At 64.2% G+C, this 57,671-nt stretch carries 49 protein-coding genes and 1 tRNA gene (1 of these 50 only partly in view); 13 read left to right on the top strand and 37 right to left on the bottom strand.

What is annotated here, in order from left to right; genetic code table 11:
- The 3 genes in view from C664_RS04590 to C664_RS04580 are tightly spaced (at most 24 nt apart) and all read right to left on the bottom strand, a layout consistent with a single transcriptional unit that may run on beyond the window.
- On the bottom strand, window positions 1–122 hold the 5' portion of the coding sequence (locus C664_RS04590) for a PhoH family protein (protein ID WP_004253942.1). The gene continues 895 nt to the left of window position 1, outside the view; 122 of the gene's 1,017 nt are visible here — the first part of the coding sequence; it begins with the start codon at window positions 120–122; its stop codon lies beyond the left edge, outside the window.
- A complete protein-coding gene (gene miaB, locus C664_RS04585) occupies window positions 123–1,475 on the bottom strand; it encodes a tRNA (N6-isopentenyl adenosine(37)-C2)-methylthiotransferase MiaB (RefSeq protein WP_004253941.1) in 1,353 nt (450 codons plus the stop codon). It abuts the gene before it with no gap.
- A 24-nt stretch (window positions 1,476–1,499) separates the two neighbouring features.
- Window positions 1,500–1,826, bottom strand: a complete 327-nt coding sequence (locus tag C664_RS04580) for a hypothetical protein (protein WP_038010932.1) — start codon at window positions 1,824–1,826, stop codon at window positions 1,500–1,502.
- Window positions 1,827–2,040: 214 nt separating this feature from the next.
- Here C664_RS04580 and C664_RS04575 point away from each other — a divergent pair.
- Together C664_RS04575 and C664_RS04570 are read left to right on the top strand one after the other, a co-directional pair.
- A tRNA-Met gene (locus tag C664_RS04575) sits at window positions 2,041–2,117 on the top strand.
- A gap of 234 nt (window positions 2,118–2,351) precedes the next feature.
- The gene (locus C664_RS04570) at window positions 2,352–3,491 is read left to right on the top strand and encodes an AI-2E family transporter (protein WP_004253939.1); all 1,140 of its coding nucleotides are present in this window, start codon (window positions 2,352–2,354) and stop codon (window positions 3,489–3,491) included.
- On the opposite strand, the gene C664_RS04565 is transcribed toward C664_RS04570, so the two are convergent.
- Window positions 3,427–4,365, bottom strand: coding sequence for a cation transporter (locus tag C664_RS04565; RefSeq protein ID WP_004253938.1), 939 nt, complete (start codon window positions 4,363–4,365; stop codon window positions 3,427–3,429). The two genes, C664_RS04570 and C664_RS04565, sit on opposite strands and share 65 nt — an antisense overlap.
- 137 nt (window positions 4,366–4,502) lie before the next feature.
- On the opposite strand from C664_RS04565, the gene C664_RS04560 reads away from it, so the two are divergent.
- The gene (locus tag C664_RS04560; protein ID WP_004253937.1) at window positions 4,503–4,985 is read left to right on the top strand and encodes a YbaK/EbsC family protein; all 483 of its coding nucleotides are present in this window, start codon (window positions 4,503–4,505) and stop codon (window positions 4,983–4,985) included.
- Between the two features lie 18 nt (window positions 4,986–5,003).
- Here the strand turns inward: C664_RS04560 and C664_RS04555 are convergent, their stop codons facing one another.
- A complete protein-coding gene (locus tag C664_RS04555; RefSeq protein ID WP_004253936.1) occupies window positions 5,004–5,609 on the bottom strand; it encodes a DUF938 domain-containing protein in 606 nt (201 codons plus the stop codon).
- Between the two features lie 226 nt (window positions 5,610–5,835).
- Between C664_RS04555 and C664_RS04550 the strand changes: the two genes are divergently transcribed.
- Complete coding sequence (locus C664_RS04550) at window positions 5,836–7,035, top strand: CaiB/BaiF CoA transferase family protein (RefSeq protein WP_004253934.1); 1,200 nt, start codon at window positions 5,836–5,838, stop codon at window positions 7,033–7,035.
- A gap of 52 nt (window positions 7,036–7,087) precedes the next feature.
- On the opposite strand, the gene C664_RS04545 is transcribed toward C664_RS04550, so the two are convergent.
- The 11 genes from C664_RS04545 to C664_RS04495 all read right to left on the bottom strand — a co-directional run bounded on the left by C664_RS04545 (window position 7,088) and on the right by C664_RS04495 (window position 19,480).
- Entirely contained in the window at window positions 7,088–8,671 is a 1,584-nt protein-coding gene (locus tag C664_RS04545; protein WP_004253932.1) for an acyl-CoA synthetase, read from the bottom strand.
- A gap of 61 nt (window positions 8,672–8,732) precedes the next feature.
- Window positions 8,733–9,500: a 3-hydroxyacyl-CoA dehydrogenase gene (locus tag C664_RS04540; protein WP_004253931.1), complete on the bottom strand. Its 768-nt coding sequence runs from the start codon at window positions 9,498–9,500 to the stop codon at window positions 8,733–8,735.
- 19 nt (window positions 9,501–9,519) lie between these two features.
- A complete protein-coding gene (locus tag C664_RS04535; RefSeq protein WP_004253928.1) occupies window positions 9,520–10,719 on the bottom strand; it encodes a thiolase family protein in 1,200 nt (399 codons plus the stop codon).
- A gap of 16 nt (window positions 10,720–10,735) precedes the next feature.
- Entirely contained in the window at window positions 10,736–11,872 is a 1,137-nt protein-coding gene (locus C664_RS04530; RefSeq protein ID WP_004253926.1) for an acyl-CoA dehydrogenase family protein, read from the bottom strand.
- Window positions 11,873–12,018: 146 nt separating this feature from the next.
- Window positions 12,019–12,834, bottom strand: a complete 816-nt coding sequence (locus tag C664_RS04525) for an enoyl-CoA hydratase/isomerase family protein (RefSeq protein ID WP_004253924.1) — start codon at window positions 12,832–12,834, stop codon at window positions 12,019–12,021.
- Complete coding sequence (locus C664_RS04520) at window positions 12,827–14,677, bottom strand: AMP-dependent synthetase/ligase (protein WP_004253912.1); 1,851 nt, start codon at window positions 14,675–14,677, stop codon at window positions 12,827–12,829. Before C664_RS04520 ends, C664_RS04525 begins: the two co-directional genes overlap by 8 nt.
- Before the next feature lie 8 nt (window positions 14,678–14,685).
- Window positions 14,686–15,498 carry an ABC transporter ATP-binding protein gene (locus tag C664_RS04515; protein WP_004253910.1) on the bottom strand — a complete coding sequence of 271 codons (813 nt, stop codon included), beginning with the start codon at window positions 15,496–15,498 and terminating at the stop codon, window positions 14,686–14,688.
- Window positions 15,499–15,501: 3 nt separating this feature from the next.
- Window positions 15,502–16,671, bottom strand: coding sequence for an ABC transporter substrate-binding protein (locus C664_RS04510; protein ID WP_004253905.1), 1,170 nt, complete (start codon window positions 16,669–16,671; stop codon window positions 15,502–15,504).
- Between the two features lie 49 nt (window positions 16,672–16,720).
- The gene (locus C664_RS04505; protein WP_004253893.1) at window positions 16,721–17,761 is read right to left on the bottom strand and encodes a branched-chain amino acid ABC transporter permease; all 1,041 of its coding nucleotides are present in this window, start codon (window positions 17,759–17,761) and stop codon (window positions 16,721–16,723) included.
- On the bottom strand, window positions 17,761–18,645 hold the full coding sequence (locus C664_RS04500) for a branched-chain amino acid ABC transporter permease (RefSeq protein ID WP_004253890.1): 885 nt from the start codon (window positions 18,643–18,645) through the stop codon (window positions 17,761–17,763). The genes C664_RS04505 and C664_RS04500 overlap by 1 nt, the downstream gene beginning before the upstream one ends.
- Before the next feature lies 1 nt (window position 18,646).
- Window positions 18,647–19,480, bottom strand: coding sequence for an ABC transporter ATP-binding protein (locus C664_RS04495; protein ID WP_004253888.1), 834 nt, complete (start codon window positions 19,478–19,480; stop codon window positions 18,647–18,649).
- A 248-nt stretch (window positions 19,481–19,728) separates the two neighbouring features.
- Between C664_RS04495 and C664_RS04490 the strand changes: the two genes are divergently transcribed.
- The 3 genes from C664_RS04490 to C664_RS04480 all read left to right on the top strand — a co-directional run bounded on the left by C664_RS04490 (window position 19,729) and on the right by C664_RS04480 (window position 22,106).
- The gene (locus tag C664_RS04490) at window positions 19,729–20,754 is read left to right on the top strand and encodes an AraC family transcriptional regulator (protein ID WP_038010967.1); all 1,026 of its coding nucleotides are present in this window, start codon (window positions 19,729–19,731) and stop codon (window positions 20,752–20,754) included.
- A 100-nt stretch (window positions 20,755–20,854) separates the two neighbouring features.
- Window positions 20,855–21,751, top strand: a complete 897-nt coding sequence (locus C664_RS04485; protein ID WP_004253882.1) for a class I SAM-dependent methyltransferase — start codon at window positions 20,855–20,857, stop codon at window positions 21,749–21,751.
- A 46-nt stretch (window positions 21,752–21,797) separates the two neighbouring features.
- Complete coding sequence (locus C664_RS04480; protein WP_004253879.1) at window positions 21,798–22,106, top strand: monooxygenase; 309 nt, start codon at window positions 21,798–21,800, stop codon at window positions 22,104–22,106.
- Here the strand turns inward: C664_RS04480 and C664_RS04475 are convergent.
- The 3 genes from C664_RS04475 to C664_RS04465 form a co-directional block, all read right to left on the bottom strand.
- Window positions 22,103–22,750: a LysE family transporter gene (locus C664_RS04475; protein WP_004253876.1), complete on the bottom strand. Its 648-nt coding sequence runs from the start codon at window positions 22,748–22,750 to the stop codon at window positions 22,103–22,105. The two genes, C664_RS04480 and C664_RS04475, sit on opposite strands and share 4 nt — an antisense overlap.
- A gap of 295 nt (window positions 22,751–23,045) precedes the next feature.
- Window positions 23,046–26,099, bottom strand: a complete 3,054-nt coding sequence (locus tag C664_RS04470; RefSeq protein ID WP_083483046.1) for an ATP-binding protein — start codon at window positions 26,097–26,099, stop codon at window positions 23,046–23,048.
- Window positions 26,100–26,282: 183 nt separating this feature from the next.
- Complete coding sequence (locus C664_RS04465; protein ID WP_004253872.1) at window positions 26,283–26,804, bottom strand: DUF3617 domain-containing protein; 522 nt, start codon at window positions 26,802–26,804, stop codon at window positions 26,283–26,285.
- A 244-nt stretch (window positions 26,805–27,048) separates the two neighbouring features.
- Here C664_RS04465 and C664_RS04460 point away from each other — a divergent pair, with 244 nt between their 5' ends.
- Both C664_RS04460 and C664_RS04455 read left to right on the top strand, forming a co-directional pair.
- Window positions 27,049–27,570 (top strand): PAS domain-containing protein, encoded by a 522-nt coding sequence (locus tag C664_RS04460; protein ID WP_004253870.1) that lies wholly within the window; start codon window positions 27,049–27,051, stop codon window positions 27,568–27,570.
- Complete coding sequence (locus C664_RS04455; protein WP_004253867.1) at window positions 27,545–28,843, top strand: methyl-accepting chemotaxis protein; 1,299 nt, start codon at window positions 27,545–27,547, stop codon at window positions 28,841–28,843. The genes C664_RS04460 and C664_RS04455 overlap by 26 nt, the downstream gene beginning before the upstream one ends.
- 52 nt (window positions 28,844–28,895) lie before the next feature.
- Here the strand turns inward: C664_RS04455 and C664_RS04450 are convergent, their stop codons facing one another.
- The 15 genes from C664_RS04450 to C664_RS04380 all read right to left on the bottom strand — a co-directional run bounded on the left by C664_RS04450 (window position 28,896) and on the right by C664_RS04380 (window position 47,532).
- On the bottom strand, window positions 28,896–29,177 hold the full coding sequence (locus C664_RS04450) for a cupin domain-containing protein (protein WP_004253866.1): 282 nt from the start codon (window positions 29,175–29,177) through the stop codon (window positions 28,896–28,898).
- Window positions 29,178–30,006: 829 nt separating this feature from the next.
- Window positions 30,007–30,660 carry a 3-oxoacid CoA-transferase subunit B gene (locus tag C664_RS04445; RefSeq protein WP_004253865.1) on the bottom strand — a complete coding sequence of 218 codons (654 nt, stop codon included), beginning with the start codon at window positions 30,658–30,660 and terminating at the stop codon, window positions 30,007–30,009.
- Between the two features lies 1 nt (window position 30,661).
- Complete coding sequence (atoD, locus tag C664_RS04440; protein WP_004253864.1) at window positions 30,662–31,324, bottom strand: acetate CoA-transferase subunit alpha; 663 nt, start codon at window positions 31,322–31,324, stop codon at window positions 30,662–30,664.
- A 93-nt stretch (window positions 31,325–31,417) separates the two neighbouring features.
- Window positions 31,418–33,817 (bottom strand): efflux RND transporter permease subunit, encoded by a 2,400-nt coding sequence (locus C664_RS04435; RefSeq protein ID WP_004253863.1) that lies wholly within the window; start codon window positions 33,815–33,817, stop codon window positions 31,418–31,420.
- Complete coding sequence (locus C664_RS04430) at window positions 33,814–34,950, bottom strand: WD40/YVTN/BNR-like repeat-containing protein (RefSeq protein WP_157353954.1); 1,137 nt, start codon at window positions 34,948–34,950, stop codon at window positions 33,814–33,816. Before C664_RS04430 ends, C664_RS04435 begins: the two co-directional genes overlap by 4 nt.
- Before the next feature lie 40 nt (window positions 34,951–34,990).
- Entirely contained in the window at window positions 34,991–36,352 is a 1,362-nt protein-coding gene (locus C664_RS04425; protein ID WP_038010927.1) for a DUF1329 domain-containing protein, read from the bottom strand.
- A 17-nt stretch (window positions 36,353–36,369) separates the two neighbouring features.
- Window positions 36,370–38,019, bottom strand: coding sequence for a DUF1302 domain-containing protein (locus C664_RS04420; RefSeq protein WP_004253860.1), 1,650 nt, complete (start codon window positions 38,017–38,019; stop codon window positions 36,370–36,372).
- 341 nt (window positions 38,020–38,360) lie between these two features.
- On the bottom strand, window positions 38,361–39,215 hold the full coding sequence (locus tag C664_RS04415; protein ID WP_004253858.1) for a 4Fe-4S dicluster domain-containing protein: 855 nt from the start codon (window positions 39,213–39,215) through the stop codon (window positions 38,361–38,363).
- Window positions 39,216–39,234: 19 nt separating this feature from the next.
- On the bottom strand, window positions 39,235–40,578 hold the full coding sequence (locus C664_RS04410; RefSeq protein WP_004253854.1) for a molybdopterin dinucleotide binding domain-containing protein: 1,344 nt from the start codon (window positions 40,576–40,578) through the stop codon (window positions 39,235–39,237).
- Window positions 40,579–40,644: 66 nt separating this feature from the next.
- Complete coding sequence (locus C664_RS04405; protein ID WP_157353862.1) at window positions 40,645–41,844, bottom strand: ISL3 family transposase; 1,200 nt, start codon at window positions 41,842–41,844, stop codon at window positions 40,645–40,647.
- An 81-nt stretch (window positions 41,845–41,925) separates the two neighbouring features.
- Window positions 41,926–43,527, bottom strand: a complete 1,602-nt coding sequence (locus C664_RS04400) for a molybdopterin-dependent oxidoreductase (protein WP_004253850.1) — start codon at window positions 43,525–43,527, stop codon at window positions 41,926–41,928.
- Window positions 43,528–43,609: 82 nt separating this feature from the next.
- Window positions 43,610–44,551 (bottom strand): VOC family protein, encoded by a 942-nt coding sequence (locus tag C664_RS04395; RefSeq protein ID WP_004253847.1) that lies wholly within the window; start codon window positions 44,549–44,551, stop codon window positions 43,610–43,612.
- Window positions 44,552–44,588: 37 nt separating this feature from the next.
- On the bottom strand, window positions 44,589–45,449 hold the full coding sequence (locus C664_RS04390) for a fumarylacetoacetate hydrolase family protein (RefSeq protein ID WP_004253845.1): 861 nt from the start codon (window positions 45,447–45,449) through the stop codon (window positions 44,589–44,591).
- Between the two features lie 127 nt (window positions 45,450–45,576).
- Window positions 45,577–46,593, bottom strand: coding sequence for an NADP-dependent oxidoreductase (locus tag C664_RS04385; protein WP_038010925.1), 1,017 nt, complete (start codon window positions 46,591–46,593; stop codon window positions 45,577–45,579).
- 15 nt (window positions 46,594–46,608) lie between these two features.
- Complete coding sequence (locus C664_RS04380; protein ID WP_004253836.1) at window positions 46,609–47,532, bottom strand: 3-keto-5-aminohexanoate cleavage protein; 924 nt, start codon at window positions 47,530–47,532, stop codon at window positions 46,609–46,611.
- Between the two features lie 188 nt (window positions 47,533–47,720).
- On the opposite strand from C664_RS04380, the gene C664_RS04375 reads away from it, so the two are divergent.
- The gene (locus C664_RS04375; RefSeq protein WP_004253834.1) at window positions 47,721–48,440 is read left to right on the top strand and encodes an FCD domain-containing protein; all 720 of its coding nucleotides are present in this window, start codon (window positions 47,721–47,723) and stop codon (window positions 48,438–48,440) included.
- 583 nt (window positions 48,441–49,023) lie between these two features.
- On the opposite strand, the gene glmS is transcribed toward C664_RS04375, so the two are convergent.
- Window positions 49,024–50,850, bottom strand: a complete 1,827-nt coding sequence (gene glmS / locus C664_RS04370) for a glutamine--fructose-6-phosphate transaminase (isomerizing) (protein WP_004253832.1) — start codon at window positions 50,848–50,850, stop codon at window positions 49,024–49,026.
- 51 nt (window positions 50,851–50,901) lie between these two features.
- Window positions 50,902–52,263 carry a bifunctional UDP-N-acetylglucosamine diphosphorylase/glucosamine-1-phosphate N-acetyltransferase GlmU gene (gene glmU / locus C664_RS04365; RefSeq protein ID WP_004253829.1) on the bottom strand — a complete coding sequence of 454 codons (1,362 nt, stop codon included), beginning with the start codon at window positions 52,261–52,263 and terminating at the stop codon, window positions 50,902–50,904.
- A 220-nt stretch (window positions 52,264–52,483) separates the two neighbouring features.
- Between glmU and C664_RS04360 the strand changes: the two genes are divergently transcribed.
- The 3 genes from C664_RS04360 (at window position 52,484) to ggt (ending at window position 56,944) form a co-directional block, all read left to right on the top strand.
- A complete protein-coding gene (locus tag C664_RS04360; protein WP_004253826.1) occupies window positions 52,484–53,890 on the top strand; it encodes a bifunctional enoyl-CoA hydratase/phosphate acetyltransferase in 1,407 nt (468 codons plus the stop codon).
- Window positions 53,887–55,071 (top strand): acetate/propionate family kinase, encoded by a 1,185-nt coding sequence (locus C664_RS04355; RefSeq protein ID WP_004253822.1) that lies wholly within the window; start codon window positions 53,887–53,889, stop codon window positions 55,069–55,071. The genes C664_RS04360 and C664_RS04355 overlap by 4 nt, the downstream gene beginning before the upstream one ends.
- 133 nt (window positions 55,072–55,204) lie before the next feature.
- Window positions 55,205–56,944 carry a gamma-glutamyltransferase gene (gene ggt / locus C664_RS04350; RefSeq protein ID WP_004253817.1) on the top strand — a complete coding sequence of 580 codons (1,740 nt, stop codon included), beginning with the start codon at window positions 55,205–55,207 and terminating at the stop codon, window positions 56,942–56,944.
- 5 nt (window positions 56,945–56,949) lie between these two features.
- Here ggt and C664_RS04345 read toward each other — a convergent pair whose 3' ends face one another.
- Window positions 56,950–57,558: a LysE family translocator gene (locus C664_RS04345; protein ID WP_004253816.1), complete on the bottom strand. Its 609-nt coding sequence runs from the start codon at window positions 57,556–57,558 to the stop codon at window positions 56,950–56,952.
- Between the last annotated feature and the right edge of the window lie 113 nt (window positions 57,559–57,671).

Below are 57,671 nucleotides of genomic sequence, written 5' to 3'. Positions count from 1 at the left end.
CGGGTGACCGTGATGTCGAAGGCGTTCTCGATCTGGCGCAGATTCTCGTCCAGGACGCCACACAGGCGGGCGAGCCGGGCGTTGTCGACCGGCTCGAAGAAGACTTCCAGGGTTTTCGCCATTCAGGATTCCCGGACGAGGATTTCGCCGCGCAGGCTGTGCGGCAGCGCGGCGGTGATGCGCACATCGACGAACTGGCCGATGAGGCGGTCGCGATTGGGCGAATCGGAGGGAAAGTTGACCACGCGGTTGTTGTCGGTGCGGCCCATCATCTCGGCCTCGGCATTCTTCTTCGCCGCCCCCTCGACCAGGATGCGCTGCACGCTGCCGACCATCGCCTCACTGTTGGCCTGGTACTGCTCGTCGATGCGTTTCTGCAGTCGGGCAAGCCAGGCGAGCTTGGTCTCCTGCGGCACCGGATCTTCAAGATCGCTGGCCGGCGTGCCGGGGCGCGCGCTGTAAACAAAGCTGAAGGAGCCGTCGAAGCCGATCTCGTCGATCAGCTTCATGGTCTTCTCGAAATCTTCCGCCGTCTCGCCAGGGAAGCCGACGATGAAGTCGGAGGTCAGAGACAGGTCCGGTCGCGCAGCACGCAGCTTGCGCACGACGGACTTGAACTCCAGCACCGAGTAGCCGCGCTTCATCGCCGCCAGCACGCGGTCCGAGCCCGACTGCACCGGCAGGTGCAATTGCGACACCAGCTTGGGGATCTTCGCGTAGCAGTCGATCAGGCGCTGCGTCATCTCGCGCGGGTGCGAGGTGGTGTAGCGGATGCGCTCGATTCCGGGGATCTCGGCCACGCATTCGAGCAGGAAGGCGAAATCACCCTGCTCGCCGTCTTCGCGCGTCAGTTCGCCGCGCCAGGCATTCACGTTCTGGCCGAGCAGCGTCACTTCCTTCACGCCCTGCGCCGCCAGCCCGGCCACTTCGGCCAGCACGTCCTCCAGCGGACGCGACACTTCCTCGCCGCGGGTGTAGGGCACGACGCAGAACGTGCAGTACTTCGAGCAGCCTTCCATGATGGACACGAAGGCGCTCGCGCCTTCGACGCGCGCCGGCGGCATGGCGTCGAACTTCTCGATTTCGGGGAAGGAGATGTCGACCTGCGAGCGCCCGGTCTGCTTGCGCGCCTCGATCAGCTTCGGCAGGCGATGCAGGGTCTGCGGACCGAAGACCACGTCCACATAGGGCGCGCGCTTGACGATGGCCTCGCCTTCCTGGCTCGCCACGCAGCCGCCGACGCCGATGATCAGCCCGGGCTTCTGCAGCTTCAGCAGGCGCGCACGGCCGAGATCGTGGAACACCCGCTCCTGCGCCTTCTCGCGCACAGAACAGGTGTTGAAAAGGATCACGTCCGCCTCTTCGGGGTTGTCGGTCTTGACCAGCTCTTCGTGAGCACCGAGCACGTCCGCCATCTTGTCGGAGTCGTACTCGTTCATCTGGCACCCGAAAGTGCGGATGTAGAGTTTCTTCATCTGGGACAGGAAATCGCTGCGGGATTACCGCTTGGGGTCTGGAACGGCCGCTTCCTCGGGGGTGAGGATCCATACCCGATGAACCTGTCCCCGATTGTCGAACTTGACGCGCACCTTGTATTCACCGCGAATGTGCGACGGCAGCACGATACGGTTGGCCCGGTCGCGAATCTGCGCGCCGGGACTCAGGGGCACCGGCTCGTCGTCAACAAGCACGGCACCGGCCGGCGCAAACGTAATCGTGGTCTTGCGAGCATCTTCTGGAAACGCTCGCGTCGGCGCAGCATTCGCCGCCGGCCCCGGAGCACCGGCCAGGGACAGCAACAGCAGGGAGAAGGGAATTTTACGCAAAGACGTCAGCCGGCAGGATCCGGCAGAAGGATATACAGGCGCAGCATCATCCCCGATCACCCCCTCAATGTCAATGCAAAACCCTTATAAATCAATCGTTACACTCCCCTGTCGGCATTCTGACGCAGCGCCTCCCGGGCCGCAGATCCAACACTTCTGCGCTTCGAGCTATTGACGGGCTACGGAAAAGCCCGCTATATTCGCGCGCTCTGTTGGTGATGTAGCTCAGACGGTTAGAGCGATGGATTCATAACCCATAGGTCGGCGGTTCGATTCCGCCCATCACCACCACCCCGATTCATGCAAAAGGCCAGCTCCACGGAGCTGGCCTTTTGCATTTCTGCGCCCCCGCCTCACCAACACGCAGCGCGGCGCCAGTCCATCGCCGGGCTTGACGAACGCCACCGCTTTGGGGCTGCATTGCGGAACAGCCAACCCGGCCCGAGGTCGGACAGGGCAAGCGGCGACTGCACCGATCGGTCCGCCAGTCCTTCGCTGTCAATCCAACCGCCAGAGAAGCTGCCCATGATCGACCAGGTCGCCGAAAAAATCGCCCGACGCGTCATTCTCGGTTTTCTGCTCGGCGGATTGCTGGTGCTCAGCTATGCGGTGCTGCAGCCTTTCATCGTCCCCGTCGCATGGGCGGTGATCATCGCCTACGCGACCTGGCCACTCTACCGTCGCCTTCGACAGCACCTGTCGCGCTACCCGACGCTGGCGGGACTGCTCATGACGCTGCTGTTGACGGCCGCCTTCGTGCTGCCTGCGCTGTGGCTGGCGACGCTGCTGCGCAGCGAGATCGGGGTGGCGATCTCGGTCGTCACCACGGAACTGCGTCAGGGCACGCTCGCGCTGCCCGACTTCATCCGCAACCTGCCCTGGATCGGCGACGACCTGCAGCGCATGCTCGACGAACTGACCGGCGACCCCGAGACCTTCCGCGCACAGATGAACGAGTGGGTCAGGCAAGGCGCCGACCTGGCCGTCGCGCTGATCGGCGACGTCGGTCGCAACGCTGCCAAGCTCGGCTTCGCACTGATCACCGTGTTCTTCCTCTACCGCGACGGCGAACGGGTGCTGCGGCAGGTGCATAGCGTGCTGCACCGCTTTCTCGGCGAACGGGTCGACGACTACCTCGCGGCCGTCGGCTCGATGACCAAGGCCGTGGTCTGGGGCCTGGTGGCGACGGCACTCGCGCAGGGCTTCGTCGCCGGACTGGGTTATTGGTGGGCGGGGGTGACCGCGCCGGTGCTGCTCGGCGCCCTCACCGCCCTGATCGCGATGATTCCCTTCGGCACGCCGTTCGCCTGGGGCACGATCGGCGTATGGCTGCTGGTCAGCGGCGATACGGCCGAGGGCATTGGCCTGCTGCTGTGGGGCGCGCTGGTGGTGAGCTGGGTGGACAACCTGGTGCGTCCGCTGGTGATCAGCAACGCCACCCGCATTCCCTTCCTGCTGGTAATGTTCGGCGTGCTCGGCGGCCTGGCGGCCTTCGGCCTCGTCGGCCTGTTCCTCGGACCCGTGGTGCTGGCCGTGCTGATGGCGGTGTGGCGCGAGTGGATAGAGGAGTCGGACCTGAAGCCGCCCGCCACACCCCATGTCAACGCAGGCGCAGGATCCGCAGCGCCCCCGCCAGCACCACCGCAGCAATCGCCACACCGATGATCCAGTCCGGCCACGGACTGCCGATCCAGCCGACCAGTACGCCGGCGGCGATCACCCCCAGGTTGGCGATCACGTCGTTGGCCGAGAAGATGTAGCTCGCCTTCATATGCACACCGCCGTCGCGATGGCGCGAGATCAGCCACAGGCAGACAACATTGGCTGCCAGCGCCAGAACCGCGATGCTCACCATGCCCAGCGGCTCGGGCGCGGCCCCCGTGAGCATGCGACGCGCCGTCTCGCCGAGTGCAGCCAGCGCCAGCAGAAGTTGCAGAACGCCCGCGAGGCGCGCCGCCCCCAGCTTGTGCCGCGCCGAGCAACCCACCGCATAGAGAGCGACGCCGTACACCGCGGCATCGGCGAACATGTCCATGGCGTCGGCCACCAGCCCCGCCGAACGCGCCCACAACCCGGTACCGAGCTCCACCACGAACATCATGGCGTTGATCGCCAGCAGGACCCACAGCACGCGCGCCTCGTCGGCATCGTTTGCGAGCGGCGCCGCTGGCACCTCTGCCGACTGCAGCGCATCGGACTGCGCCAGCACGGCGCCATACCCCAGCGGCAGCAACCGCGAGAGGATGGCCTCGGCTTCGCCGCCATGATCCACAGTCAATGTCCGCCCTGGCAGGTCGAAGCGCAGCGCGCTCACCGGGGCATCTGCCAGGCGCAGACGGATCATCTGCTCCTCGGAGGGGCAATCCATCCCGGGGATGCGAAAGACACTGCGGCGCCAGATTCCCTTCGGGGCGGCGGCCTCCGTTCCGAGCGCTGCGGCCACATCGGCCGCCAAGGCTTGGTCCAGTTCGACGTGGCGTTTCAGGGTCTTGGCGGTGCTGCAATGGCAGCCTCTGGAGCAGGCGGGCTTGATCGGCATCACATTCGCAGAGGATTGATCGTCAATCCGCCATTCTCCGCCCTCGGGCGCCCGATGCGAACCGCCGGCCGCATTCGGCCGCGGCCCCCAAAACCAGTTACCCTTCGGCCTCGTGTCCGAATCCGGTATCCGATCGCATGAAGCCCGCCCAACACCCCACCGCCCTGCGCACCCAGCAGCGCCTTGCCGACGCCGGCCTCGACAGCCGCGTGGTCGAATTTGAACAGCCCACCCGCACCAGCGCCGAGGCAGCCGCAGCCATCGGCTGCGAAGTGGCGGAGATCGCCAAGTCCATCGTGTTCCGCGGCGAGGACAGCGGACAGGCCGTCGTCGTGGTCGCCAGCGGCGACAACCGGGTCAGCGAGGCCAAGGTCGCCGCGCTGGTCGGCGAAGCACTGGGCCGCGCCGACGCGGATTTTGTCCGCACGGCCACCGGCTACGCCATCGGCGGCGTCGCCCCGATCGGCCATGTGCAGCCGGTGAAGCTGCTGCTGGACACGGACCTCCAGCGCTTCGACCGGTTGTGGGCCGCCGCCGGCACCCCGTTCTCGGTCTTCCCGCTCACCCCCGCGCAGCTGCAGGCCCTGACCGGCGCCACGTGGAGCGACATCAAACAATGAGCGTGCCCGCCCGCCCCCTCAGCGACGAAAAACCAGGCTGAAGTTGTTCGCAGGCATGTCGATCACCTCATCGAGCCGGAAGCCGCAGCGCTGCGCCTCGGCCTCGACCGCTTCCAGGTCGCGCACGGCAAAGCGCGGATCGACGCTGCGCAGCCAGTCGTCGAAGTCGGCGTTACTCGGCGCGGTGTGGGCGCCGCCGCGACGGTAGGGGCCGTAGCACACCACGACGCCGCCTGCAGGCAGGACCGCAGCCGCGCCCGCAAACAGCGCGGGCGTGCTTTGCCACGGCGAGTAGTGCAGCACGTTGATCGCCACGATGGCGTCTGCGGCGTCGACCGGCCAGGGGCTGGCGGCAAGGTCGAAGCACAGCGGCGACAGCACATTGGCCAACGCGCTGTGCGCCGCCCAATCCGCGATCGATCTCATCGCCGCGGGGTCGGCATCGCTCGGCTGCCAGCGCAGCGCGGGCAGGTGGCGGGCAAAGTGCATCGCATGCTCGCCGGTGCCGCTACCGAGCTCCAGCACCAGGCCCGCGTCCGGCAGCACGCGCTGCAGCACGGCGAGGATGGGGTCACGGTTGCGCGCGGCTGAGGGCGAGAACTGGCGGCGATCGAGGGGTGACATGGGCGCGGGGGCATGCGGGAAATGGCCCCGATTATCGCTTGCTCCGCCTCATCAAGGCCATCTCCACCGGATACCACCGCCTGCCTGTTCACGAACTGCCCTGCACCTCGTGCTCTCAGAGCGCCGCCACCGGGCGCAAGCCGCCTCTGCCCGCGTACGACGAACTCGGGGAAGTGCAGGCCAACGCTGGGATAATGACGCACCCTCTTCACCGCCCCGCCCCACCATGAGCGCACCCGCAAAACCCCTCGCCGGCCTCAAGGTCATCGAGCTCGGCACGCTGATCGCCGGCCCCTTCGCCGCCCGCATCCTCGCCGAGTTCGGCGCCGAAGTGATCAAGATCGAATCGCCCGACGGCGGCGACCCGCTGCGCAAGTGGCGCAAGCTCTACGAGGGCACCTCGCTGTGGTGGTACCTGCAGTCGCGCAACAAACAGTCGGTGACGGTGAATCTCAAGCATCCGGACGGGCTCGAGGTGGTGCGCCGGCTGGTGGCCGAGGCCGACATCGTGGTCGAGAACTTCCGCCCCGGCGTGCTGGAAAAGCTCGGCCTGGGCTGGGAGGCGCTGTCGGCGATCAACCCGGGGCTGGTGATGCTGCGCCTGTCGGGCTTCGGCCAGAGCGGACCGATGGCGCAGCAGCCGGGCTTCGGTGCCATCGGCGAATCCATGGGCGGGCTGCGCTACGTCACCGGCTTCCCCGACCGGCCGCCGGTCAAGACCGGGATCTCGATCGGTGATTCGATCGCCGCGCTGTGGGGTGCGCTCGGCGCGCTGATGGCCTTGCGTCACAAGGAAGTGAATGGCGGCGCGGGCCAGGTGGTCGATGTCGCGCTGTACGAGGCGGTGTTCGCGATGATGGAGTCGCTGGTGCCGGAGTTCGACGTGTTCGGCTTCGTGCGCGAGCGCACCGGCAACATCATGCCCGGCATCACGCCGTCGAACACCCACACCACGAAGGACGGCAAGCACGTCACCATCGGCGCCAATGGCGATGCCATCTTCCGCCGCCTGATGCTGGCGATGGACCGCCCCGACCTTGCCGATGACCCGACGCTGGCCGACAACGCGGGCCGCGACGCCCGGCGCGACGAACTCTACGCGCTGATCGACGCCTGGGTCGCCGCCCACGACGAGGCTGCGGTGCTGGCCGCACTCACCGCCGCCGAGGTGCCGGCCTCGCGCATCTACTCGGTGGCCGACATGTTCGCCGACCCGCAATTCCTCGCACGCGAGATGCTGCAGACCGTGAAGCTGCCCGATGGCCGCGACTGCCGCATGCCGGGCGTCGTGCCGAAGCTGTCGGCGACACCGGGCGGCACCGAGTGGATCGGCCCGGCGCTGGGCGAGCACACCGACCGCGTGCTCGCCACGCTGGGCTACGACGCCGGGCGCATCGCCGCGCTGCGCGCCGCCGGCGCCATCTGAGCCATGGCCCGGCAGCGACCGCTACCGGGCCGTTTCACTGCCGACGCGCCCCTCAGTCCGTCGCCTCGCTGGCGTAACGCACACGCAGCTCGCGCTTCAGCAGCTTGCCCGAGGCGTTGCGCGGCATGTCCTCGACGAAGAACACGCGCTTGGGCACCTTGAACGCCGCGAGGTGGGCATGCACGTGCGCGATCAGGTCCTCGGCCGTGGCCTGCGCGCCCTGCTTGAGCGCGACCACCGCCGTCACCGCCTCGATCCAGCGCTCGTCGGGCAGGCCGATCACCGCCACCTCCGCCACCGCGGGGTGGGTGTAGAGGCATTCCTCCACCTCGCGGCTCGCCACCACCACGCCGCCGGTCTTGATGATGTCCTTGATGCGGTCAGTGATGTAGAGATAGCCGGCCTCGTCCATGTAGCCGACGTCGCCGGAACGGAACCAGCCGTCCTTGAAGCTGGCCGCAGTTTCCTCGGGCTTGTCCCAGTAGCCGCTCATCAGCTGCGGCGAGCGATGCACGATCTCGCCCATCTCGCCCGCCGGCACGTCGTTCAGGTCGGTGTCGACGATGCGCGTCTCGACGTTGAAGATCGGCCGTCCGGCGGAGGCGGGGCGATCCGCATGCTCCTCGGGGCGCAGCACCGTCGCCAGCGGCGCGATCTCGCTCTGACCGTAGCAGTTGTAGAGCTTGAGTGCCGGCAGCTTCGATGCCAGTTCGTGCACGACCGGCACCGGCATGATCGAGGCGCCGTAGTAGCCTTTCTGCATCGAGGTCAGGCGCGCCGGGTCGAAGGCCGGATGGCGCAGGAAGGCGATCCACACCGTCGGCGGCGCAAAGAAGGACGTCACGCCTTCCTGCGCGATCAGTTCGAAGCAGCGCTCGGGCTGCGGTGCCTGGATCAGCAGCGTGGTGGCGCCCACCAGCAGCTGCGGCATCAGGAACACGTGCATCTGCGCCGAGTGGTAGAGCGGCAGCGCGGCCAGCGAGCAGTCCTCGCCGCGGATGTCGGTGGCCAGCAGCGTGCTGGTGTATTCGGCCAGCAGGGCGCGATGGCTCATCATCGCACCCTTGGGCGCGGCGGTGGTGCCGGAGGTGTAGAGCAGCTGGGCGATGCTTTCCTCGTCGAGGTCGAGTGCCGGCGCAGCATCGCTGCCACCCGCCTGGGCCCAGGCGAGGATGTCGCGATCCTGCCCGCCATGCAGCGTGCCGTGCCACTCGCAAGGCAGCGTGGAGCCCAGCGCCTCGACATGGATCGCCATGTCGGCGTCGCAGAACAGCGCCCGCGCGCCGGACTGCTCGACGATGTAGCGCAGCTCGGCATCGAGCAGCGCATAGTTGATCGGCACGTGGATCAGGCCGGCCTTGACGCAGCCCAGCCACAGCAGCACGTAGGCGTCCGAGTTGCGACCATAGGCGGCGACGCGGTCGCCGGCCTTCAGGCCCAGCGCCAGCAGCCGGTTGGCGACGCGGTTCGCGGCGCGCTCGAGCTGGGCGTAGCGCCAGCTGCGGCCCTCGAAGCGCAGGGCCTCGCGTTCGGGATTGCGGCGCACCGAGCGCGCGAAGGCGTCGCCGATCAGGTTGCGCCCGGCACGGCGCACATCGGCGGGCGTGGCTGTCAGGAGTGCTGCGGTCATGCTCATGTCCTCATTCAGTGCTTGCGGGGCGCCCGCAGGCGCCCCCATCGTACGCGGGCAAGTCGCCTTACTTGGCTGCCATGCGGATCGCGCCGTCCAGGCGGATGACCTCGCCGTTGAGCATCGGGTTCTCGCAGATCGACTTCACCAGCTGCGCGTACTCGCTGGAACGGCCCAGGCGCGAGGGGAAAGGCACCATCTGGCCGAGCGAATCCTGCACCTGCTGCGGCAGGCCGCGCAGCATCGGCGTCTCGAAGATGCCGGGCGCGATGCTCATGACGCGGATGCCGTAGCGCGCCAGCTCGCGCGCGATCGGCAGCGTCATGCCGACCACGCCGGCCTTGGACGCCGAGTAGGCCGCCTGGCCGATCTGGCCGTCGAAGGCGGCGACCGAGGCGGTGGTGACGATCACGCCGCGCTCGCCCTCCTCGTTCGGCGCGGCCTTGCTCATGGCGTCGGCCGCAAGGCGGATCGGGTTGAAGGTGCCGACGAGGTTGATCGTCACCCCGCGCATGAAACTGTCGAGGCGGTGCGGGCCTTCCTTGCCCACCACCTTTTCGCCCGGCGCCACGCCGGCGCAGCACACCAGACCATGCAGTCCACCGAAGCCCTTCACCGCGGCATCGACCGCTGCCTGCGTCGACGCCTCGTCGGTGACGTCAGTGCGCACGAAGCAGGCCGCCGCGCCCAGTTCGGCCGCCAGCGCCTTGCCCGCCTCTTCGTTGAGGTCGGCGATCACCACCTGGCCGCCGCCGTCCACCACCATGCGCGCGGTGGCCGCGCCCAGGCCCGAGGCGCCGCCGGTGACGAGAAATACCGAGTTTGCGATCTTCATTGCGTGTGCTCCTTGTGTCTCAGATGCGTTCGATGATGGTGGCGGTGGCCATGCCGTGGCCGATGCACATGACCTGCAGGCCGAAGCGGCCGTCGCGTTGCTCGAGGCCGGCGAGCATCTTGGCCATCAGGCCGGCACCGGTGCCACCCAGCGGGTGGCCGTGAGCGATCGCGCCGCCCCAGGGATTGAAGCGGTCCATGTCGGGCGCGAACTCGCGCACGAAGCAGAGCGCCACGCTGGCGAAGGCCTCGTTGACCTCGATCCAGTCCATGTCGCGGATCGACAGCCCGGCCATCTCCAGCGCACGGCGCGCCGCCGGGATCACCCCGGTGAGCTGCATCACCGGATCGGAGCCCACCGCGACGCGGGCGCGGAAGCGCGCGCGCGGCCGGATGCCCAGCGCCTCGGCCGCATCGCGCCGGCCGACCAGCACCGCGGCCGCGCCGTCGGACATCTGGCTGGCGTTGGCCGCGGTCACGCCGCCCTCGCCCGGCTGGCGGAACACCGGCTGCATGGCGCGCATGCGCTCGACGTCGATCACCGCACGGATGCCTTCGTCGTGCCCCAGCGTGATCGCGCCGCCCTCCTTGTCCACACCTGCCACCGGCAGGATCTCAGTGTGCAGGCCGGCCGCGCGCGCCGCCTCGGCGCGACGGTGGCTTTCGATCGCGTAATCGTCCATCTCGGCGCGCGAGATCTGCCACTGGTCTGCGATGCGCTCGGCGCTCTCGACCTGGTGCGGGATGGCGAAGCGTTCGAGGATGTTCGGATGCAGATTGTCGAAGCCGCGGAAGTCGCCCTGCCCCAGGGTCAGGTCGAGGAACATCGGCACCCGGCTCATGCTCTCGACGCCGCAGCCGATGGAGAACGCGAGGTCGCCCGCAGCCACCGCCTGCGACGCGGCGTGGGTGGCGAACTGGCTGGAGCCGCACATACGGTTCATCGACACGCCCGGTACCTCGGCCGGCAGGCCGGCGATGAGCAGTGCCTGGCGGGCGATGTTGGCACCCTGCTCGCCGGCCTGGCTGACGCAGCCGGCCAGCACGTCGCCGACCTTATCGGCCGGCAGTCCGGTGCGCGCCAGCACGCCGCCAATGGCGGTGGCGAGCAGTTCGTCCGGGCGGGTCTCGCGCAGCGCGCCGCCGCGGCGGCCGAAGGGGGTGCGGACGGCGCCCAGGATCAGCGCTTCGTTCGGATTGGAGGGGGTGCTTGGGGTCATTGCTGGGTCCTCAGGTTCAGGCCCGCTGCAATTCGCGGGCGATGATGTTGCGCTGGATCTCGCTGGTGCCTTCGTAGATCTGCAGCACCTTGGCGTCGCGGAAGAGCTTTTCGACCGGGTATTCGGTCGAGTAGCCCATGCCGCCGAAAATCTGCACCGCCTCGGTCGCCGCCCACATCGCGGCATCGGCGGCAAAGGCCTTGGCGATGGAGGCCTCGATCGTGTTCGGCTTGCCCTGGTCGAGCAACCAGGCCGACTGGTAGGTGAGCAGGCGCGCGGCCTCGAGCTTCATGCGCATTTCGGCCAGCTTGTGCGCCACCGCCTGATGCTCGATCAGGCGCTTGCCCATGCTGTTGCGCTGGGTGGCGTAGGCGAGCGACTCGTCGAGGCAGCGTTCGATCAGACCCACGCCGAAGGCCGCCACCATCGGCCGCGAGTGATCGAACACCGCCATCGCCAGCGCGAAGCCGCTGCCCTCCTCGCCCAGGCGATGGTCCTCGGGCACGAACACCTGGTCGAGGAAAACCTCGCAGGTGGGTGCACAGCGCTGGCCGAGCTTGCCCAGGGGCTCGCCGATCGCCACGCCCCTGCTGCCGCGCGGCACGATGAAGGCGGTCATGCCGCGGTGACCGGCGTCGGGCGCGGTCTTGGCGAAGATGACCAGGAACTCGGCAAGGTTGGCGTTGGAGATCCAGATCTTGCTGCCGGTCAGGCGGTAGCCGCCATCCACCCGCTCGGCGCGGGTGCGGATGCCGGCGACGTCGGAGCCGGCGCCCGGCTCGGTCATCGCGAAGCTCGCCAGCGCGCCATTGGCCGCGGGGCGCAGGTAGCGCTCGCGCTGCATGTCGCTGCCGGCGATCACGATCGGCTCGGTGGCCAGCGCATTCACGCACAGCGCGGTGCCGATGCCCAGGCAGCCGCGGCAGAAGGCCTCGGTGACGAGCACCAGCTCGAGGCAGCCGAGGCCACCGCCGCCCACGGCCTCCGGCAGGTTGATGCCGAGCAGGCCGAGTTCCTGCGCGCGCTGGTGCACCTCGAAGGGGAAGGTCTTGGCGACGTCGGCCTCGGCCGCGCGCGGCGAGATCTCGCGCTCGGCGAAGCGGCGTGCCAGATCGCGGATCTCGCGCTGCTCCGCGTTCAACTGGAAGTCCATGATGTCTCCTTGCAAGACCGTCGTCCGCGAACGACGGGCGAAACGATGCCCGACATGCCTGAGCACGCCGAAAAGATGCTGGGGTAAAAGACGTCCGCGACGGGGGCGGCGGGTGGCCCCGGCCGGGAATCCTCAGCCGGGGGTCTTCATCCGGATGTGTGGCCGAAGCGCGCCGGCCGACGCTCGCAGAACGCGCGCACGCCCTCGGCGAAGTCCGGCGTCGCCGACATGGCGAGGAAGCTCGCCTTCTCGGCGACGAGCGCCGTCTCCAGGTCGGCGTCGAGGCCTGCTCGCAGCAGACGCTTGATGTCGGCCTGGGCCGCCGCCGGCCCCTCGGCCAGCCGGCGCGCCAGCGCCAGTCCGGCCTCGGCGAGTTGCGCGGCCGGCACCACCTCGGCCACGAGACCGACGTCCCTCGCCTGCGCGGCGTCGATCTGCGGGTTGAGCAGCGCGATCGCCAGCGCCCGCTGCAGGCCGACGCGGCGCGACAGATGCCAGCTCGCGCCACCGTCGGGGGTGGTGCCGATGGCGCTGTAGGCGAGCACGAAGCGCGCATCGTCGGCCGCCACCAGCAGGTCGCAGGCCATCGCCAGCGACATGCCGAAGCCCGCCGCGGAGCCGCCCACCAGGCCCACCACCGGGCAGGGCAGTCGCGTCAGGCCGGCGACGGCCTCATGCACGGCATCGATCAGCTGGCCGATTTCTTCGGTGCAGTCCGCCTGCGACTGACCGAGCAGGATGTCGAAACGGCGCACATCGCCGCCGACCATGAAGTGCGCGCCGCTGCTGCGCAGCACGACCACCCGCGGCGGCGCGGCCGTCAGCGACCTGACGGCATCGCGCAGCGCAAGGCCCATCGACAGGTCAAGGCTGTTGCGCGAGGCCGGGCGATCCAGCGTGATGAAGGCGATGCCCCCGTCGCGCTCGAGGCGGATGCTGGCGACTTGCGAATGTTCAGGCATGGGCGGCCTCTCCCCGGTACATGGCTTCGATCACGTCGGCATAGGTCTTGTAGATGCTGGAACGGCGCACCTTCATCGTTGCCGTCACCTCGCCGTCGTCGTGGTCCAGCTCCTTGGTCAGCAGGTGGACACGGCGGATGTGCGAGACCTGCGCGAGTTGGGCATTGCCGCGTGCGATCTCGGCGTCGATCAGGGCGCGCACCTCCGGGTGCTCGACCAGCGAGCGGAAGTGGGTGAAGAGGATCTGCCGGCCCTCGGCCCACTTCGCCACCGTCTCGTAGTCGATCTGGATTAGCGCGGAGACGAACTTGCGCCCGTCGGCGACGACGATGCACTCCTTGATGTAGGGGCTGGCCTTCATCGTCTTCTCGATCTCGGACGGCGTCAGGTTCTTGCCGCCGGCGGTGATCATGATGTCCTTCAGGCGATCGACGATGTAGAGCTGGCCGTCGCGCGCCTCGACCACGTCGCCGGTGTGCAGCCAGCCGTCGCGGATGCTGTCGGCGGTCGCCTCCGGGTTCTTGTAATAACCGGCGAACACCATCTCGCCCCGGATCAGCAGCTCGCCGCGCTCGCCGATCCGGTGCTCGACACCGAGGATGGGCGTGCCGACCGAGCCGAAGCGGGCGGCATCGAGCGGCTGGCCGGTGATCATGCCGGTCGACTCGGTCAGGCCATAGACCTCCACCAGCGGCACGCCCAGCGTGCGGAAGAACTGCACCACCGCGGGCGGGATCGGCGCGGCGCCGGTCAGCGCCACCTTCGCCCGGCGCAGGCCGATGAAGTTCTGCAGCGCGCGCAGGATGATCCAGTACCAGACGGCGTAGGTGAGACGCTCGCCCGCCGTGCGCTGCGCGGCCGCCTTGTGCGCGAAGGGCGCGCAGGCCGCCATTGCGCGGTCGAACAGCCAGCGCTGCAGCGGACCGCTCTCCTGCATCTTGATGCTGATCGCCGAGTGCAGCTTTTCCCAGATGCGCGGCACGCCCAGGAACATGGTCGGCGCGATCTCGCGCAGGTCTTCCTGTACGGTGCGGATCGACTCGCCGAAGGCCACCGTGGAGCCCAGGTAGATCGGGCAGAAGGTGGTCAGCATCTGCTCGGCGACGTGGCACAGCGGCAGGTAGGACAGGTGGCTGGTGTCCGCCGACAGGCCCAGGCGATCGGCGATGCCGGGCGCCACGCCGCGGATGTTGGCGTAGCTGATCATCGCGCCCTTGGGTTTGCCAGTGGAGCCCGAGGTGTAGATCATCAGCGCGATGTCCTCGAGCCGCTGCGTCGTCAGCGTCTCCTCCACCAGGTGGCGGTGGGTGGCCTCATACTCGACGCCGAGCGTCTCCAGGTCGGCGAAGGACAGGATGCGGTCGCGCACACGCTCGTCGGCGTTGCGCAGCCCCTTGGTCTCCATCACCACGATCGCGCGCAGGTGTGGCAGCTGGTCGAGCGCCTCGACCACCTTGTCGGTCTGCTCCTGGTCCTCGCATACAACCACCTCGACGTCGGCGTGGTTGAGCACGTAGGCCACCTCGGGCGCCGGGCTGGTCGGATAGACGCCGACCGCAATGCCACCCACCAGCCCGCAGCCCATTTGCGTCAGCACCCATTCGATGCGGTTCTCGGCGAGCACGCCGACGTGGCCGCCGGCGGACAGGCCGAGCGCACGCAGCCCCAGGCCGACGTGACTCGAACGGCGGTAATAGTCGTCCCAGGTGATGCCCTGCCAGATGCCGAAATCCTTCTGGCGGATGGCGATGCGCCCGGGGTGTTGCTTCGCCTGCTCACGCAGCATCTGCGGCAGGGTCAGCCGGGGAAGCGGATTGACTTCGGGATTCTTGCTCATGGCCATCCTCTCGCTCATGACAGCCAGCGCTTGCGGCGCTTGTAGTGCTTGATGTCGCGGAAGCTCTTCATCTCGCCGTGCCCGCCCATGCCGAGGTAGAACTCGCGCACGTCCTGGTCGGCGGCCAGGCGTTCGGCCGGGCCGTCGGTGACGACCTTGCCGTTCTCCATGATGTAGCCGTAGTGCGCCACCGCCAGCGCCACCGAGGCGTTCTGCTCGACCAGCAGCATCGACACCTTCTGTTCGGCGTTGATGCGGGCGATGATCTGGAAGATGTTCTCCACCAGCAGCGGCGCCAGGCCCAGCGAAGGCTCGTCGAGCAGGATCAGCTTGGGCCGCGCGATCAGCGCGCGGCCGATCGCCAGCATCTGCTGCTCGCCGCCCGAGAGATAGCCCGCCAGGCCGTTGCGGCGCTCGTACAGGCGCGGAAAGTACTCGTAGACCAGCTCGTAATCGGCCTTCGCGCCGCTGCGCCCGGTGAGCGCATAGGTCGCGGAGACGAGGTTTTCCTCCACTGTCAGGTCCTCGAACACGCGGCGCCCTTCCATCACGTGGAAGAGCCCCGCGCGCACCAGTTCGTGCGGCTTCGAACCCGCCAGCGGCTTGCCTTCGAAGCGGATCTCGCCGCGCGTCAGCTCGCCGTTCTCCAGCCCCAGCAGGCCGGACACGGTCTTGAGCGTCGTGCTCTTGCCCGCGCCGTTGGAGCCGAGCAGCGCGACGATCTGCCCGCGCGGCACCGACAGCGACAGGCCGCGCAGCACCTGCACCGCCTTGTTGTAGATCACCTCGATGTTGTTCACCTCGAGGACGGATTCGGCCGCACTCATCGCTTACTCCAGCACGATCCAGTCGGAGGCCGGCACCATGCGCTTGGCCTTGGTGTCGGCGCGATAGATGCGGCCGACCGGGATGGTGTTGCCGCGGATCGTGATGGGCACACCGATCAGGCCACCGGTGTCGAAGTTCTCGATCGAGTTCAGCGCCACCTTGAAGTTGGCCGCGGTCATCTCCTTGCCGGCGGCGATCGTGCGGCGGGCCGATTCGGCGTAGAGCATGGCGGACAGGAAGCCCTGGATGTAGGGCACGTTCTGGTACTCCGCTCGCATCGCGCGGATCTTGTCCAGCATCGGCGCCGGCGTGGCCGTGTCGTAGTAGTAGTTGTAGGGCATCACGCCCATGAAGCCCTCGGCCACGTCGCCCATCTGCATCACGGTGCTGTTGTCCATGGTCCAGAAGGTGCCCATGAACTTGGTGTCCAGCCCGAGCTGGCGCGCCTGGCCGATGAACTCGGGGATCGGACCCAGGATGTAGCCGTGGAAGATGGTGAAGTCGGGCCGCGCGCGGCGCAGCTTGGCGATCTCGGTCGACACGTCGACCGCACCCGGCGGGGTCATGATCTCGATCGCGACGTTGAGGCCCAGCTCCTTGGCGACGCCGCGGCTGGTCTCGATCGGGTCGCGGCCGAACTCGGTGTCGGAGAAGACGAAGGCCACCTTGGCGCCCGGCTTTTCCTTGGCGATGTAGCGCAGCAGGATGCCGAACTGCTGGGTGTAGTCGGGGCCGGCGATGAACTGGTAGGGGTACTTCTTCGGGTCGTTGAGCTCGGTGGCGAAGGACGCGCCCGACATGATCATGCTGCCGGCGCGGTCGAGCTCGGGGTTGATGGTCTTGCTGAAGGCGGTGGAGTCGCCGTAGTAGAAGTTCACCTTGTTCTGGCTGGTGATCTTCTTGAATGCGGCCACCGACTGGTCGACCTTGTAGGCGCTGTCCTCGGGCACGTAGCGCAGCTTGTGGCCCTCGATGCCGCCGGCGTCGTTGACCATCTTCACGTAGTCCTGGATGCCGGCGTGGATGCCGATGCCGGCAAAGGCGAACACGCCGCTCATCGGGATCGAGCCGCCGATGACGATTTCCTTGTCCGCAGCCTGGACAGCGGGCAGGCCTGCGGTGGCGGCCAGGACCGCGGTGGCCAGCAGGCTCTTGAGTACGGCTCTTCTCATGCTTGTCTCCTTCTCTTTGTATGTGGTGATGCAGTGAGGCGAGGAAAACTCAGGCCCGGAACGGCCAGAGGTGGAAGAAGCGGCGGATGCGGCGCCAGATTTCCTGCAGGCCGAGCGGCTCGAACACCAGGAAGCCGACGATCAGCGCGCCGAACACGATGGTGCGCACCGGCGACAGGATCAGCGTGGCGTCGGCCGACAGCGGCAGCCAGCCGACGATGAGCTTGAGGGCCTCGGGCACCATGGTCATGAAGACCGCGCCGAGGATGGCGCCGAGGATGGTGCCCATGCCGCCGACGATGACCGCGGCGAGGAAGAAGATCGACATGATCAGCGGGAAGCTCTCCGGCGTGACCACGCGGAAGAAGTAGGCCCACATGCCGCCCGCCACGCCGGCATAGAAGGACGACAGACCGAAGGACAGCAGCTTGTAGCGCAGCAGCGGGATGCCCAGCACCTCGGCCGAGATGTCGCGGTCGCGGATCGCGATGAAGGCGCGGCCGATGCGGGTGCGGAACAGGTTGGCCGCGCCCAGCACCATCAGGATGGTGATCGGCACGAACAGCCAGTACAAGCGGAACGAGGTGTCGAAGCTGAGGCCGAGGATCTCCGCCGGCGCCACCGTGATGCCGGCGTGGCCGCCGGTGACCGCATGCCAGTTGGCGAACACGAAGTGCAGCACCACCGATGCGGCAATGGTCGCGATCGCCAGGTACAGCCCCTTCACCCGCAGCGAGGGCAGGCCCACCACCAGTCCGCCGAGCATGGCGACGAAGCCGCCGGCGAGCAGGTTGAGCAGCACCGGCGTGCCGAGCTTCTGCTCCAGCGCAGCCACCGTGTAGGCGCCGATGCCCATGAAGGCGGCCTGCCCCAGGCTCACCAGCCCGGTGTAGCCGGTGAGGATATTGAGCCCGGTGGTGCTGGCGATGTTGATCGCCACCAGGCAGGCGAGGTACAGCCAGTACTCGTCGGCCAGGAAGGGGAAGCCGAGCAGCGCGACGGCGAGGACGGCCAGCCAGGCGTGCTGGGTGCGGCTGTCGAACAGCGACTCGTCGTGGCGGTAGCTGGAGCGTGCGGTTCCGATGCGCATTACAACCTCTCGATTTCGTGGGTGCCGAACAGACCGTAGGGACGGACCAGCAGCACGACGATCAGGATCATGAAGGTGGCCAGCAGCTTGAATTCGCCGCCGAGGAAGCCACCGGCGAGCGACTCGACGACGCCGATGAAGAGGCCGGCGACCAGCGCGCCGAGCACGCTGTCCAGACCACCGACGATCACCACTACCAGCACCGACAGGCCGAACACCCCCATGGTCGAGGAGATGCCGCCCACCGCGCCGACGATGACGCCGGCGATCGCCGCGATCATTGCCGCCACGGTCCAGGACAGCGAGAACACCTTGGGCACGTTGATGCCCATCGAGTAGGCCGCCTGCTGGTCCGATGCCGTCGCCCGCAGCGCCACGCCACCGCGCCAGAAGCGGAACACCGCCAGCGCCGCGCCGATCAACACGGCCGCGACAAGGAAGCCGTAGAACACCTTGGGCGGCACGAAGGCCTCGCCGATCATCACTGGCGCGCTGGGCATGAACTCCGGCAGGCGGCGCGGCTCGGAGGTCCAGACCAGCTCGACCACACCGACCAGGATGGAGGCCATGCCCACGGTCACCATGAACACCGAGATCGGCGACTCGCCCAGCATCGGCCGGATCGCCACCCGCTCGAGCGTCGCGCCCGCCACCCCGCTGCCGATCACCGCAACCAGGATCGCCAGCCACATCGGCATGTTCATCGCCGTGGCGAGGCCAAAGCACAGGTAGGCGCCGATCATCAGCATCTCGCCGATGGCCAGGTTCACCACCCGCGTGGCCTTGTAGATCATCACGAAAGCGAGGCCGGTCAGTGCGTACAGGCCACCGGCGCCAAGGCCGGCCAGCACGATCTCGGCCAGGAAAAGCCAGTCGAAGTCCATCTCAGGCCCCCACTGCAAGCGGTTGATGAAGGCGCTGGCGCAACTCCGAGACGTCGCCCGAACCCAGGTAGGCCTTGATCACCTCGGGGTTGGCCTGCACCTCGGCTGGCGTGCCGTCGGCGATGACCTGGCCGAAGTTGAGCACCACCACGTGGTCGGACAGGTCCATGACCATGCCCATGTCGTGCTCCACCATCAGCACGGTCACGCCCCACTCCTCGCGCACGTCGAGGATGAAGCGCGCCATGTCCTCGGTCTCCTCGCGGTTCATGCCGGCGACCGGCTCGTCCAGCATCAGCACCTTGGGTCGCATCGCCAGCGCGCGCGCCATCTCCACCCGCTTCTGCAGGCCGTAGGACAGCACCGAGACCGGCATGTGGCGGATGTGGTCGATCTCGAGGAAGTCGATGATGCGTTCCTCGACCTCCTGGCGCAGCTTCATTTCCTCGTGCTGCGCGCGGCCGAAGTAGAACAGCGCGTCGAGCACGTTGGTGCGCAGGTGGGCATGGCGGCCGAGCTTGATGTTGTCGAGCACGGTCATGCCGCGGAACAGCGCGATGTTCTGGAAGCTGCGCGCGAGGCCCAGCCTGGCGCGCTCGGGCGGCCGCGTGGCGGTGATGTCCTCGCCCTGGAAGCGGATACGCCCCGTCGAGGGTTTGTAGAAACCGGAGATCGTGTTGAACAGCGAGGTCTTGCCCGCGCCGTTCGGACCGATGACGGTGGTGATGGACCCCGGAGCGACTTCGAAGCCCACGTCGGTCAGCGCCTTGATACCGCCGAACGACAACGTGAGCCCCTCGACCTCGAGGATCGGACTGGCCTTGCCTGGATGCACCTTGTCTCCTCCTGCCAGCCGCCTCTTCCCGGGCGGCCTGTGCGTGCTGTGCTTTAATTGCCAGCAAACGCGAACCCATCGGGGATCGCGATGCGCCGGCGCTGGCATTAATCTTTTTTCTGCCGCTATTTGCAGGCCATACTAGGCAGTACGGGCCGAGTTGTGGATGGCAGATCCGGCCGATCGATTGACATTTCCTGTCACATGATCGAGACATCCCGACGATGCACCGCAGCATCGCAACCACCATGACCGAACGCCTGAATGCCCCTGCCGTCACCGTACCGATCCGCATGATCGGCCAGCTCCTCGACCGCCTCGGGGAACACCGGCCGCTGGCGCTCGACTGCGTCGGTCGCGCCGGCATCGCCCCGGCACTGCTTGAACAGGAGTCGGCCCGGGTCACGGTGGAGCAGTTCGCGCTGTTCTACCGCACGCTCGCCATCGAGCTCGACGACGAGACGCCGGGCATGTTCTCGCGCCCCCTGCGCGCGGGCACGCTCAAGTTCCTGTGCCTCGGCATGCTGGATGCCGCCAACCTGCGCGTCGCGCTGCATCGGTTCTGCTGGTTCTTTCGTCTGGTGCTGGACGACCTTCACTACGCGATGGACGAAGAGGACGGCCTGACGCGCATCACGCTGGTCGAGCGCGCCGACCTCGGCCGCCACCGCATGCTGATCCTCGAGCTGATGCTGATGCTGGTGCAGGGCATCGCCTCGTGGATGATCGAGCGCAAGCTGCTGTTCGCGCGGGTGGACCTGGGCTACCCCGCCCCGGCTCATGCCGGCGAATACATCAACATGTACGCCGGCCCAGCGCGCTTCGACCAGGCACGGACCGCGCTCTGCATCGAGCCGGCGTTCATGGACGCGCCGATCCGCCAGGACAAGGCCTCGCTGTCGGCCTTCCTGCGCAAGGCGCCGATGGACTGGATCCACGTCTCGGTCAGCGAGCGCCTGTTCACCCACCGCGTGCGCGACCTGCTGGAAGCCGGCCTGGGCCGGCCGCAGACGGTGGAGGACACCGCGCGCGCGCTGCACATCTCGCCACGCACGCTCGCGCGCCGGCTCGACGCCGAGGGCACGCACTTCCAGGCGGTCAAGGACGCCCTGCGGCGCGACGTGGCCATCGCCCGCATCTCGCGCACCGATGAACCGATCGCGAGCATCGGCGCCGACCTCGGTTTCGACGACCCGGCCGCCTTCAACCGCGCCTTCAAGCAATGGACCGGCACCCCACCGGGCAGCTACCGGCGGGGACGGCCAGCAAGCTGAAGCCGCGACCGCACCCCGGGAAGGCCGCACTTGGTCCACGCGCGGTGCGGGAGTACATTGGCGCCCACTTCCGCACGCCCAGCCATCGCCCCCTGCACCCATGACCGCCCAGCACCCCGAAATCCGTCCCGAACAGTCGATCGAACTGCTCAAGCAGCTCCACATCCTGACGCGCGACGGCAAGCTCAACCAGGACAGCCGGCGCAAGCTGAAGCAGGTCTATCACCTCTACCAGTTCATCGAGCCGCTGCTGGCCGAGGCGCTGGCCGAGCGGCCGGACATCCAGCTGGTGGACCACGGCGCGGGCAAGTCCTACCTCGGCTTCATCCTGTACGACCTGTTCTTCAAGCAGCACGCACCCGGCGGCCGCATCCACGGCATCGAGACGCGCGACGAACTGGTGATGAGCTCGCGCCGCCTGGCCGACAAGCTCGGCTTCTCGGCCGGCATGCGCTTCCACAACCTGACGGTGGCCGAGTCGATCCGCTCCGAGCGCCTGCCCGAGCGCATCGACGTCGTCACCGCGCTGCATGCCTGCAACACCGCCACCGACGACGCGATCCGCTTCGCCCTGGAAAAGCGCGCGCGCTTTATCGTGCTCGTGCCCTGCTGCCAGGCCGAAGTCGCCGCGGTGCTGCGCAAGAACAAGCAGCGCCAGCTGAAGAACAGCCTCACCGAACTGTGGCGTCATCCCATCCACACGCGCGAGTTCGGCAGCCACGTCACCAACGTGCTGCGCTGCCTGCAGCTCGAATCGCACGGCTACCAGGTCAACGTCACCGAACTGGTGGGCTGGGAGCACTCGATGAAGAACGAACTCATCATCGCGAGCGACCGGGGCCTGCCGCGCAACCGCCCGTCCGCGCGCCTGCGCGAGCTGCTGCAGACGCTGGGGCTGGAGGAACTGGGCGAGCGCTTCTTTGCCGGCGAGCCGCAGTGCGACACGCGCTCAGTTGCCGTCCCGGCGCCCGACGCAGACGCGGACGCCGCCGGCTGAGCCGGCCGTACCGCGCCGCAGCCATACATCATTCAGGAGAACGCACATGGCAGTACTGCTTCAAGTCGACTTTCCGTATTCCGGTCCGTGGGGCGAGGACATGGCGCAGGCCATGCGCGGCCTGGCCGAATCGATCGCACAGGAGCCCGGTCTGCTGTGGAAGATCTGGACCGAGAGCCGCGACGCCAGCGAGGCCGGCGGCATCTACCTGTTCGCCGACCGCGCCAGCGCCGAGGCCTACCTGCAGATGCACCGCGCCCGCCTGCTGGGCTTCGGCGTGCCGCAGGTCAACGCCAAGCTGTTCGACGTCAATCCCGCGCTGTCGGCAATCGACCGCGCACCGCTCGGCGGCTAGGCGCCCGGCGTGGCGTGGCCGGCACGCCGGACCGTGGCCAGCAGCAACGCCGCCGCGGCGAACAGGCCACCGAAGGTCCGGTTGAGCAGGCGCTGCTGATGCGGCTCGCGCAGCAGGCGCAGCACGCGCGCCGCCAGGCCGGTGTAGCCGGCCATGACGATCAGGTCGACGGCGATCATGGTGGCCGCGAGGATCAGGTATTGCGCAAGCAGCGGGCGCGCCGGATCGAGGAACTGCGGCAGCACCGCGAGAATGAACACGATCGCCTTCGGGTTGCTGGCATTGACGACGAAGCCTCGCATCACCAGCGGCCACGGCCGGCCGTGCGCGGCATCGCCTGACTCGACCGCCATCGCCGCGGGCGGCGCCACCCACTGCTTCCAGCCAAGGTAGACCAGGTACGCCACGCCGAACCACTTGATGGCCGAGAACGCCAGCTCGGACGTGGCCAGCACCGCCCCCAGCCCGGTGGCGACGATGCCGATCTGCAGCGCCAGCGCAAGCTGCAGCCCGATGGCGTTCCAGTAGCCGCGGCGAAAACCGTAGTTCAGCCCCGAGGACATCGACGCGATCGCGCCGGCGCCCGGGCTCAGGCTGATGATCCAGCAGGCGACGAAGAAGGAAATCCAGGTATCGAGCAGCATCGGGGTGGGGTCGGGTCAGTTTCGGCGGCGGAAGTCGGCTATGTTAATGCGCCGGCCACGTCCTCGCACGCGCGCCCGGCCCCGCGACCCGAATCCGTTCCGCCACGATGACCGCCCCCACCCGCTACCAGGTGATCCACCTGCACGCCGCCGCACCGCCCAAGCCCGCAACAGGCGCGCCGTGCAACGGCTGCGGCGTGTGCTGCGCGGCCGAACCCTGCCCGCTGGGCGTGCTGCTGTCCCGCCGCCTGCGTGGCGCCTGCCGCACCCTGACGTGGAACGCCGCGCAGGCGCGCTACGTGTGCGGCGCCCTCGCCCACCCCGAGCGCCACGGCGCGCTGGCCTCGATCAGCCGCTCGATGCGCTCGCCCACGACCGCAAGGCGTGCATCGACGTCGGGTTCGTCGTTCTCGATCGCCGCCTCCAGCGCGCCGGCCTCCTCCATCAGCTCCATCGCGCAGATGAAGCCGGCGTTGCTGCGCAGGGTGTGCATGCGCCGCGCGGCATCCTCGCGCCGGCCTTCGGCGAGTTCGCGGAGGGCCTGGGCGGCGGCATCGGCATTGTCCTCGATGAAGAACTCGAGCAGGCCGACGAACATCCCGAGGTCGCCGCCGACGCGCTGGATCGCGCGTTCGCGGTCGATGCCGGGAATGTCGGGGAAGGCATCAGCTGCGGACGCCGGGCCCGCGCCAAGGACGCTCGCCTCGCCCGCGGACAGGGCCGGACGCGGCGTATCCCCTTGCCCACGCGGCCCGATCCAGCGCACCAGCAGTTGCGCCATCTCCTCGAGATCCATCGGCTTGGGCAGCACGTCGTTGGCGCCCGCCTCGCGCGCCGCCGCCTGCTGGTCGTCGCGCACCCCGGCGGTGAAGGCGATGATCGGCAGACCGACGATGCCCAGTTCGCCGCGAATCGCACGCATCGCGCTCAGGCCGTCCATCACCGGCATCTGCACGTCCATCAGCACCGCATCGAAGCCATCGGGGCGGGTCTTCAGCAATTGCAGCGCCTGCTGCCCGTCGGCCGCCAGCGTCGTGCTCGCCCCCTCCAGCGCCAGTGCGCGTTCGACCAGATCGCGGTTCATCGCGCTGTCGTCCACCACCAGCACATGCGCGCCCGCCAGGCGCGGGCCCGAGGTCGCTGCCGGCGCGGTGCGAGGTAGCACGGACTGGTCGGCAGCGGCGCGCTGCAACGGCAGCTCGAACCAGAAGGTGCTGCCGAGGCCCGGCTGACTGTCGGCACCGATACTGCCGCCCATCAGCTCGACCAGACGCTTGCAGATCGACAGACCGAGACCGGTGCCGCCGAAACGGCGACCGATGCCGGCATCGGCCTGGGTGAAGGGCGAGAACAGCCGGCCGAGCGCCTCGGGCGCGATGCCGATGCCGGTATCGCGCACCTCGACGCGCAGTCGCAGTTCGGCCTCGCGCGTCTCGAGACTGCGCACGCGCACCGCCACTTCGCCGCGCTCCGTGAACTTGATCGCGTTGCCCACCAGGTTGAACAGCACCTGCTCCAGCCGCAGGCCGTCGCCCAGCAGCAGGCCGGGCGACGGCTCGGGCATCTGCACGCGCAGGGCCAGCCCCTTGCTGCGCGCCACCTGCCCCATCAGGCTGTCGACGTTCGCCAGCAAGGCGGCGAGGTCGAAGGGGCGCGGCTCGATGCGCAGCTGCCCGGCCTCGATCTTCGACAGGTCGAGCACGTCGTTGAGGATCGCCATCAGCGACTGGCCGGCATTGCGGATGCGCTCGACCATGTCGCGCTGGCCGGCGGAGAGGTTCTCGCGTGCCAGCACCTGGGCCAGGCCGAGGACGGCGTTCATCGGCGTGCGGATCTCATGGCTCATGTGGGCGAGGAACTCGCTCTTGGCCGCGTTGGCGGCGGCGGCCTCGTCCGCCAGCTGGCGGTGGCGCGCCTCGCTGACCTGCAGGCGCTCCTCCATCGCCTTGCGCGCGGTGATGTCCTCGACCATGCCGAGGTAGCGCGGCGCCTCCTCGCTCTCGACCTGCACCGGCGCAAAGCTCAGGCTGACCCACACCACCGAGCCATCGGGCCGCAGGTAGCGCTTGTTGACGCGGTAGCCCGGAATCTCGCCCGCCGACAGCCGATGCAGGTTGTCCGCGCTCTCGGCCACGTCCTCGGGGTGGGTGATGGCGCGCGGGTCGAGCCCGACCAGTTGTGCCGGGCTGCGGCCGACGATGTCGGCGAAGCGCTGATTCACCTCGGTGATCACCCCGCTGCCGGAATCGACCAGCACGACGCCGACCGGCGCCTGTTCGAAGATCACGCGGAACCGTGCCTCCGCGGCACGCTGGGCACGCAGCGCAACCACCTCCTGCCGCTGCAGGTCGCGCCGCCACAACAGGAAGCCGGCCGAATACACCAGCAACAGCAACAACCCCATGACCAGCGCCGTCACCCAGGTCATCAGGCGCACGCGCGCATAGGCCTCGCGCTCGTCGATCTCGGCGAGCATCAGCCAGGGCGTCCCGCCGATAGGCGACGCATAGGCCAGCACCGGCACACCGCGATAGTCCCGCCCGCCGGAGAGGATGCCGGCCTCGCCCTGCGCGGCGCGCGCCGCAGGCAGGTTGGGCGAAGCGAGCGGCAGGGTCAGCACGAGGGCCGCATCGCGCTGGTGACGCAGCGGCGTGAGGAAGCGGACGCCGCTGCCGTCGCGCCGCACGAGATAGGTCTCCGCGGTGCGCGTCGGGATGGGCCAGGACTCCACCATCGGGAACAGCACCGCATCCGCACGCCAGGTCAGGTAGGCCACGCCGCGCGGTGCACGGCCGGCCTCGCCGATCGGCGCCAGCACGCCAAAGCGCGCCTCGCCACGCGCATTCAGGTACAGGTCGACCAGGGTCACGCGCCGCTCGTGCAGCACCTTGCGGATCAACTCGGCATGGGCGCCGCTGTCCGCATCGCCGATGACGAAGGCGGGCTGCCCGTCGGCGTCGATCACCGCCACGCCCTCCCAGCCCCGCGCGCGCTGGGCGTCCCGCATCAGCGCCTGCATCCGCGCGAAGGCCACCGGGTCGCGCCGCCCACTGTCCAGCCAGCCAGCGAACAGGCTGTCGAGCTGTGAATGGCCGGAAAAGTACAGCTCGGCATCGACGCGCGCCTTGCCCAGCCAGTCCTCGATGTGCTGGCGCTTCTGCTCGGCGATCACGGCCAGCGTCCGATGCGTTTCGCGGCGGATTTCCTCGGCGAGATAGCGGTAGCCCACCGTGCCGAGCACGCCGATCAGCACCGACAGCGCGAGCAGCGGCAGCACGAAGCGCCGCCACGGGCGGCGAGGCGCGCCCGCGACCCTGTCTGCTGAAGCGGGGACAGCTGGATTAGTCATGCGTGCTCGATCCGTCGGAACGTCCGAGACGGCCGGTTTCCACCGTCGTCCGGGTCTCTGCCAAGGTGCTTTGGAGTGAAGCTGACAGCCCGCTTCGCCGCCCCTCCGTACGGGCAGCGGGGCTCAGCCCATAAGACGGAATTATCGACGATCAGCGGGTCAATGCGGAATCTCCGTCAAGGCTCAGCGCCCCGAATCCGCGTCGCAGCGGGCTGCAACCCAGCGTGCGTCGGTCTCGAGATCGAGGTCGCCGCGCGGCGACTTGAGCATGACGCGGGTCGCGAAACGCTCCGGGCTGTCCACCCGGGCACGGAACTCACCTGCGGCCTGCGGATCGGTGCAGTTCAGGCGTCCCGTCACGGTGTTGCCCGACTTGCGCACGTCGGTGAGCGTGCAGTTTCCTTCGACCTTGCCCGAGTAGATGGTGTCGCTGCGCGCCTGCGCCGGCGTGATGCAACTGCGCACGGTGCCGTCCTGCCCCAGACGCACACCGCGCTGTGCCATCTGCGCCTCGACCTTCGCGCGCACGTCCGGCGGCAGCAGCTGCAACTGCTGCTGCAGCATGCCCATCTGTGACGAAAGGTCGGGCAGGCCGCCCACGCTCAGGTGGGTCGAGCGAAACTCCCACAGCCCGGGCCGGATTCCCTCCGCGGCGCTCACGCCCGGCGTCGCCATCAGCGCACCCAGCATCGCGCCCAACCACATCAGCCCGCCTCGGGGCAGCCTGTTCCGTTCCATCAGTCTGCTCTGCGCCTTGTTTTCAAGGGAAAGGGGTGGGTACGTCATGGATCGGAATTCTATTCGATCCCCGCCTGCCGCTCGCGCCTAAAGTTTTTCCCGAATCTGCCGTTAAATCATCAAATATTCAATATATGCACCGCGCATGCAGCGCACGCGCGAATTGCGGGCGACCACGATCGCCCCCGCCTGGCCCCGTGGAGACGCTCCAATGAAAAACAGGGCGATTACGCCTACCCGCAACGAGCGCATCATGCGCGAGGACGATTTCATCGTCAGCAAAACCGACCTCAAGGGCCGGATCACCTACGGCAACGAGATCTTCATCGAGTTCTCCGGCTACACCGAACACGAACTGCTCGGCAGCCAGCACAACATCATCCGCCATCCGGACATGCCGCGTGCAGCGTTCAAGCTTGCCTGGGACACCATCCAGGCCGGCCACGGGTTCTTCGCCTACGTGAAGAACATGTCGAAGGACGGCGGCTTCTACTGGGTGTTCACCCACATCACCCCGGATTTCGGCCCGCGAGGCGAGATCGTCGGCTACTACTCGGTGCGGCGCTGCCCGCGGCGCGACGCCCTGGCCAAGATCGAGCCGGTGTATCGCCAGATGCTGGACGCGGAACGCGCGGCCGGCGCCCGCGACGCGATCGGTGCGGGTACGAAGGTCCTGACGGATCTGCTCCAACAATCGAGGATGAGCTATGAACAGCTTGTTTTCGCGCTCTGAGCGCCAACGCTGGATCGCTTGCGGGCTCGTGCTGCTCGGCGCAGGCGGTGCCTTCTTCGGTCCGCTGCATGCCTTGCCCGCACTGCTCGGTGCGATCGCCGTCCTGCTCTGGCCGGCACGCACGACGACCGCCCCGCTGACCGACCTCGACCGGCTGCTGACCGCCTTCAGCGACGGACGGCTGGTCGAGCGCCTGCCGCGCGCCTATGCCGATCCGCGCCTCGAACAAATCCGCCGCCACCTCAATTCGTCGCTGGACCAGACCGAGGCGGCGTTCCGCGAGATGCTGGGCGCGATGGAAGCGTCGGCAGAAGGGCATGACTGGCGCCGCCTGCAGACCTCGGGGCTGCACGGCACCTTCCGGATCGTGCTCGAGCGCATGCAGACACTGCTCGAGCGCCTCAACCAGGCACGGCAGTCCATCGTCCGCGAAGCCCTGCTGTCACGCATCTTCATGCGCTCGGAACGCGGGCTTTCCAATGCCATCGACCGCGTCAACCACGCCCTGGCGCAGGTCGATGACGACGCCTCGGAGGTGCGCACGCTGGCACAGGATTTCTTCGAAACCGCGACCCGCATGTCCTCCTCCGCCAATGCGATGTCGAGCTCGCTCGGCAGCGCGCATGAGTCCGCGCGTGAGAGCGCCGCTTCGCTGTCCGATCTCGACCAGAAGACGGCGGCCATCCGTGCGCTGTCGGGGCAGGTCGACGAGATCGCCAAGCAGACCAATCTGCTCGCGCTCAACGCCGCGATCGAGGCCGCCCGCGCCGGCGAAGCCGGCCGCGGTTTCGCGGTGGTCGCCGACGAAGTCCGCAAGCTGGCCGACCAGTCGCAGCGCGCGGCGAACGAGATCACCACCGCGATTTCGGCCGTATCGCAGGCGATGGACGCCGTCAGCAGCCGCATGGAAGGCCTCGGCGAGGCCGTTGCCGGGGCCCGCAGCACCGCGGATGCCTTTGGTGACGAATTGAGCCGCTCAGCCAGTGCCGCATCGCAGATCGAGCGCCTCGCCAGCACGATCGCCGACGGTGCCGACACCATGACGGCGCTCATGAGCCGGGTCTCGCTCGCCCAGAATGCGCGAGCCAACATCAATCAGGTGATCAACGGCGAAGCGCTCGACCTGTCGTCCCGCCCGGAAATCGAACGCGAGGCCCTGTCAGTGGCCCTCGAGGGCAGATGGCAGGACAACGAGGCCGAACGCACCCACCTGATCGAAGCCTACGACACGCTGTTCGCACGCATCGAGTCGCAGGAACTCCAGCCCCGGTAGCGCACGTCGTGACCGCACCACGGCAGTCCGCGCGCGGCCTTGGCCGAGGCACCTACTCGGCAACATAGGGCTGTATCTGGTCCTGCTCTGCCGGATGATTGCGCGCGACCACGGCGCGGGCCGCTTCCGTGGTGCTCAGATTGATCGCTTCGTGGGGAACGCCTGCCGGGATGAACAGAAACTCCCCTGCCTCGCTGATCACCTCATTCTCCAGCTTCGCGCCCCAGCGCGTCAGAACCTTTCCTACCAGCACATAGATTCCGGTTTCGTAGCCGACATGGTAGTGCGGCTCTGACTTCGCCCCAGGCGGGATCGTCATCAGATGCATGCTCATTCCGCTTGCTCCGACCGTCTCTCCCGAAATACCAACGAAATAAGGCAGTCGCTGACGCGTCAGGACTTCACGGTCTGGCCGGATCGCTCGTACTTCCTGCATATCGCACCCCTCCTCGATCGGCGGCTTGTGGAGCCCTGCCGGACTTGCGGCTCAATGCCCTTCGAGTCCAGCCGCAGGCCGCGTTTTGCTCTTTGGCCATGAACGGCAACGATGGTTCAGGCTTCTCTGGCTCAGGCCAGCGTGTTGGCGCCGACGAAGACGAGGCGCACCGCAACGCCTTGCGGTCATACAGTTCGTGACGTGAAGGCCAGGCTCGTCCGTCTTCCCGGCAGAGGAGGAGGCTGGAGGTCTCGGATCGGCAATAATCGGCGGTCGATATGCCTGGAGCAAGGATGCTCAAGAGGCCGCAAAACTCCGAAATTTGCCGGATGGCCAACGGAAGCAACTCGGCCTCAGCTGTCGTGCGGCTCACAGGCGGCGAACATCCGGACTCGGCCTGATTGCTGCCGCTGGACTGGAAACACCGCTAACCGCCGGACTACCCCAAGCCTGGTACTGAAGACAGGGGCAGGTCACAGCCTGACCACCCCGGCCATCCGACCGTGCAGATGGGGCCAAGATCGATAAGAACGGATTGCTTGAGATGCAGGCCGCACGGCCCCCCGAGAGGAGGAGGAGAGAGGAGCCGTGCGACTGCAAACGAACCGATCGCGAGAATTATTTAAACGCCAATTGAGCTGAGCTGCCCCACGAGTTTCCCTCTCCAACCTGGTCATCGAAGGGTCGAACCACGGAGAGGAAGAAAGACGCAAAACCTGTCCCTAACTCAGGAAACCGCTTTCATCTCCCCCAGCGTCGGCGAAATGACGAAAGTCGCGCCCGTCTTTTTTCGCACCTCGTCAAGTGCGACACCCGCTGCCAATTCATGCAATACGAACTCGCCGTGACTGACACCAAACACCGCGAGCTCCGTCACCACCATCGATACACGCCCCTTTGCGGTCAGCGGCAGGGCGCATTCCCGCAAAAGGCGCGGCTGCCCATCCTTGGTGCAGTGTTCCATCGCGACGATAACTTTCCGCGCCCCGGTCACAAGATCCATAGCCCCGCCCATCCCCGGCACCATCTTGCCGGGCACCATCCAGTTGGCAAGGTTACCGCGCTGGTCTACCTGAAGCCCTCCTAGGACGGTGATATCAACATGCCCGCCACGAATCAAGGCGAACGACATGGCGCTATCGAATATGGCCGCACTAGGTGCCAAGCCACAAGGCTTGCCACCCGCATTGACCACATTAGGGTGCGGCTCACCCTCTAGTGGAGCCAGACCCAGAAAACCGTTTTCAGACTGAAGCGTGATCTCCAGCCCTTTCGGCAGATATCTTGGCACTTGTGTCGGCAGGCCGATTCCCAGATTGACGATGTAGCCTTCCTTAAGCTCCTGCGCGACTCGTCGAGCGATCGTTTCCTTGGCGTCCATATCAATGCTTCCTCGCCACGACCAGATAATCCACCAATGCGGCCGGCGTCATCACCATGTCTGGGTCAATGTCCCCAACCGGCACGATCTCTTCAACCTCAACAATCACCTTTTTCGCTGCCAAGGCCATGATGGGGTTGAAGTTTCGCGCGGCACGCTCGTAAACAAGGTTTCCCGCGGAATCCGCCTTTTTTGCCTTGAGTATCGCCCAGTCCGCCTTCAGGGGCAGTTCAAGCAAATACTCCCGCCCTTCGACGATCAGCTTGCTCTTTCCCTCTTCAACGATGGTTCCAACCCCCGTCGGCGTCAGCACGCCGCCCAGACCTGCGCCCCCACAACGAATTCGCTCCGCAAGCGTACCCTGTGGAATCAGATCGACATCGAGCTCGCCTGCAATCATGCGCTGGCCCGTGGTCGGGTTTGTGCCGATGTGCGAAACAATCACCTTGTCGACCCCGCTGCTACTGATCAACGGGCCGATACCCGTCTCCGGGAAAGCAGTGTCATTGCCGATCAAAGTCAGTCTTCTGACACCCTTTTCGATTAAGACCGAAACAATGCCCTCTGGCGTGCCAACACCCATGAAGCCGCCGAACATGATGGACACGCCGTCATGAAAGAGGCCGCCCACGTCGCTCCATTCGACTACTTTATTCACTGCCATTCAAACCCTCGTTCCTGAGAACCTCGCGCTTCAGCCCTGTACGCTTGGGTACAGGGCGCACGCGATTCATCATCAACAGCCAAGCTGGCGGAGTCAAACACCGGCCTTGCTACGTTGGGGCTTGAGCAAGAAATGGCCCAAGGCAGGGAGCAGGATTCCCGCGCCAAGCATGTTCCAGACGAACATGAAGCCGAGCAGAATGCCCATATCCGCTTGGAACTTGATTGGCGACATCACCCAGGTGGAGACCGCCACGCCGAGGGTAATACCCGTAAGTGCAACCACTTTGCCGGTGAACAACAGAGCCTTGTAATACGCCTCCGACAAAGACATGCCTTCGCGCAGGCGAGCCAAGGTCACCGTAAGGATGTAGAGGGCGTAATCCACACCAATACCCACACCCAGTGCAATCACCGGCAAGGTTGCAACCTTTACGCCCATGCCCAGCATCACCATCAATGCCTCGCACAGAATGGACGTCAGCAGCAGGGGGACTACGGCACAAACCACTGCTCGCCAGGACCGGAAGGTGACGAAGGCGAGAACAATCACCGCGGCGTAGACCAGGAAGAGCATCTGCACATTGGCCTTCTTCACCACAATATTGGTCGCCGCTTCGATGCCCGCATTGCCAGCCGCGTTGAGGAACTTGACCTCCGCCGTGTTGTTGCGCTTCGCAAATTCCTCAACCAGGCTGACGACCGATTCCAGCGTGTCTGCCTTGTGGTCCTTGAGATAGGCATAGACCGTCAGCAGATTGCAGCTTTGGTTGAAAAGCTCACGCGGCGCACGGGTAGCAATCGCGTTCAACATATCTTGCGTGCGCGGCAGGTCGTACCACTTGAGACTTCCCTCGTTCATGCCCGCCGCCGAGCGCTTGGCGAGGGTCGCAAAGGAATTGGTCGACTCGACACCGGGGAGCTGCTGCAGTTCTGTCTCGAGGGCATCGACCTGAGTCAGCGTTTCATACTGCACGCAAGCAAATTCCGGCGTACGCACCATGATGACGAACACATCACTGCTGGCCGCGTAATTGGCTGCCATGAACGCGTTATCTCGGTTGTAACGCGAATCCCCCCTCAGTTCCGGCGCACCAGGGTCCAGGTCACCGATCTTGAGCTGCAGGCTAACCAAGAAGCCGACGACACCCAATACCAGCGAGACGAGAATTGCGATGGTCGCCCACTTGCGATGAGTGAACAGGTCGAGAAAGGCCCAGAAAAGGTGCTTCTTGTGGGCTCGATCGGCGTCGTCAACCATCTCCTCCTTCAAGCTGCGTTTGGCCGCTTCCGGGCTAACGCCGGTATAGGACAAAAGGATGGGCAACAGGATCAGGTTGGTGAAAATCAGGCCTGCCACACCCATGCTGGCGGTAACAGCCAGATCCTTGATCACTGGGATATCGATGACCATCAGCACGGCAAACCCGACCACGTCGGCGAGCAGTGCCGTTATACCGGCGAGGAACAAGCGGCGGAACGTGTAACGCGCGGCCACGACCTTGTGCGTCCCCCGACCGATATCCTGCATGATGCCGTTCATCTTCTGCGCACCATGAGACATCCCTATTGCGAAAACCAGGAAGGGCACAAGGATCGAGTAGGGGTCGAGTTGATATCCGAGCGTTGGCAAAACACCAAGTAGCCAAAGCACGGCAACAAGCGAACACAGCATGACCAGAAGCGTGCTGCGAATACACCGGGTGTAGCCATACAGAACCACGCTGCAGATCACAATCGCCAGCGCAAAGAAAAAGAGGACTTGCTGCAAGCCCTCGATCAGGTCGCCAACGATTTTTGAAAAGCCCGTAATGTGGATGGAGACGCCTTCCGCTTCATACTTGCTGCGGAGTTGCTCGAGCTTTTGTGAAAATGCGTGGTAATCAAGACGCGAGCCGTCTTCCGCAGTCTCGTTGAGCGGAACCAGAATGATACTGGAGCGATAATTGGCGGACACCAGCTGGCCGACTTCGCCCGAGCGATCGACGTTCTGACGCACTTGCTCGAGACTTTCGGGGCTCCCATCATAGTTTTCGGGCAAAACCGGTCCGCCATCGAGCCCTTCCTCGGTCACCCCCACCCAGCGGGTCGATGAGGTCCAGAGGGATTTCATGTACGGCCGGTCAACGGCGGGAAGAAGGAACAGCTCATCCGTCAGGCGGCGCAAGGTGTCCAGGTAGGCTGCATTGAAGATATCGCCCTCTTCGACCGCCACCGCAATCCGAACACTATTACCCAAACCCGCCAAATCCTTTCGATTCTCCAAGAAATTGACGATGTAGGGATGACCGCTCGGAATCATCTTGTCGAAGCTCGCATTGAGCTTCAGATCTAAAGCCTTGTAGCCCAGCACGATCGAGAGGACCAGACACACAATCATCACGATCCAGCGATGATTGAAGAATGCGCGCTCAATCAAATTGCCACTTTTGGGGTCGAAATCCGCGAGATTGCGGATGACAGGATGTTCCGCGAGTGAGTTGTCGTGACTCATTTCCGTACTTCCGAAGAAAGCTTTGCTTGCTCGCCCGAGTTGATGATTCCTCGAGCACTGCCGAACACGAATTCACCATCGGCCGCTTCGATGACTGAAGTCAGAGGCGGCAATTTATTCAATGGTGCGCGGTAAAAATTCTTGCCGCCATCGCTGCTCTCGAAAACATTTCCGCCATCGTCGACCAAAACCACGGCGCCGTTTTTCCGGGCGTAACCGGCAGTCAATGAGTTATTGCTGGGAATGGAAGACTTATGCCAGGAGGCACCGCGATCTTCGGAGTAATACGCGTTTCCGCGCATTCCAAACACAAGAACGCTTGAACCTGCTGCGGCAACCCCGAAGAAGCTGCCCTGATACGGCGTATCCACCGCACGATAACTGCGACCAGCGTCCTCACTCAAAAACAGGGAGCCCTGCTCACCCGCAATCCAGATGTCTTTGCCTGTTTTCAGTACTCCGTAAAGGTGAGCCCCAATACGGTTTCCTAAGTGACTGATGAGTGGCTTCCAGTTGGCCCCACCGTCCTCTGTCGAGAAGATCAAGCCATAGGCACCGATTAGGAGACCTTCATCTTTGTCGAAAAAATTGACGTGGAGCAGGGGCTTGTCAGGGCCATCCGCAACCAAGCGTTGCGCTTCGGCGAGCGCAGACGGATCAGCGTCAGGACTGGATGCCGCTTCAAGGGCCAAAGCCGCGAGTTTCTCTCCATCAAGCTGTTTGCTCCAGGTTTCACCGCCGTCGGCACTTCTCAGCACAATGCCACCGTGACCGACCACCCAGACCGTGTTGGCATCACTGAAGGAAACACCCGTCAACGTAACAGCAACAGGACTTTTCACCTGGCGCCACGCCTTTCCTTGCTCGTCCGAAACAAGAATTAAGCCACGCTCACCGACTGCAATGGTTTTGCCTTCATATTTTCCGAGCGCAGTCACGACAAGCGTGTTGATTCGACTGTCCTGCCAAATCGGCGCGCTGCGTTGCATAGCATCAGGCTCAGCGTGAAGGGGCGTGCTAAAGCAAGCGGCAGCCACGCAGTATCCGGCTAATCTTTGAAATGCAGTGAATTTTTTTTGCACTTGCCTTCTCTCCTCCGCGAGTTGAGCGAGTGAAAAACCAATGCTTTCCACTCGCTCAAATCCTCCCGTCTGGTCTTGCCGTATTTATGTATTAGCGGACACCAGACCCCGCCAATGCATCAGGCGAAAAATAGACTTCCGGACGCGGCTCTACGACCTTGTACTGGCTCGGCAGATCGTTGTAGAGGTTATTCACCATCCACGTACCCGCCTGCAGGTTGAAGGTTGCCCAGGTTTGAGTTACCAACGCCGGGATATCAGGCGCGACGAAAGGCACCGAGTGCTGAGTACGCCACAACTTACCGCTGGCGTCGTAACCGTCAGCCAGCAGAACCGCCCAAGTGTCCTCGTCGATATAGAAGCGACGCTTGGGCACCACATGGCGCTTGCCCGGCGCCACATTGGCTTCCACGACCCAAACCCGGTGCAGTTCCCAACGCAGCTTGTCCGGATTCAGATGGTGCCCCCCAAAGACCTCGTCGGTCTTGGCCAGTGCGAAGCGGTTGTTGTTGTAAGGAACGTAAATTTCCTTCTTGCCGACCAGGTTCCACTCATAGCGCTCGAGCGAGCCCAGGAACATGAACACTTCGTCAAAATAACCTTGGCCGGAAGCGACGAAATCGGGCGTATCGAAGGCCACCGTCGGCGCGCGCCTGACGCGACGCTGGCCGGCCAGGTACTGCCATGCCTTACGGCCTTCGCCAACCTGGTCAATCGGGTCATGGATCAGAAGCGATTCACCGGCCTTGAAGGGCGGATTGGTCTGCACCTGCCGGAACATCCAGTAATTACCGGTAAACTTGTCGGCCGAGCCACCCTTCATGTAGTAAGGGAATTGGTGGTCGTCCTTAGCCTCGACCGCCATGGTGCGGCTGCCATCCGAGTTGCCGATCCAGATACGGAAGGCACTTTCAGCCGACTCTCCGCGCCAACGCAGGAGGTGGTTCCACATGGCTTCCGCTCCCGTCTTGGGAATCGGGAACGGAATACCACCATAGGCACCTTCGATGTTGTTACCGTTCTGGGTGGTCTTGGCACGAGTTGCGTTCTGGAACGTGTTGTCGTAGACCCACTGTGGCGCCGCTGCGGTGCGATGGGTCGGGTAAACGTCTACACGAAACGTTGAAGGATATTTTTTAAGCAGCTCCTGAACACCATCCGACAAGTTGTCCTTGTATTGGTCCAGATTGGTGGCGCTGATTTGCTGGACCGGCTTTTCTCCTGCGAAGGGATCGGGACGGGGTGTTCCAAGCTTGTAGCCAGCGGGCGACTCGGTCAGACCACCACTCCATGCAGGTATGGTACCTGCTGCATTCGCCGCCTTTTCCGCCCCGAACGGCGTCAGCGTTGTCTTGAGAGCCGCCGCCTCGTCTGCCGATACCGCGGCGAATGCGGGCGTGGACGCCATGAGCAGTGTCGCAACTGCAGAAGCCAGGAATGTTTTTTTCAACATGTTTATCTCCTCCTTATTTAGAAAGTCGTCTGAACCGTGAAGGAAATGAAATCCCTATCCTTCAATGTTTGCGCGCCGGTCTGCATAAAGGGGCCATGAGCGGCGTCGACCGTATTTGGCGTCAGGAAGGCGTCTTCATCACCGAAGTAGTGGGTATAGTTCAACCCAAATCGCCATTGCTTCTCATAATCGCCCTTGATGCCGATACTGAAATCCCCCCCGTGTTCGGCGCCGCCGTTCAGCTTGCCGACCGCGGAGGATCGGCCGCTGGGGTTGTAGCCGACGCCAATAGGCACGGTTAGATCGAGACCGGGGAGCACCTGGAAATACTGCGGCGCAAAGATGAAGCGGATTGCGGTCGCATCGCGTGTCACGTTCGCATCCAGCGCATAAGGATTCTTATCCACGGAAAGCGTTCTGTTCCAGGCAAACTCGCCCAGCAACTCCGCGCCATCCCAAAGGGGGCTCATGCCGAGCAAATAGATGGCCGACAGGTTTACGTGCGCAGTCTTGCCCACGGCATAGAGGGGATTGCTCGAGCCGTTCCCCTTGAAGCCGATATCGAGCTGGGGACCGGAGGCAAGCGGCGCATTCCAGCGGTAAGACACTTCACCGGAGACATTTGCCTCGCCAAGCACGGTACTGAAGCTCGCACCAACGGTTTTGATCTTTTCCGGGTAGACATAGCGGAACTTATTCACGTCCGGCCGTGGATCGAACATGAACTGGGGGGTCTTGTCGCTGTACTGAGCCGCATACAGGCCATATTCGACATCACCCGAGCCCGGCTTGAAACGGACCTGGATACCGCCCTGCTTGCTATCCGGCTTCTCTTCACCGTCATAGCGCCACCCCAGCAAGGTCTCCGAGCCGGCACCAACAAAGTCTGCATCGCTCAGGAATGATCCGGAGGCCGGAAGGCGGCTCTTCTGCCAGTCGTATTGGTAGTACGCACCAACAGATACCTTGGGGCTCAGCTGGATCTGAGTGGACAGCTGTCCCACCGGCCGAATAATCTCCTTGAACTGAGATCCCGGGACTGAAAGCAGCTTGATGACATCGGTCGGTGCTTGCGCAGCGGCAATGCCGTTAGATCCAAAGAACAGGGTCTCGCCATACAGGACCGTATGCCGTCCCAGCCGGACCACGAACGGCGTCTCTGAAGCGGGATCGCTTTTGAGATACGCAAAGGCATCGAGGAATTCGGCCTTGCGCCCCATGATGTCCCGGGTTTTTTCGGTGAACGTTCCAGCTGGGACACTCACCGAATTGACCGTAACCGATTGGTTGTCATTACCACGGTTATAGACCTCGTCGTACCACGCGGCACCACTCAACCGGAAACCCATGTTCTTATAGGCAAGGTCGAATTCCGAAAAGAGGTCGATTCGATTCGAGACGAAACCGCGATCAAAATTTCGATCTCCGTCGTCCAGCTCACTGCCAGGGACAGGGGAGCCCGATGCTCCGCCGGCCACCTTCTCGCTGGGGTTCTCCAGGCGATAGACGGCACTGTATTTGACCGTGTTGTCCCACCGAACCTGCAGGTCAGGGTTTGCAACGGGGATTTGGAAAGCCAGAACGTGCCCGGCATACGCTAGAGGCCAGCACAGCATGAGGGCCTTGCTCATTGCTGTACACGAAAACGTCTTTTGTGTTTTTTTCATCACCAATCTTCCTCCTAGTTTGTGCCAACCATTGCCACCGCTGCCGGGCGCTCAGATCTTCGAGCCTTGCCGTTGGCTTTAAGGTGCCGCGATTACGCTTCCATCGCGCTGTAGATGCGGACAAAACCCGGCTGCGATGACCTACCGCAGCCACTGCACCGCCTCGAGAAAAATCTTAGCAGAATTTATAAAGTACAAAATACTTTATATGTTCATCGTTTTGTATATATTTTTGAACAGGCTATCGCCGCCCCACGGGCAAAACCGTACCCTGCCCCCTTTCGGGAGCATCCAGAGTGATGGAGGCTTAGGGCTCGGTTTTGCCGGAGGTCTAGGACAAGTCAGGCAGCGACACTTGCGGGCAAGCGAATATCTCCGAGGTAGACGCTGTCGGTGACGACCACGTCGAGCTCCGCTCGACCGAGTGAGGGGTGTTCCACAACGAGTTGATACTGGGTTCCGTCGGTGCTCAGTTTGTCGAGTTTGAAGTCGCCAAACTGATCGCTGTTCGCCTCTGCAACAACGACGCTCCCACGGCTAAGGGTTGCCTTTGCGCCCTCCACACACTCGTCACGCCCGGCCTGGGACGTAACAACTGAACCCCCTACGAAGGCACGGTTGAACCGATGCAGGTTCTTGTAATACACCCTGGGCTTGGTACCCAGTTCGGGCTGTAGTACCTCTAGCTCCTCTGTCTCCACCTTGTAAGCCATTTCGGCGTCGCTCAACTTGAAGGCCTTGATGGCCTCAGTGGGGCAGGCCTGCGCGCAGCGCGGCTCTTTCCAGCCTGCGTCAAGCAGGTGAGCATCGAAAGGCCATGCCTGCGGGAGGTTCTCCGCCTCATTCCAATGGATATGACCATACGGGCAGGCCTCGACCAAGTCCTTCCTGCCCTTGGCCAACTCCGGGTCGATCAGGACAATTCCATCTTCGCGCTTGCGTATGGCATTGCCCGCCGACTTCATGCACGGCGTGTTGTCGCAGTGATTGCAGAGGGAAACCAGATAAGCCGCATCGACAAGCGGTGCTGCACCGCGGACTTTTCGGTCAATCTTCAACCACTCGTTGCCATGCCGGGGGTGGCTTGCGCTGTAACCCGGAAAGCGGTTGTCCATGTATTCGTCTTTGGTGGCGAGCACGCAGTTGTTGCAGTTCTCACAACGGGCCACATCGATGACGAGGTTCCATTTGCTCATTCTCTATACCTCCCTGATCTCAAGCGGCTTCGGTTGCGAGAGGCACCCAGGCCTCGATCTGAACGAGACAGGAATTGGACCCCATCCCTTCGACGTTTTTCATCTGGCGGCGAGGCGGCGTCAGCGAATTCAGGCAACCTCCCCGATCGACGCGTCCAAAGCGCGGATCATCGAAAATTTCATACTCCGCACTCGACTCGAAGGACTTGACAACCCCCTTCGCGATCAACGGCGAGATATCCACTGCGCACAACACGTTGCCGCGATCATTGAATACACGCACGATGTCGTGCTGCTGCAGACCCCGCTCGCGCGCATCGTCGGGATTGAGACGCAGAACCCAGTAGTAATGGCCATCTACGAGCACGCGGTGATCCTCGATGTCGTTGATGGTGGAGTCCTTGCCATCGCCGTAAGTGTGGAAGCTGTAGCGCGAGTGCGTGGTGATCATTTGCAGGGGATAGCGGCTCACCAGTTCTGAGGTGCGCGGCCCTTCCCATGACGGGATGTACCGATTGAGCGCCGGACGCTCCGGATTGTCGGGATCGCCCCGAAGTATCGAGCTGGCAACGAACTCGATTTTTCCGGACTGCGTCTGCAAGCCCTTACCGAACTCACCGGAGAACTGCGAGGGCAAGGGCATGGGTTCGGGAACGTCCTTGTGACGATCCTCCGCAAACCAGCGGAAGTACGCCGGCGGCCGTGTTTCTTCCGGCTCGGGCGGAACGATGAAATAGCCTTTCTTGATGAACTCCTGCCAAGAGATCTGATTCACCAGGTCGGAGGAATCGAAGACGCGCTTGCACCAGTCGAGTTCGCTACAGCCTTCCGAGAACATCGCGCCCAGTCCCAGCCGACTGAGGATGTCGAGAAAGATTTGATAATCGGACTTCGACTCACCCAGGGGCTCAATACATTTGTGCTGAAAGAGCACGATCCGATGGTTCAGCTGATCGGTGTTGTGGTGAATGTATCCACCCGAATTCGCCAGTTCGCTGATATCGAAGCGTTCAAACGACGTACAGGCAGGCAGAATCACGTCTGCAAACTGACTGTCGCCTTCAAACCACACGGCCTGATTGACGACAAAGTCGAGGGATTCGTGCCGGTACATCTCCACGAACCGATCAGAATTCGCGATGGTTCCAAAGGTGGAGGTGCCATACCGATAAAGCATGTGGATCTTCGAATAACCGGGCATGGGGTACTCGAAGGGGGCAAACTGTGACTCCAGCGAAGAGCCATCCCAGATGTAACCTTTGGCATGGCCGTCAATGATGGCATCGGGCAGGCGCTGACGCGGCACCATCTGCTTTACCGGATTCATCGTGAGCACATGCGGCATGCGGCAGTAGTTGTGCACGGGTGCCGCCGTCCAGTTCAGTTCACCGGATATACCGCCGTCGGCATACCCCGGGAAATAAAAGGTTCATCGCGCCTTTCCGGGGAAGGCGGCCTTGATCTTCAGGAAGAAATAGGCTGAATCCCGGAACCCGTAGGCCATACGCTTGATGACCTTAATGCGGTTGTTGACGCCCTCGAGAATGCTGGTGTTCAAGGGAAAGATGGCTGAGGCGAGGATGCCACGCAGGTACTTTCGGAGTCGCTTTGCAAAGGCGATCGCCGGCGCGATGCCGCTTTCGATCGCCAGGCGGTACCAGTCTTTCCATCTTCGGGCGCCGTCTCTGATCGATGGCGCAAACCAGATTTCCTTGATGGCGGTCTTCAGCAGATAGACGGTAGCCAGCGGTGCGTTGGCCGCCAGCAGTTCCTCGAGCTTGACCGCCTGCTCGTTGCCCAGGTTGTCGCGGTTGCGCAGCAGCAACCAGCGCGAGCGCTTGATGACCTGACGTTGTGCGGGCGCACTGCGCAAGGCATTGGCCTGATCGACGCGCACCCGGTCGACGACCTCCCGACCAAAGCGGGCGACGACATGGAACAAGTCATAGACGACTTCGGCGTTCGGGCAATGGGCGCGCACCTCCAGATCGAAGGCGGTGTTCATGTCCATTGCGACCGCCTCGATGTGCTGACAGCCCTCTTTGCCCAGCAATTCGAAGAAGGGCCGGATCGCCTCGCGGCTGTTGCCTTCGCCGACCCACAACACGCGCATACGTTCAGCATCCATGATCACCGTCGCGTAGCGGTGCCCCTTGTGCAGCGCGAACTCGTCCATCACCAACCGACGCACGCCCTGCGCATCGAAAGTGCCATACCGGGTCTGCAGACGCCGATGGTCGATGCGCTTGATGGTGTGCCAGTGCAAGCCCGTGAGTTGGGCGACGTGGGCGATCGGCAGGATCTGCACCAGCGCCTCGATCCAGGCGCGTAATCGGTGTGTGATGCGCTCACCCGTGTCGAGCCAGCTCAGGCGCTCGGCCGCCCGTGCGCCACACTGGTAACAGTCGAGGCGGCGAATCGGCACATCCAGCCAGACGCGTCGATCGAACCAGTCTCGATCGCGCACCCGGCGTCGCCGGCGCTCGTGGAGCAGAACACAGTCGCTACCGCAGCGCCCACATCGCGGGCGGTGTGAGGGGTCTTCAGCGAGGGTGAGAAGCAGCGAACCGTCGGCTCGCTCCTGGCATGAATCGACGAGGCGGCCTTCCCAGAAGACCACGCCCAACATAGCATCGCACATGACGGGGAAGAGGAAGGGGATCGGTTTGTTTGGCGACTGCCAATCTACCAACCTCCGAACCGTCAACCACTACTTCCCCCAGATCGCGCGAAGAACCAAATAAAAGGTGGAGTCGACCGGCGCACCTATTTGCAGGTTGCCGAAGTTGACACCCGGCTTACCCCAACCTTGCATCGCCATCATGAGAATCATGTGGCGCGCCCACTGCGACCCAGTCGCAGAACGGCAAGCCCCACCCAAACCCGTGCCGTAGCCGCCCGCAGCCAGATAGGTTTTCTTTTTACCCCAGCTGCGCGCCAATGCCCGGACAACCCGCGCTGGAACGCCGGTTTCCGGCTCCTGCCATTCAGGTGTCTTGGGAATTCCGTCTTCCTCGCCCATCACGTAGGCGCGCCACTCGTCGAAGCCGGTCGTCCGGGTGGCGACGTAATCTTTGTCGTAGAGACCCTCTTCGATCCACACCTGCATGATGGATAAGGCCAGCGCGGCATCCGTTGTCGGCTTGATCGGAATCCAGCGTCCGCCGAACAGTTGCGCGGTTGCGTTCAGGTGGGGGTCGATATGAATGAAGTCGATGCCAAGTTCTTTGGCCCAGAAGCGACGCTGCGTCGCCTCGTAGGCGCTGGCATAGCCATTCGTGGACTCGGGATCGCTTGACCAGAAAACAATCTGTTCGGCTTCCTTCAGGCAGTCCTCCACCAGGCCATAGTGGCCGGGAAGACCCACGCGCAGACTGTTGCCATAGTGGTGCTGAGCGCCCCAATACCACCCTTCCCAGCTGTCTGGATTGTGATGGACGCGTGTGAACCCAATGAGGTTGCCAAACCTCATCAGCGAGGATAGGTAATAGTTGACATTGCCCCACTGGTGATGCGAACCATGTTGTATGGTGATCGACCCGGGACCATACTTCTGCTTCTGGCGCTTGATCTCGTTGGCGACAATGTCCAAGGCCTCATCCCAGCTGATGCGGACGTACCCCGACTTGCCCCGATTCTGCGGATTGCGTTCGCCATTGGGATCGAAGTCCACGCGCTTCATCGGATGCAGAATACGCTTTTCGGAATAAACCATCGACTTCAGGCACAGCGCATGAGGATTGGCCGTAATTCGTCGATTGGGCATAAATGTGCGACCACGCGCCTTGATCTTCCACGCTGGCGCATCGCGCTCATCGAGATCAATCGGAGTCATGCGGACGATCTTGTCGTCCTTTACATAGACGAACAAAGGACCACCATTGGTATTGGTGGTGAAGCGCGTCGTGCCGTCCGGCATTTTCGTTCCGAACTCCCAGCCTCCTGACTGAGTCAGGTTGAGAAGCTGCATGAACCAGACGACCAGTTCATCCTTTCCCATCATGACGACGCGAAAATTCTTGGCAGCGTGGATTACCTCAGCCTGACTGACGCCTGGCTTCAGAAACTTAAAGGCCGTTTCAAGATTATGAAAACACATCGTAACGTCGGGATTTGGATGAATCCCGGCGCTGGAAACAACACGGCCTCCGCAGATGCTGTAGTAGCGCCCGATGCTATCGTCCTTCAGCTTGATCTGAGCGATACACGTGCGCGACCCAGCATGCTTGCGCGCGCGCGGATATTTATTCAAGGCGCGCCGCAAGATCAGCGTCAATCCGAACAGGATGATCTTTAACGCATTACGCTTCATTTCGTCTCCATCTCCAACTCAATTCGGGCATACACCAAACACCCGTAACCGGCCGATCGGTGCGCCCCGAGTCTTATTTTCGTTATTGATTCTGTAGATTCACGAGCATTTCTTGCGGAATATCTGGCCCCCACAAATAGAGCGCATCCTCAGGGTCATGGTCGCCACCATCCCATTGCATGCCTGCCGGGATATAGTCGATGTGGCAGTTGTATTCCCACCAAAATCCAAAGGAATCGCGCACGTAGTTGAAATAGTTCGAGCCTAGTACGTGCCGGCCCACACCCCACTGTTTGGTGTAGCCCGCATCGCGCATTTGCTTGGAGCCGAGCCCTAGGTCTTCGACGGAAGGCACATCCCAGGAACTGTGATTCATGCCCCGGCCAGTGCTCTTGACGAAGGCAATCAGATGGTGATCGCAACCATGGCGTGCATAGGTAAATGCGACCACATCACCCGAACTGTCAGCGACCTTTACGCCAAGACCGTCTTCATAAAACCTTACGGCGCGCAGTACATCCGGGGTGTAGAGCAGCATATGCGCCAGCCGGGTAGGCGAGATTTTTTTCGCCTGGGACCGGAAGGCGGCACCCTGGATCCCAGCCGGCACATTGCCGGAAGGCATCTCGGCCTTCGCATCGATCATCATCTTTGGCGCAACGCGGAGTTGCACGAGCGTACCGTCAGGATCCTTTAACCAATATCCATCGCAGGTCCCGGCCGGGTGCGGCTCAGCAGTGACAGCGCCGGCGGCCTTGCACTGACTGACGATTTCATCAAAGTCCTCAGCGTAGCAACCGACGCTGAGGAATTCGAAAGACGGCTTCGTTGTGGTAATCACCTTCAGCCAGACGTGTTCGCTGGCACTTGCACGCACATGTAACTCGTTGCCAAGTTCATGCACACGCAAGCCATAAGCGCGCATGAATTTTGCTGCTTCGCTCAGATCGGTCACACCCAAAGCGAAATGGTTGATTGAGTGAATACCTGCTTTTGCCCAACCGCCCATGGTATTGCTGGTCATTTTTTATCTCCTCCAGAAAGCGCGGTGGCTTATTTGCTTACTCGCTCACGATCTTGTTTTCAATTGCACCGATGCCCTCGATTTCCGCCCGAACGACATCACCCACTTTCAGGTATCCAACGGGATCCATAGCAGCACCAACCCCCATCGGCGTTCCGGTAGCAATCAGATCACCCGGCTCAAGCGTCATGATCGAGGTCAAATGCGCAATTTGCTTGCTGATGTTGTAAACCATCAAACCGGTGAGATTATTCTGGCGCACTTCACCGTTCACGGTGAGCCGCATGCGGAGCTTGTAAGGATCCGTAATTTCGTCGGAAGTGACGATCCAGGGACCGATCGGACCGTGCGTGTCGAAGGACTTGCCCAACGTCCAGGTGGGGCTCGCCCATTGAACATCGCGCACGCTGAAGTCATTGGTCACCATATAACCAGCGACGACGCTGAGCGCATCTTCAATAGACACATTCTTGCAACGCTTGCCAATGACCACACAGAGCTCGACTTCGTAATCGAGCATGTCGGAAATATTGGGCTTAACAACCGGGTCAAAGGGTCCCGCAACACACGAAACTTGTTTGTTGAACCAAACCTGGGTATCAGGAGCCTTGATGCCCTTGCGCGCCGACTCCTCGACATGGTCCGCATAGTTCATGCCGATGGCGAGGAACTTGGATGGATTGAGAATGGGCGCCTCAAGTTTGACTTCGCTCAACGGCAGCGTGTTAGTGGTGTCTTCGGCCTGCTGAATCTGCGCAAGGGCACTGTCACCCAGGCTCAGGATTGAACGCATGTCATGAGGAAGGCTGGGGCAGGCGACAGAAATGTCCACCACCCGATCCCCAACAACCTTGCCAACCCGGGTTTTCCCCGCGTGCGTAAAAGTGACGAGCTTCATAACGACTCCTTTTTTGGTGAGAAACATTGCTCATAAGAGCGGGATATCGGCATTGGTCGCCCTCAGCCGGATTACCTGCAATGCACATTGAAAACAGAAGGACCTAGCCAATCGGACAGGCTGATGGTCAGGATTCAGAGCGAACTTGCACGATCTGCTTCCCGAGATTCTCGCTTCTCAACAACCGTATAAACGCGTTTGGCATGGACTCTATACCTTCAGCGATATCAAACCGCGAACGTAACGAGCCACTTTCGTACCAACCAATCAATCTTTCTCGCGCTTTTTCATGCTGGGACTGATAGTCGAGGTATAAAAAACCTTTCAACGTCGCTCGCCTGACAAGAATCTGACGCAAGAAGCGCGCCCCCAAATCGGGTTGCTCAAAATTTTCAGCCAGACTCGCAGTACCAACCACAATGACGCGGGCGTGCGGCGCCAGATTGCACATCACTGCGTCATGTATCGAACCCGCGGTGTTGTCGATGAAAACATCGATACCATTTGGGCAGCAGGCAGAGACAGCTGCGTTGAGACTGGCTTCGGTCCGGTAATTTATTACTTGCTCATAACCCGACTCGAGACAGGAACGCGCTTTCTCAGACGAACTGGTAAACGCCAATCCATGCGCGCCGGCGATTTTTGTGAGCTGACCTGCGATCTGCCCAACCGATCCGGCGGCTGCCGAGATAGCCACCTGCTCGCCTGGTTTAAGACGCGCAGCCTCGAATAAAGAGAAATATGCCGTCAGACCATTGATACCGAAGGCATCAAGCCAGTAAGGCAAGGGAGCGAAGTTTCCCGGGATTTTCCTGAATGACGCAGGACGCAGCGTTGCATACTCCTGCCACCCAAATGAGAAATCGGTGACTATCAACTCGCCGGGCCTGCAATCGGGGTGGCGGGACTCCAGGATCTCCGCCACCCCGCCTCCCACCATTAGCTGGCCAGGCACCACTCCTTCGGCATAGTTTTGCTGGGGCGAGATCCGCCCCCGCATGTAGGGCGCAACATCGAGATAGATTGCGCGCGCCAACACCTCTCCCTCATCGGGGTGCGGCAAAGGTGCTTCAAATAACTCCCAGTCCGCCTCTGTCGGCATCCCGACTGGGTAGCTACGCAAACGCCACGACCTGTTCTTCACGGCACGCTGTCCAGCTTAGAACGCAACGTTGTTGCGGCCTTTGAGCTTCAACATGGCGCGCGCCTCATCAGGCGTGGCAACCTCTAGATTGAGCGCCTCAAGAATGGTCCGGATCCTCCGCACCTGCATCGCATTACTGCTTGCGAGCTTGCCTGGCGCGTCCCACAACGAGTCCTCCAGGCCAACCCGGACGTTGCAGCCCATGGCCGCCGAAATGGCAGCGACAGACATCTGCTGACGCCCGGCCCCAAGCACAGACCACACATAATCGTCGCCAAACAGCCGGTCAGCTGTCCGCTTCATGTGCATCAGATCCTCAGGGTGATTGCCGATCCCACCGCGCAAGCCAAAGACGGACTGAATCAGGAGCGGCGCTTTTACCAAGCTCCGATCCAGAAAATGGGCCGCCGTGTATAGATGCCCGATGTCATAGCACTCGATTTCGAAGCGAGTTTCGTTCTCGGTGCAGGACTGGAGAATGTAGGCGATGTCCTTGAATGTGTTCCTGAAGATTCGATCATCGCTTCCCTCCAGGTAGGGACGCTCCCAATCGTGTTTGAACTCCTTGAAACGGCCGAGCATTTCGTAGAGCCCGAAATTCATGGAACCCATGTTGAGGGAGGCGACTTCTGGCTTCAGTTGGAGCGCCGGCTGGAGACGCTCCTCGACGCTCATGGTTGGCGCCCCGCCCGTCGTGATGTTGATGACCACATCGGACGCCTCCTTGATACGACCTACGAATTGCCGGAACAGAGCAACGTCTTGACTCGGACGCCCGTCCTTGGGATCTCGGGCATGCAAATGCACGATGGATGCGCCTGCCTCAGCAGCCTCAATGGCCGAATTGGCGATTTCGTCGGGGGTAACGGGGAGGTACGGCGACATCGAAGGGGTGTGGATGGACCCCGTGATCGCACAGGTTACGATTACTTTACTCATGATTCTCATCCTAAGCCATTGTTTTTCAGGACGTCTTTAGCCTCGAGCACGCACGCCCTGCTTATCTCGGAGCTAGCGTAACACAAATTTATATGTTGATATAAAATTTATACAAAACTGTGTAATGGTACAAAACCCCAGTTCGACTAAGATATGCAGCAGAGTTGACTTCAAAGGCTTGTCACGCCGTGACACACACAGACGTATCCCCACAAAAGAACACCGGTCTGCTCACCCCTTCGAACCGTACGCAAGCCTCGATCCTGACCGAGAGGATCCGACGGGACATCATCGCAGGGGTCTTTCCCCCCAACTCCAAGCTGAAATTGCGCGAGCTTTCCGAGCGGTACGAAGCCGGCACAGTGCCGCTCAGGGAAGCCCTGTCCCGACTTGTACTTAGTGGCTTTGTGCATGCGGAAGATCAGCGAGGCTTCAGGGTCACCAATGCCTCAGCGGAGGAACTACTCGACATCACTTGGGTGCGCCTCGACGCGGAGGCCAACGCCCTGCGCCGGTCAATCGAGAATGGAACCTTGAAGTGGGAGTCCAGCGTCATCGCTGCTCTGCATACACTCAACAACACGCCCATGCGGACTTCAGACGCCAACGCAATGCTGAGTCCAGCGTGGGAGGCTGCGCATGATGCCTTTCATGCTGCGTTGATTTCAGCGTGCAACTCGCCGTGGCTTTTACGCATCTGTGAGCTACTTAGGGAGCAGTCCGACCGCTATCGGCAAATGTCTGTAATGAGTGAAAGCACTGTGAACCGGGACGTTGCCAAAGAGCACCAGGAGCTTTGTGATGCGGTACTGGAGCGTGACGCAGAGAAGGCGTGCCAGCTTCTCAATGCTCACTTCATGGCAACTACTGAGCTTGCCCTGGAACGCCTCAGGAAGTTGGCCAGTTAAGGGACTTGCGTTTGGTCGCTACCAGTCGGCTGTAGAGGAGATCGCCCCCATGCAGGCGTCCCACGCCACACCTGGGATTGAGCGGGGAGAGGGTGAGTAACACTCGCGGTTACAAGGGCGCTTCGTTTTGCCAATATCGAGTCACACCAACACCACACGACGGCGTGGTTTGGAAAGGGCGAGCGAGTTCAGCGTTTGCAGCGCTTCAGCGGCCGCTGAACACTGACGTCGAGCGACAGCTTTCCTCAAAGCTCAACGTCAGGAACGGGGCGGTAGTTCCAATTGGCAGAATGGAGAAGCCGCCGTTCGCCGTCGCCTGACGCTCGAACGGCAGGTGACGAGCACATTGCTGCCTGACTGCGCCATCAAGCCACCGGCATGAACGGCCGAGCACCTGCCGGCCACCGATCACCCCTGCCAGTCAACCACGCGTAGTTCAGTGATCAGAAGGCTGATCATCCACGCAAGCGAAAACGCCCGGACATCATCCGGGCGTTTTCGACTCTATTGCCACGTTTTCGACTTTATTGCCAAGTTTTCGACTTTAATGGCAAGGAACAAACGGCCGGGCGCGGCCTTCCGCTCACTCCACAGTGACCGACTTGGCCAGATTGCGAGGCTTATCCACATCGGTTCCCTTCACCAACGCTGCGTGGTACGACAGCAGCTGCAGCGGGATCACGTGCAGGACCGGCGACAGCATGCCGTAGTGCTCGGGCATGTGCAGGATGTGCACACCTTCCGACTCGGGGATCTCGCTGCCAGCATCGGCGAACACGTACAGTTCGCCGCCGCGGGCGCGGACTTCCTGAAGGTTGGACTTGAGCTTTTCCAGCAGCTGGTCGTGCGGCGACACGGCGATGACCGGCATGTCCTTGTCAACGAGCGCCAGCGGACCGTGCTTGAGCTCGCCGGCCGCGTAGGCTTCGGCGTGGATGTAGGAGATTTCCTTGAGCTTGAGCGCACCTTCCATCGCGATCGGCCAGTGGCTGCCGCGGCCGAGGAAGAGCGCGTGCTCCTTGCCGGCGAAGCGCTGCGCCCACTTCTCGATCTCGGGCTCGAGCTCGAGCACCTTCTGCACCGCAACCGGCAGATGACGCAGCGCGGCGAGGTGGCGTTCCTCGTCGGCGGCCGGCAGGCGGCCGTTGATCTTGGCCAGCGCCAGCGTCAGCAGCGCGAAGGCGGCGAGCTGGGTGGTGAAGGCCTTGGTCGAGGCGACGCCGATCTCGGGGCCGGCACGGGTGATGAAGCGCAGCGCGGTCTCGCGCACGATGGCGGACTCGGGAACGTTGCAGATGGCCAGTGTGCGCGCCATGCCCAGCGATTTCGCGTGCTTGAGCGCGGCCAGGGTGTCGGCGGTCTCGCCCGACTGCGAGATGACCACGACCAGGGTGTCGGGGTCGGGCACCGATTCGCGGTAACGGTATTCGCTGGCGATCTCGACCGTGACCGGCAGCTTGGCGATGGCCTCGATCCAGTAACGCGCGACCAGGCCGGCGTGGTAGCTGGTGCCGCAGGCCAGCACGAGCACGCGGCGCACGCCTTCGAACACTTCGGCCGCACGGGCGCCGAAGTGTTGCGGGCTGATGCCGCCGCCACCGGCGATGAGTTCCAGCGTATTGGCCAGCGCCTGCGGCTGCTCGAAGATTTCCTTCTGCATGTAGTGGCGGAACTTGCCCAGTTCGACCGCATCGGCCGACAGGCTGGACAGGTGCACCTCGCGCTCGACCGGCGTGCCGTCGGCCAGCACGATGCGGTAGCTGTCGCGGCGCAGCTCGGCGAGGTCGCCGTCTTCCAGATACACCACCTTGCGCGTCACCTGCAGCAGCGCCGCGGTGTCGGACGCGGCGTACATGCCGTCCTCGCCCACGCCCAGCAGCAAGGGGGAGCCGCGGCGCGCAACGATGGCGCGGAAGGGATCGGCCTCGGCGAGCACGCCGATAGCGTAGGCGCCGACCAGCTCGTTGGTGGCCAGGCGGACCGCCTCGAACAGGTCGGGCGTGCCCTGCAGCTTGCTGTGGATGAGATGGGCGATGGCCTCGGTATCGGTTTCGGAGGTGAACACGTAACCGCGCGCCTGCAAGCTGGTCTTGATCGCCTCGAAGTTCTCGATGATGCCGTTATGCACCACCGCCAGTCCGCCCGAGATGTGCGGGTGGGCGTTGCGCTCCGACGGCACGCCGTGCGTGGCCCAGCGCGTATGCGCGATGCCGATGCTGGCCGACAGCTGACTCGCATCGGCCAGCGCGGCGAGTTCGGCGACACGGCCGGCGGAGCGCAGGCGGGTCAGCTCGCCCGACAGCACGGCCAGGCCGGCCGAGTCATAGCCGCGGTACTCGAGCTTGCGCAGCCCTTCGAGCAGCATGGGGACGACGTTGTTCGTTGCGATTGCAGTGACGATGCCACACATGGCGAAGCTTCCTTGAAGGCGTGATTCGTGGGGTTCGGCAACAGGGCGCGCTCAACGCGGCTGTTTGACCGGACGCTTCCAGTTTTCGAGGCTGATCTGCTTGCTGCGCGACACGGTCAGCTGACCGGCGGGCGCGTCCTTGGTCAGCGTGGTGCCGGCGCCCAGCGTGGCGCCGCGTCCCACGCGCACCGGGGCGACGAGCTGGGTGTCCGAGCCGATGAAGACCTCATCCTCGATGATGGTGCGGTGCTTGTTGGCGCCATCGTAGTTGCAGGTGATGGTGCCGGCGCCGATGTTGACCTTGCTGCCGACGTCCGCGTCGCCCACGTAGGCCAGGTGGTTGGCCTTGGAGTGGTCGGCGATGACGCTGTTCTTGATCTCGACGAAATTGCCCAGATGCACGTCGCTGCCCAGCACGGTGCCGGGCCGGGTGCGGGCGTAGGGCCCGATCACGCAGGCCTGGCCCATGGTGGTGCTGTCGACGTGACTGAAGGGCTCGATACGCGTGCCGGCGCCGATGCGGGCATTGCGGATGACACAGTGGGCGCCGATGCGCACGTTGTCGCCGAGTTCGACCTCGCCCTCGAACACGCAGCCGACATCGATCTCGACGTCGCGGCCGACGGTGAGGCTGCCGCGCACGTCGATGCGCGCCGGGTCGATCAGGGTGACGCCCTCTTCCATCAGGCGGCGGGCGATGTTGCCCTGGTGGATGCGCTCGAGCTCGGCGAGCTGCAGCTTGTTGTTGACGCCCAGGGTCTCGGCGAAGGCGTCGGGCTGCACGGTGGCGACCTCGACGCCGTCGGCGACCGCGAGGCCGATGATGTCGGTCAGGTAGTACTCGCCCTGGGCGTTGTCGTTGCCGATGCGGCCGAGCCAATCACGCAGTCTGGTCACCGGCGCGACAAGGATGCCGGTGTTCACTTCCCGCACCTTGCGCTCGTCGTCGGTCGCGTCCTTTTCCTCGACGATGCGGGTGACGTCGCCCGCGGCATTGCGCAGGATGCGGCCGTAGCCGGTCGGGTTGTCCATCTCGACGGTCAGCAGCCCGAGGCGCTCGCCGCCGGCGGCGGCGATCAGGCGGCGCAGCGTCGGCACACCGATCAGCGGCACGTCGCCGTACAGCACCAGCGCCATGTCGCCGTCGGTGAGGTGCGGCAGCGCCTGCTGCACCGCATGACCGGTGCCAAGCTGCGGCGCCTGGCGTGCCCAGGCGAGATCGGGGGCATCGAGGCGTTCACGCACCACTTCGCCGCCATGGCCGTAGACCACGCAGATGCGCTGCGCAGCGAGCGTGCGCGCCGTATCCAGCACGTGGGCCAACATCGGCTTGCCCGCGATGGGCTGCAGCACCTTGGGCAGGACCGAACGCATGCGCTTGCCCTGGCCGGCAGCGAGAACGACGACTTCCATGGATGTATTTCCAGCGGTTTGGCGAATGGGGCCGGAGTTTATCATCGTGACGGGCGAGGCTCCGTGAACGAACGCATGGCGAATGCGTGAAAACCACAATGCCGGCGCAGCAAATTGCACCTAGATTGACGCATTGCACAATCGCCACCGTTTAGCGCTTATATTGGTCACGAACCGCATCTAGAATCCCATGCTGCAAAGCACATCCAAGAGATCCGCCATGGAACATTCCTCCACCACCCAGTTCATCCAGAACCGCACCTTCGACGAGATCCAGGTTGGCGACTTCGCCCAGTTGATACGCACCCTGCGTCCCGAAGACATCCACCTGTTCGCCGCGATGTCGGGCGACGTCAACCCGACCCACGTCGACGTCGAGTACGCACGATCGAGCCAGTTCCGCGAAGTGGTCGGCCACAGCATGTGGGGCAGCACGCTGATCTCCACCATCCTCGGCACGGAGTTTCCCGGCCCCGGCACCGTCTATGTGTCGCAGGGACTGAACTTCTGGCGCCCGATCACGATCGGCGACACGCTGACGATCACGGTGACCTGCAAGGCCAAGTACGAGCACAACCATCACATCGTGTTCGACTGCCAGGCGCTCAACCAGGACGGTCTCAAGGTCATCGACGGCGTTGCCGAAGTGATGGCCCCGACGCAGAAGATCAAGCGCGAGCGCGTGGTGCTTCCGGCAGTCACCATCAACGACCGCGAACTGCGCTACCGCCACCTGCTGTCGGTGTCGGCTGGCCTGTCGCCGATTCCGATCGCCGTGGCGCATCCGTGCGACAAGGAGTCCCTGTCCGGTCCCGTGCAGGCGGCCAAGGCCGGCCTGGTCGACCCGATTCTGGTCGGGCCGGAGAGCAAGATCCGCGCGGTGGCCGAGGAGCACGGCATCGACATCAAGGGCTTCCGCATCGTCAATGCCGAGCACAGCCACAATTCGGCCGAGATCGCGGTGGGCCTGTGCCGTGACGGCGGCGCCGAAGCGCTGATGAAGGGCTCGCTGCACACCGACGAGATGATGAGCCAGGTCATCAAGCACCTGCGCACCGGCCGCCGCATCAGCCACGTCTTCCTCGCCGATGTGCCGACCTACCCGCACCCGCTGATGATCACCGACGCCGCGATCATGATCGAGCCGACGCTTGAAGATAAGGTCGACATCATCCAGAACGCGATCGAACTCGCCCACATCCTCGGCCTGCCCGAGCCCAAGGTGGCGATCCTGTCGGCGGTCGAGACGGTCACCTCCAAGATCCGCTCCACCATCGAAGCGGCGGCGCTGTGCAAGATGGCCGATCGCGGCCAGATCAAGGGCGGCCTGCTCGACGGCCCGCTGGCCTTCGACAACGCGGTGTCGCTGGTCGCCGCCAAGACCAAGGGCATCAAGTCGGTGGTGGCCGGCAATGCCGACATCCTCGTCGTGCCCGACCTCGAATCCGGCAACATGGTCGCCAAGCAGCTCGAGTACCTGGCCAACGCACTGATGGCCGGCGTGGTGCTGGGCGCACGCGTGCCCATCGTGCTGACCAGCCGTGCCGACACCGCCGAAACCCGCGCCGCCTCGTGCGCCGTGGTGCAACTGATGGCGCACAAGAAGCGGGAGATGTTGAAGCGATGAAAGCCGTCCTCGTCCTCAACGCAGGCTCCAGCAGCCTGAAGTTCGCGCTGTACCCGATCAACGGCGAACTCGCCACCGAGCCGGCTTTCTCTGGTCAGGTCGAGGGCATCGGTGCGACGCCCGAGATCACCCTCAAGACCGCGTCCGGCGCCCGCATCCAGGAAGCCGTGCGCACCTCCGGCAGCCAGAGCGAGCAGCACCGCGACGCGCTGAACCACGTGTTCGGCCTGCTGACGCAGCACAACCCCGACCTCGAGATCGTGGCTGCCGGCCACCGCGTCGTGCACGGCGGCGACCATTACAGTGCGCCGACCCGGCTCGACGAGGCGGTGCTGCGCACGCTCGACACCTTCGTGCCGCTGGCGCCCCTGCACCAGCCACACAACCTGCGCGCGGTGCGCGCGGTCGGAACGCTGATGCCGGATGTGCCACAGGTCGGCTGCTTCGACACCGCCTTCCACCGCACCCAGCCCGCCGTCGCCCAGGCCTTCGCGCTGCCGCGCCGCATCTCGGCCGAAGGCGTCAAGCGCTACGGCTTCCACGGCCTGTCCTACGACTATGTCGCGCGCCAGCTGCCCGACATCATCGGCGAGCGTGCCAAGGGCGCGGTGGTCATCGCCCACCTCGGCAACGGCGCGTCGATGTGCGCGCTGCGTGACGGCAGGAGCGTGGCCTCCACGATGGGCTTCACCGCGGTCGAGGGCCTGATGATGGGCACCCGTACCGGCAGCCTCGATCCTGGCGTGATGCTCTACCTGATGGAGCAGAAAGCGATGGACGCCAAGGCGCTGACCAACCTGCTGTACAAGGAATCGGGCCTGCTCGGCGTATCGGGCATCAGCCAGGACATGCGTACGCTGCTTGCATCCGGCGCCCCTGAGGCGAAGGAAGCGGTCGACCTGTTCTGCTATCGCATTGCGCGCGAACTCGGCTCGCTGGCAGCAGCTGCCGGCGGGCTCGATGCACTGGTGTTCACCGGCGGCATCGGCGAGCACGCCGCAGCGGTGCGCGAGAAGGTGGCCGAACTGTCGGCCTGGCTGGGCGTGAAGATCGACGCGGCCGCCAATGCCGACCACGCCCGCCGCATCGACGCCGCGGACAGCCGGGTCGCCGTCGCCGTCGTGCCGACCAACGAGGAGCGCATGATCGCGCGCTACACGGTCGAGACGCTCGGCCTGTAATCCGCACCGGGCGCAGTCCGCCGGACTGCGCCCATCCGCCCCCTCCCCTCCCAGGCGCTCTGCCGGGTTATCCCTGCTTGAGGCCCCTCCCCCGCAGTGCTAACGTCATGCTCCCCGCATGACGGAGCACGACATGAAAACGCGCAGCCTACTCGCCACCGCCCTGCTGATGGCCGCCTTCGGCGCCTGGGCAAAACAGGCGGTCGACACCGGCCACGGCGGCGCCGTCGCCACCATCTCGCACGAAGCCAGCCTGGCGGCGATGGAGATCCTCGACGCCGGCGGCAATGCAATCGACGCGGCGGTCGCCGCGGCTGCAACGCTGGGCGTCACCGACCCCTTCAGTTGCGGCATCGGCGGCGGCGGCTTCATGCTGATCTACTCGGCGAAGGACCGGCGTGTGATCGCACTCGATCACCGCGAGGTGGCGCCCGCGACCTTCCACCCCGGCATCTTCCGCAACGCGGACGGCAGTGAGATGGAATGGAAGGCCGCCGTGCCCAACGGTCTCTCGGTCGGCGTGCCCGGCACGGTGCGCGGCTGGCACGAGGCGCTGGCGCGCTACGGCACGATGGGGTTCGAGCGGGTCCTGGCCCCGGCGATCCGCGTCGCCGAACAGGGCTTTGCGGTCGGGCCCAACTTCCACCGCATCAACACCGCCAACGAGGCCAAGTTCGCCCGCTTCTCCACCGCGTCGGCGCTCTACCTGAAAGATGGCAAGGCGCTGCCGGTCGGCACGCACTTCCGCAACCCGGACATGGCGCAGACCTACCGCGACATCGCCCGCGGCGGGGTCAAGGCCTTCTACGAGGGCCCGATCGCGGCCAGCATCGTCGCCGCGGTCAACCACCCGCCAGCCAACCCCGGTGTCGCGGTCCTGCCCGGCGACATGACGATGGCCGACCTCAAGGACTACGAGGCGCGCATCCGCCAGCCCATCCGCTCGACCTACCGCGGCTACGAGATCCACGGCATGCCCACGCCTTCCAGCGGCGGCATCGCGATCGCACAGGCGCTGAACATGCTGGAGACCTTCGATCTGTCGGGCCGATCGCGCGCCGAGATCGAGCATCTTTACCTCGAGGCTTCGCGCCTGGCCTTCGCCGACCGCAACGCCTATGTGGCCGACGAGGCGTTCGTCGATGTCCCGAAGGCCGGCCTGCTGTCGAAGGAATACGCGCGCGAACGTGCCCGGCAGATCGGCCCGCGCGCCGCGCCGGGCAAGGTCGACGCGGGGGACCCCTACCCCTTCGAGGACGATCTGTCGGTGCCGCTGCGGCCGCAACCGAAGCCGCTGGCACGGGAGTCGATGCACACCACCCACCTGGCGGTGTCCGACCGCGAAGGCAACGTCGTCGCCTACACCTTCACCATCGAGGACTGGGGTGGCAGCGGCATCGTCGTACCGGGACGGGGCTTCCTGCTCAATAACGAGCTCACCGACTTCGACTTCAGCGGTCCGCACCCCAACGTGCCCGAGGCCTTCAAGCGGCCACGCTCCAGCATGAGCCCGACCATCGTGCTCAAGGACGGTGCGCCGGCCTTCACGATCGGCTCGCCCGGCGGCTCGACCATCATCACCACCGCACTGCAGACCCTCGTGAACCACATCGACCTCGGCATGAACCTGGCCGATGCCCTTGCCGCACCCCGCATGAGCCAGCGCAACGGCGACACCACGCTGGTCGAGACGCTGCTCGGCTTCCCCGGCAGCGAACAGGCGAAGGCGCTCGAAGCACTGGGTCACCGATGGCGTGAGACGGACCAGATCGGCGCGGCCAACGGCATCCGCTTCAACACCGACGGCACGGTGACCGCCGTCAGCGAGCCGCTGCGTCACGGCGGCGGCAGCGCGATCGTGCAGAAGCAGTAGACGGTTCAGGCCAGCACGCCTGCGGGCAACTCATCGACGAGGATCCACACGGCGGTGGCGCCCAGCAGCGCCGCCATCGTGAGGTTGAACGTCCGCAGCACAGCCGGCCGTTCCAGCAGGCTGCGCATGCGGTCACCGATACCGGCCCACAATGCGATGCACGGCAGGTTGATGACGGCACATGACAGGCCGAGCAGCGCAACCGCAGCCCAGCCGGCCCCCTGGGGCAGGAACAGGATCGCGACGTTGAGCACCATCATCCAGGCCTTGGGATTGACCCACTGGAACAGCGCCGCCCCGACGAAACCGAGCGGTCGCGCCCGCCCAGCGTTGCCCGGGCGCCCGGCCTGCGCCTGTCGCCACGCCAGCCACAGCAGGTAGCTGCAGCCCAGCAACACCAGCGGCAGGCGCAGGGCCTCGATCCAGTTCATCGCCCAAGCCACCGTCCCCCCCACCAGCACGACCTGCACGCCATGCCCGACGCTGATGCCCAGCATGTGCGGCAGGGTACGGCGAAAGCCGAAATTGACCCCGCTCGCGGCGAGCATGATGTTGTTCGGTCCGGGCGTGACGGACATCGTGGCGACGTAGGTCATGAGGGGCAGGTCGAGCATGGTGGTCTCCTTGCATCACGGGTCCGGACGACCCGCTGCAGAACCACTCTATGCGCACGGCAAATACAGATACAGAGTCAGAGCTTGTCGTCTATATTGGGTACAGTCTACAG

The organism is Thauera sp. 63 (assembly GCF_000310165.2).
Taxonomy (GTDB): domain Bacteria; phylum Pseudomonadota; class Gammaproteobacteria; order Burkholderiales; family Rhodocyclaceae; genus Thauera; species Thauera humireducens.
This window is presented reverse-complemented; position numbering and strand designations above follow the sequence as displayed.

Excerpts from the sequence above, each read along its gene's own strand:
- miaB (WP_004253941.1), bottom strand. The coding sequence starts at position 1,475 with ATGAAGAAACTCTACATCCGCACTTTCGGGTGCCAGATGAACGAGTAC.
- C664_RS04570 (WP_004253939.1), top strand. The coding sequence starts at position 2,352 with ATGATCGACCAGGTCGCCGAAAAAATCGCCCGACGCGTCATTCTCGGT.
- C664_RS04565 (WP_004253938.1), bottom strand. The coding sequence starts at position 4,365 with ATGCCGATCAAGCCCGCCTGCTCCAGAGGCTGCCATTGCAGCACCGCC.
- C664_RS04560 (WP_004253937.1), top strand. The coding sequence starts at position 4,503 with ATGAAGCCCGCCCAACACCCCACCGCCCTGCGCACCCAGCAGCGCCTT.
- C664_RS04555 (WP_004253936.1), bottom strand. The coding sequence starts at position 5,609 with ATGTCACCCCTCGATCGCCGCCAGTTCTCGCCCTCAGCCGCGCGCAAC.
- C664_RS04550 (WP_004253934.1), top strand. The coding sequence starts at position 5,836 with ATGAGCGCACCCGCAAAACCCCTCGCCGGCCTCAAGGTCATCGAGCTC.
- C664_RS04545 (WP_004253932.1), bottom strand. The coding sequence starts at position 8,671 with ATGAGCATGACCGCAGCACTCCTGACAGCCACGCCCGCCGATGTGCGC.
- C664_RS04540 (WP_004253931.1), bottom strand. The coding sequence starts at position 9,500 with ATGAAGATCGCAAACTCGGTATTTCTCGTCACCGGCGGCGCCTCGGGC.
- C664_RS04535 (WP_004253928.1), bottom strand. The coding sequence starts at position 10,719 with ATGACCCCAAGCACCCCCTCCAATCCGAACGAAGCGCTGATCCTGGGC.
- C664_RS04530 (WP_004253926.1), bottom strand. The coding sequence starts at position 11,872 with ATGGACTTCCAGTTGAACGCGGAGCAGCGCGAGATCCGCGATCTGGCA.
- C664_RS04525 (WP_004253924.1), bottom strand. The coding sequence starts at position 12,834 with ATGCCTGAACATTCGCAAGTCGCCAGCATCCGCCTCGAGCGCGACGGG.
- C664_RS04520 (WP_004253912.1), bottom strand. The coding sequence starts at position 14,677 with ATGGCCATGAGCAAGAATCCCGAAGTCAATCCGCTTCCCCGGCTGACC.
- C664_RS04515 (WP_004253910.1), bottom strand. The coding sequence starts at position 15,498 with ATGAGTGCGGCCGAATCCGTCCTCGAGGTGAACAACATCGAGGTGATC.
- C664_RS04510 (WP_004253905.1), bottom strand. The coding sequence starts at position 16,671 with ATGAGAAGAGCCGTACTCAAGAGCCTGCTGGCCACCGCGGTCCTGGCC.
- C664_RS04505 (WP_004253893.1), bottom strand. The coding sequence starts at position 17,761 with ATGCGCATCGGAACCGCACGCTCCAGCTACCGCCACGACGAGTCGCTG.
- C664_RS04500 (WP_004253890.1), bottom strand. The coding sequence starts at position 18,645 with ATGGACTTCGACTGGCTTTTCCTGGCCGAGATCGTGCTGGCCGGCCTT.
- C664_RS04490 (WP_038010967.1), top strand. The coding sequence starts at position 19,729 with ATGACCGAACGCCTGAATGCCCCTGCCGTCACCGTACCGATCCGCATG.
- C664_RS04485 (WP_004253882.1), top strand. The coding sequence starts at position 20,855 with ATGACCGCCCAGCACCCCGAAATCCGTCCCGAACAGTCGATCGAACTG.
- C664_RS04480 (WP_004253879.1), top strand. The coding sequence starts at position 21,798 with ATGGCAGTACTGCTTCAAGTCGACTTTCCGTATTCCGGTCCGTGGGGC.
- C664_RS04475 (WP_004253876.1), bottom strand. The coding sequence starts at position 22,750 with ATGCTGCTCGATACCTGGATTTCCTTCTTCGTCGCCTGCTGGATCATC.
- C664_RS04470 (WP_083483046.1), bottom strand. The coding sequence starts at position 26,099 with ATGACTAATCCAGCTGTCCCCGCTTCAGCAGACAGGGTCGCGGGCGCG.
- C664_RS04465 (WP_004253872.1), bottom strand. The coding sequence starts at position 26,804 with ATGTGGTTGGGCGCGATGCTGGGTGCGCTGATGGCGACGCCGGGCGTG.
- C664_RS04460 (WP_004253870.1), top strand. The coding sequence starts at position 27,049 with ATGAAAAACAGGGCGATTACGCCTACCCGCAACGAGCGCATCATGCGC.
- C664_RS04455 (WP_004253867.1), top strand. The coding sequence starts at position 27,545 with ATGAACAGCTTGTTTTCGCGCTCTGAGCGCCAACGCTGGATCGCTTGC.
- C664_RS04450 (WP_004253866.1), bottom strand. The coding sequence starts at position 29,177 with ATGAGCATGCATCTGATGACGATCCCGCCTGGGGCGAAGTCAGAGCCG.
- C664_RS04445 (WP_004253865.1), bottom strand. The coding sequence starts at position 30,660 with ATGGACGCCAAGGAAACGATCGCTCGACGAGTCGCGCAGGAGCTTAAG.
- atoD (WP_004253864.1), bottom strand. The coding sequence starts at position 31,324 with ATGGCAGTGAATAAAGTAGTCGAATGGAGCGACGTGGGCGGCCTCTTT.
- C664_RS04435 (WP_004253863.1), bottom strand. The coding sequence starts at position 33,817 with ATGAGTCACGACAACTCACTCGCGGAACATCCTGTCATCCGCAATCTC.
- C664_RS04425 (WP_038010927.1), bottom strand. The coding sequence starts at position 36,352 with ATGTTGAAAAAAACATTCCTGGCTTCTGCAGTTGCGACACTGCTCATG.
- C664_RS04420 (WP_004253860.1), bottom strand. The coding sequence starts at position 38,019 with ATGAAAAAAACACAAAAGACGTTTTCGTGTACAGCAATGAGCAAGGCC.
- C664_RS04415 (WP_004253858.1), bottom strand. The coding sequence starts at position 39,215 with ATGAGCAAATGGAACCTCGTCATCGATGTGGCCCGTTGTGAGAACTGC.
- C664_RS04405 (WP_157353862.1), bottom strand. The coding sequence starts at position 41,844 with ATGTTGGGCGTGGTCTTCTGGGAAGGCCGCCTCGTCGATTCATGCCAG.
- C664_RS04400 (WP_004253850.1), bottom strand. The coding sequence starts at position 43,527 with ATGAAGCGTAATGCGTTAAAGATCATCCTGTTCGGATTGACGCTGATC.
- C664_RS04395 (WP_004253847.1), bottom strand. The coding sequence starts at position 44,551 with ATGACCAGCAATACCATGGGCGGTTGGGCAAAAGCAGGTATTCACTCA.
- C664_RS04390 (WP_004253845.1), bottom strand. The coding sequence starts at position 45,449 with ATGAAGCTCGTCACTTTTACGCACGCGGGGAAAACCCGGGTTGGCAAG.
- C664_RS04380 (WP_004253836.1), bottom strand. The coding sequence starts at position 47,532 with ATGAGTAAAGTAATCGTAACCTGTGCGATCACGGGGTCCATCCACACC.
- glmS (WP_004253832.1), bottom strand. The coding sequence starts at position 50,850 with ATGTGTGGCATCGTCACTGCAATCGCAACGAACAACGTCGTCCCCATG.
- glmU (WP_004253829.1), bottom strand. The coding sequence starts at position 52,263 with ATGGAAGTCGTCGTTCTCGCTGCCGGCCAGGGCAAGCGCATGCGTTCG.
- C664_RS04360 (WP_004253826.1), top strand. The coding sequence starts at position 52,484 with ATGGAACATTCCTCCACCACCCAGTTCATCCAGAACCGCACCTTCGAC.
- C664_RS04355 (WP_004253822.1), top strand. The coding sequence starts at position 53,887 with ATGAAAGCCGTCCTCGTCCTCAACGCAGGCTCCAGCAGCCTGAAGTTC.
- ggt (WP_004253817.1), top strand. The coding sequence starts at position 55,205 with ATGAAAACGCGCAGCCTACTCGCCACCGCCCTGCTGATGGCCGCCTTC.
- C664_RS04345 (WP_004253816.1), bottom strand. The coding sequence starts at position 57,558 with ATGCTCGACCTGCCCCTCATGACCTACGTCGCCACGATGTCCGTCACG.